Raw genomic sequence first — 55,981 nt, 5'->3', positions numbered from 1 at the left:
AAGGCGCTATCACATCCCAGGTCAAGGGCGAACCCGCGATCACCTACAAGGCTGGCGAGTTCTGGTACGAAGCCGCCGGTTCCGAGCACCTGGTGTCGAAGAACGCCAGCGCCACCCAACCGGCCAAGCTGCTGGTGTTCATGGTGATGGGCGAGGATGAAGCGGTGTTGATTCCGCTCAAGAACTGACCTTCTTTAGTGGGCTCACAGCAGCAGATTTGTGGGAGCGGGCTTGCTCGCGAAAGCGGACGGTCAGTCAAAAACGATGCTGAACCTAATGACGCCTTCGCGAGCAAGCTCGCTCCCACAGGAGGTGAGCTGCGCGCTTTAGCTGCGGCGGGCATTGACCGCAGGTACCCACTCCCGCCAAGGCTGGGCCCTTTCCAGTTGGGCGGCCAGGGCGAGCAAGGTGCTTTCCTCGCCGAACCGGCCAGCGAAATGCGCCCCCACCGGCAGGCCGTTGGCGCTCCAGGCCAGCGGTACGGACATCGCCGGTTGCCCGCTGGCATTGAACAGCGCGGTGAATGGCGAATAACTGTGGACGCGCTCGATGAGCTGTTCGAGGCTCATGCAAACGTCGTGCACCTCCAACTCACCAATTAGCACTGGCTCCCGAGTCAGGACCGGGCTGAGGATTACATCGTAGTCCTGCATGAACATCGCGAACCGGCGACCCAAGGCATGGATCCATTCCACGGCGCCGGCATACTGCGCGCCACTGACGTTGCCCTTGTCCCGCAGGATGATCCGGGTGCGCACTTCCAGTTCCTCCGCCTGCACCGCAGCCCCACGCATCTGGCCCAGCACATCGACGTAATGCCGCGTGCTGGCGCCAATGATGGTGAAGACCTGGTCGAGAAATTCCGGCAACGCCACCGGCAGGTTCACCGGCTCGACGCGGTGCCCCAGGCTTTCACACAAGCGGGCGGCCTCGCCCACTGCCTGCAAGCTTGGCGCCGACGTGGCCCAGGGGCTGACGTGCTCGACCAGGGCGATGCGCAGCGGCTTAGGATCACGCTGCACGGCCGTCACATACGCCAGCGCCTGGACCGGCGCGGCATAGGGCGCGCCCAAGTCGATCCCGGCGGTAGCGTCCAGCAGCGCGGCGCTGTCGCGCACCGACAGGGTGATGGCGTGGGGCGTGCCCATACCGGCCCAACCCTCGCCAATCATCGGGCCCGACGGCAGCAGTCCACGGCTGGGCTTGAACCCGAACACGCCACAACACGACGCTGGCACCCGCAACGAACCGCCGCCATCGTTGCCATGGGCGAACGGCACCACCCTGGCCGCCACCAGCGCGGCCGCGCCACCGCTGGAACCGCCGGCGCTGCGCTCGGTATTCCACGGGTTGCGCGTAGCGCCAAAACGCACGGACTCGGTGGAATAGGAGGTGCCGAACTCCGGCGACGTGCTGGTGCCCATCACCTGACAGCCGGCCCGCCTCAACCGCGTGACCAATTCCGATTCAAAATCCGCGCGACAGTCCCCCAGCGAACGGGAACCATTGGTCATCGCCGCGCCCTGGACCGGCGAAAACAGATCCTTGATCAACGTTGGCACGCCAGCGAACAACCCTTGCCCGGCCTCAGGCGAACGCGCCGCCTCCCGTGCCGAATCGTACAGCCGCTCCGCCACTGCATTGAGTTGTGGTTCGACCCGTTCCAGGCGTTCGATGGCGGTCTCCAGCAGTTCGCCAGGCTGGACCTCACCGCGCCTGACCCACTCGGCCAGCCCGGTCGCATCTTCTATGTCCATCAATGAGTGAATGTCTTGCAGGCTCATGTTTCAGTTTCCTTGCTTCAGGACGATTGACGAGATTGGGCGATGCGCGCCTGGCCATTACCCCGTGCGCGCAAGCCGACAGCCACCCACAGCAGTGCAGCGGCAAGGCCGGCGAAGGCCAGCCATTGGATCGATTGACGCAAATCACCGGCATAGGCACCGACGAACGCCACCACCAACGGACTGATGAACTGGCCGATATAGAGGAACGAGGTGAACCCACCCAGGCCACGCCCACGGGTGCGGGCGGTCAGGGCATTCATGACGGGCGCCATCACGTTGGGCACCAGCAGCCCGGCTCCCAAGCCTTGGATGAACACCGCCAGCAGCACGGCGTTGTAGCTTTGCGCTCGCACCAACAGGCAGAGACCGAGCCCCATCAGTGCCAACAACAGCGCATTGCAACCGGCGATCCCGAAGCGCCGACGCAACAACGGCCAGCTCAAGGAACCGCCGAGGGTTGCCAGCAGGCTCAAGCCCGCCGACAGTCCGATCATTGTGCTGGACGTCACGCCCAGGCCGACCAGCAGCGTCGGCGCCTGGATCGGCATCACAAACGTCAGGACCATGCCCCACACGATCATCAGGTAGCCCACCAGCAATTGCCGAACCGCGACCTTGGTCGGCGCTGAATCGTCAGCCTGCGGCTCAGTGACCTGCCGCCTCGTCACGGGCGGTTCCCAGAGAATTTTCAGCATGGCGGGCACCAACAGCAACGGCAGCAGATACAGGAGAAACGGCGAGCGCCAGGAGTGTTCCCCCAGTGCCCCGCCGACGACAAAAAACAGCGCCCCGACCAGACCGATCGTCACCACCTGCCGGTTGACGTAGCGCAAGCGTTCCTCGCCGTGCCAATAGTCGGCAATCAACGTGGCGCAACAGGTCATCACCGCCGCCTCGGCACAGCCAAACAGCAACCGCGCGATGACAATGCCGTGCAGGTTGTCGAGCAGCGCGGGCAACGCGCCGAGCAGGGCGTAGAGCAACGTGGCGATCACCAGCAGCGCCTTGCGCCCGATCCGGTCGGCCAACCAGCCGGCAAGCGGCGCGCAAAGGGCAATCGCCAACGCCGGCCCGGTGATCGCCAACGGCACCAGCAGATCGGCGCGAGGCTCAAGGGGTCCGAACTCGGCGCCCAAGCGGGGAAGAATGGGCGTGACCATCACCGAACCCATGATCGTCAGGCTGCTGCCCAGCATCAGCACCCACCCTTCACGCCGGCCAACCGCCTGGCGCGGCGCAGCCGTTGAAACGGAACTTGATTGCTTCATGGCGAGCCCCTTAGAAACTGTGGGAAATGCGCAACGCGGTGGTGTAGCCTTCGGCGCGGTTTCGCGCATCGAACTCCTTGTACACATGCAGCCAGACCGGTGGCATGCCCGGCTTGAAATAGCCCACCGCAGGACCTGCCGCCATCACCCGTGCGCGATTGCCCGCTTCCAGGCCCGGGGCATCGTCGTCGGTGAACTGGCGGTAGTAGTAGCCGCCCACACCCAGCGTCCAGGGGCCGACATGCTGGCCCACGGCAAATTCGTGGCGGTACTCGACGCCGTTCTTGTAGTCGGTCGCGTGGTTGCGCGTGTTGACGTCGACCTCGAAGCTGGAAGACACCTCGAACCCCGTGTCAGAGAGATAGGTCGCGTTGAGAATCGGTGAAAACGTCCAATGATTGAGACCCGGCGAGATCAGCCGATCCTCGTCGTAATCACCGGTCGGCGCCTGGATCTGCAACTGGGCGTTGACGAACAGGTTCGGCGACAGCGTCCATTGCAGGATCATCGGCAATACTTGAATGTCCGCCAGGCGAAACGGATCGGCCTCCAGGTCCAGCGGACCGCCCGGGGTCTGCACCCGCATCGACGCGTCGATCTTGAAGAACGGCACCACCGCGCCATAGCCGTACTTGGCGCCAAGCACGGTGTAATCGGTCATGTGCAGGTAGGCGGCGGCGATGGACAGCACATCGAGGGAGAGGTTGTTGTCCTGCGCGCGGCCGTGGCGATCCTTTTGCACGTTGGCTGAATAGAACGCCGTGCGCAGCCCGACTGTCCCGAAGGGTGTGGCGGGCGGCATCATGCCGGCGCCGAAATCGTAGACCCCGATCGCGGTGGTCGGCGCGCCGTTTTCGGTGCCGTTGGCCACGGCGCTGGCGCCGATCAGTCCCAAGGCGAACCACGCAAGGCGCTGCTGATTGTTGTTTTTTTTCTGATTCATCGAATGCCCCATCCCATCTGTGTGGTGTTGGGGTCATCCTAGGGAGCGGGTGCGCCAGCCGTTATCCGTTTTCAGCACAGATGCGTGCGACGCAGGGTTTGCGAAGGGGTTTCGCCAAACAGGGTGCGATAGTCACTGGCGAATCGGCTCAGGTGCCAGAAGCCCCAGCGCGCCGCCACTTCTTGCACGCCTTGGGTGCCGAGGCGCAGTTCGCGGCGCACGGCATTGAGGCGCAGGGCACGCAAATAGGCCACTGGGTTGATGCCGAGGGTTTCCTGGAAGCAATACTGCAATTTGCGGCGGCTGGCACCGATGTGGTTGCACAGGTCCAGGATCGACAGCGGCTCGTCGACATGGGCCAGGGCATATTCCCGAGCCCGGTCGACCATGCGCTTGCGGGCCGTCGGGGGCAGCGGCGGTGCCTCGTCCGGCGCCACCAGTTCGAGGAAATGCAGCATCACCGTGTCGCGCAGGCCACGACGGATCGACTCGTGGCCCAACAATGACGCGCGTCCCTGCCCGCCCCCTTCCAGCTCATCGAACAAGGCGGCCAGTTCAGCCGGCAAGGTTGAATCGCCGAGACGGTAACACTTGGGAAGATCGGTAATTCGAAAGGCGCTGCCCTGGCGTTCCAGCAGGTGCTCCAACGCCTGCTCTTCGACCGCGACACCGAGCAGGTCCAGATGCTGCGGCGTACGCAGGTCCGGCAGGTTCCGGCCGCACGCGACCATCAGGCTGGGCTCGACAATCGGGTGTCCGGAACAGAACACCGGGCCGTCGGCGCTCAGCGGCACGCTGAAAGTGATCGCACCCTCCCACGCCATGCCACGCTTGGTCATGGCCTGGTTAGAGCGGTCGCGCACCAACTGCATCCACTCCGAGCGAAACTCGATCAGTTCGCCCTCGAAGTGTCCCGGCGTCAACTGGTCGTAGCTGACTTGCCATCCGCCCATGTTCCGCGCGTGTTCGTCGATGTCACCGGTGCGAAACCGATTGATCGGCTGCGTCGGCAGTGCATCCGCCATATCGTCGTTCATTAACCCGACCTTCGAGATTTCCAGGGTTCATGATCGAAGATCAGGCAAGTTCCATTCCGCCCGGCAGGCCGCTTGCTCGATTGTGCCGAAAACGGCTAATCAACTGCCGGCACCGCCGTGGGCCTCTTCGAAGAAATAGTCCTTCCAACTGCCGGCCTTGTTTTTCAGCACACCCAATTCCTGCAGCTTCTCGGCATAGATGTAGGTGCGTTGCGGCACGACGGTAAAGTCGATTTCCGGGTCGTTGACGATGCTCTCCACCAGGGGCAGCGGCAACTTGGATTGCTCGACCCGGATGTAGGTCTGGGCGGCAGCGGCCTTGTCAGCCTTGATGAGGGCTTGTGCTTCGACAAGCGCGTCATAGAACGCCTTGTAGGTCTTCGGATTTTCGTCGTGGAATTTTTCCGTGGTGTAGAGCACGTTGAACGTCGCCGGTCCGCCGAGCACGTCATAGGAACTGAGGACTTTGTGCACGTTGGGGCTCTGCAGCGCCTGGTACTGGAACGGCGGGCTGGAAAAGTGCGAATTGATTTCCGACTGGCCCGCGATCAGCGCGGCCGTGGCGTCCGGGTGCGGGAGGCTGACCGAGATGTCGTCGAATTTCTTGTAGTGGTCGTTGCCGAATGCCTTGGCCGTCTCGATCTGCAACGTGCGCGACTGGAACCCGACCCCGGCTGCCGGCACCGCGATCCGGTCCTTGTCGGTGAAGTCCTTGAGCGTCTTGATCGCCGGGTTGTTGGTCAGCAGGTAGTTGGGCATCGAGCCCAGCGAGGCGATGGCCTTGACGTTCTGCTTGCCCCGGGTCCGATCCCAGATCGTCAGCATCGGCGGCACCCCCGCCGACACCACGTCGAGGGCGCCGGTGAGCAGGGCCTCGTTCATGGCGGTCGCACCGGAAATGCTGTTCCAGTCCACCTTGATCTCTATGCCCTGGGCCTTGCCGTGTTTCTCGATGAGCTGCTGGTCGCGCACGACGTCGAGGATCAAATAACCGATGCCGAATTGCTGGGCGATGCTGATCTTGCCTTCCGCGTGGGCCAAGGGCCCCGTCAGCAAGCTTGCCGCCAAGGAAACAAGTAATACGGGACGCTTGAACACCATGACCGGGGCCTCTTGAGAATGAAGTCAGGCGCCGACTGTAAGGCTATAAAAAACAAAATTTAAATACCTATATAGCATATGCATATCACCCGCAGATGCACTGCGACCAACTTGACAATAGGCAGGCAGAGGATTAATCAGCCAGAGGCACCCGGCGCTGCGATGCGCACCGCCTCCCTTCTATTGCGCCAGAACCGAGCCGACGCGACCATGAACGAAATGACCCATGACATTCGCATCGCCGCCGAGCCGATGTCCCAACCTCGCGCGCTGGTCTTCCTCGCTTATCCGCAGATGGGACTGCTCGACCTGACTGGCGCCCAGACGGTTTTCTGGGCGGCCACCAAAGCCATGGCTGAACGCGGCCTGCCTGGTTATCGAATGCACACCGCGAGCCTGGACGGCGGGCTGATGCCCACCGCCGAAGGCCTGGTCGTTGCCACCTCTTCCCTGCGCGAGTTCGACGACGTCAGCGTCGACACGCTGATCGTGCCGGGCGCCCCGGACATCCGTCAGGCAATGATTGATTGTGTCGAGCTGGTGGACTGGCTGCGCGCCGCCTCGACCAAGGCCCGGCGCACGGCGTCGGTGTGCAGCGGGACTTTCCTCATGGCCCAGGCCGGTTTGCTGGATGGTCGCCGCGCCGCCACGCACTGGGCGATGTGCGAGATGCTCAAGAGCGGCTTCCCGTTGATCGAAGTCGATCTCGACGCCATTTTCATCCAGCAGGACAAAGTCTGGACCTCGGCGGGCGTCAGCGCTGGCATCGACATGGCCCTGGCGTTGGTCGAAGCCGACTGCGGCCGCGACGTTGCGCTGCAAGTGGCGCGGGAACTGGTGGTGTTTCTCAAGCGACCTGGTGGGCAAGCGCAGTTCAGCCAGTTGTTGTTGGCGCAGACCCAGGACAGCGCCGGGTTCGATGAATTGCACGGGTGGCTCGCCGATCACCTGGACGAGGCCGACCTGACCATCGAGCGACTGGCTCGCCAGGCGCGCATGAGTCCGCGCAACTTTGCCCGGGTCTACAAGCGCCAGACCGGAAGAACCCCAGCCAAGGCCGTCGAGATGTTCCGCCTGGAAGCCGCGCGAAGAATGCTGGAGGACTCCGAGCGCAACATCGACCAGATCGCCCGTACCTGCGGCTTTGGTGATGAAGAACGGATGCGCCATACGTTCCAGCGCCACCTGTCGATTTCACCCCGCGAGTACCGCAACCGTTTTTCCCGTTGAGGCGGATGGCGCCATCCCTTCACGCCACGCGTCGTGCTTGAAGGCGTGAGTCGGACACCTCGGCAAGAAACGCGCAGCACCGGGAGCGCAACCAACGCTCCCCCGGATCATTATGGGAAGCGCCGCGCCAGACCATCGTCAGTTCACGTTCTGGCAGCTGAAATGGCGCCGCCTCCGCCCGCAAGCCCGTCGCCATCGCCATGGCCCGGGCGACATAGTCCGGCACGATGGCGATCATGTCGCTGCCGGCCAGCAACCTCGGCAATGCGCTGAACTGTGGCACCGTCAGTACCACCCGCCGATGCCGACCCGCCAGGCTCAACGCCCGGTCCGAATCATCGATCACGTGCCCCATGGACGAAACCACCGCGTGGGGCCGGCGGCAGAACTCATCCAAGGACAATTCGCCGGGAAGCGAATCGGCCCGCAACAGCATGGGCCGGATCGGTCGCAAAGCCTTGCGCCGGGCGTTGGCCGGCAATTCCAGGGTGTGACTGATCCCGACGGTGATCTCGCCGCACGCCAGCAACTGGCACATCTGCCATTGATCGGCGCGGCGCACCACCAGCGTCGTGCCGGGCGCTTCGACACGCAGGCGGTGCAACAGGTCTGGGAGCAAGGCGTATTCGACGTCATCGGAAAGGCCGATGTGGAACGTGGCGTCGCTGGTGGCCGGGTCGAACGCCTGGCAGCGACTCAACGCGGCGGCGATTCCGTCCAGCGCCGGGGACAGGTTGGAAAAGATTTCCTCTGCCCGCGAGGTCGGCTCCATGACCCGGCCCGCGCGGATGAACAGGGGGTCATCGAACATCAGGCGCAAACGCGCCAGGGCGGCACTGATGGTCGGTTGACCGAGGAACAGTTTCTCGCTGACTCGGGTGACGTTTCGCTCGTGCATCATGGTTTCGAAGACAACCAGCAGATTGATGTCAGCACGACGCAGGTCATTTCTGTTCATCATGGTAGCCATTCCAGGCACAAGGCCAATGATTCAAGGAAAGTCGCACCCGGAACGTCTTGCAGGGCCGACGGCGGCAGAGTGCTTGAAGGTTACGCCAGGGCCCAGCGCGCGTCTGTTGTACCGGAGGACGCCCCACCCACGCTTTGGGTCGAGTCATCGATACCTGGGTATGTGGGGATGACTGCCAGGGTTGGCAGGATTTCAGGGTTTTATGTCCTACCCCAGGCCGAGGGCAACTTTTAAGATCAGGACCGATGCCCTGTTTCCTCCGTCGCCGGGGGTTGGATCAGCCAAAAAAAGGCCTGCAGCGTGCCCACACCCGCCATGATGTTCAAGAACGTCTACCAAAGCCTGCGGCACAACCCTTGTCCGAAGGCGTCGACGCCCTCGAGGGGCATCAGCACCCACCCGCTGGTCAATGCCCTGGGCTGGGCAGTCGGCTTGGTGGTGGCCTGTGGGATTGTCATCATCAACTCCGAAACCCATTCCGACCTGGCGCCGACGCTGCTCTACATCACCTTGCTGCTGATGGCGGCGAATCTTTTTTCCATCAACCTGGTGATCACTGTAGCCCTGATGTGCATGTTCCTGCTGACGGCGATGTTCCTGTACAACGGCGGCTATCACCGCTGGGACTCAACCACGGGTTTCTTTCGCTGCCTGACGGCCCTGTCGGCCATCGCGTTCCTGGCACTGCGCAGCAAGCAGGCCTCGGACAGCCTGCGGCATCACCAGGCGTACCTGATCGAGGCCCAGGCCCAACTGGCCCACGCCACCCGATTGACCTCCTTGGGCGAAATGGCCGCCTCCATCGCCCATGAAGTGAACCAGCCGCTGACGGCCATCACCAGCAGCGGCGAGGCCTGTCGCCGCTGGCTGGAACGCCCGGTTCCCGACCTCAAGGAAGCCCTCGACTCGCTGGACCGGATCGTCGCCAACGCCCGCCGTGCCAGCGAGGTCATCAATCGTACCCGGGCGATGGCCCGCAAATGCGACCCTCTGCGCCGGCCCGAGTGCCTGGAGCCGATCGTCAGGGAATCGCTGGACCTGGTGCGCCACCAGCTGGCCCAGCACAAAGTCAGCGTGAAGCTGGAACTCGCGACGACGCCCAGCCAGGTCAGCGTCGACCGGGTGCAGTTGCAGCAGGTGATCATCAACCTGATCAGCAATGCGTGCCACGCCATGGAGACGGTCCAGGTGCGGGAGCGGATCCTTTTTGTGCGCACCTGGACCCAGGGCCAAGAGGTGCTGCTGGAGGTGGCGGACCAAGGCATCGGCATTCCCGCCGAGGCGCTGCCGTCATTGTTCAATCCCTTTTTCACCACCAAGGCAAACGGCTTGGGCATCGGCCTGTCCATCTGCCGCTCCATCATCGACTTCCATGACGGCAGGATCTGGGCCACCAGCGAGGCAGGCCGAGGCACTTCCTTCAGGTTTTCGCTGCCATTGATTTCCAACGCCTGACTTGTCACGGAAGCCGCCCATGAACCCAAGCCACGCCACTCACCCTGCCCCCGCGCAGGACCCCATCGTCTACGTGGTCGATGACGATGCCTCGCTGCGCGACGCCCTTCGCAGCCTGCTGCGTTCCATTGGCCTGCGTGTCGAGCTGTTCGACTCGGTGGCGGAGTTCATGGGCCATCCGCGTCTCGACACGCCCAGTTGCCTGTTGCTCGACGTGCGCCTGCGCGGCACCAGCGGGCTGGATTTCCAGCAACAGTTGGCGAGCGCCGACATTCATTTGCCGATCGTATTCATGACCGGCTATGGCGACATCGCCATGACGGTACGGGCGATGAAGGCCGGCGCGGTGGATTTCCTGACCAAGCCGTTTCGCGAACAGGACCTGATCGATGCGGTGTCCCTCGCCCACCAGCGTGACCGGCTGCGCCGGGAAACCGAGCGCAACCAGCAAGCGCTCCATGAACGCCACGCCACCCTCACCGTCCGGGAACGCCAGGTGATGCAACTGGCCGCGTCGGGGCTGATGAACAAGCAGATCGCCGGGCAGATCGGCTTGAGCGAGATCACCGTCAAGATCCACCGTGGCCAGGCCATGCGCAAAATGGGCGCGCGTTCATTTGCCGACCTGGTGCGCATGGCCCAGGCCCTGGAACCTGTCGGCGACCGTTGAACGTTCATACCCACGTATACTAGCCGCGGCTTTTGGACAGCGTATCGTGCAGTGACTAGGTCGCCTTCATGGCCACCTGACATTACTGCCAGGTTTCGAAATGTCCGACACCGCAATTGTTTCAGTTATCGATGACGATGAATCGGTTCGAGTTGCATTGGATGGTTTGCTGCGCTCCCACGGTTATCACGTCAAGACTTACCCCAGCGCCGTGGATTTCTTGTCTTCGGCTGGATTTGAAAATACGGCGTGCTTGCTGTCGGACATTCAAATGCCGGGGATGACCGGAATCCAACTGTGCGATGAACTCTGTGCCCGCGGCATCGAGATTCCGCTTATCTTCATCACGGGCTTGCCCGCTGTGCCGCCGCTGGCCAGGCCGGGTTCCTGCGGTCCGGTGGCGGTGTTTCCGAAGCCGTTCGATTGTGGGGAGTTGATGGCTTGTATTGAATCGGTGATGCAAGGGTTGGCGTGAGGACCTGCCTTTGTGGGAGCGAGCTTGCTCGCGAAGAGGCCGGCACATCCAACATCTCTATCGGCTGTAAAACCGCCATCGCGAGCAAGCTCGCTCCCACATTTGGATTTTTTGTAGCCAAAGCAGAGATGTACACAACAGCCCTTTGTGGGAGCGGGCTTGCTCGCGAAGAGACCAGTGCGTGCAACTAAAAATCCACGGTAGCCGAAACCAGATAAGTCCGAGGCGTCGCCAAGGTCAGCCCCGGTTCACTGTCATCCGAAGCCCCCGCCGAACTCCAATATCGCTTGTCCGCAACGTTCTCGATATTCGCCCGCAAGGTGATCTTCTTCTCATCCACCTTGAAGGCATACCGCGCCCCAACGTCGAAACGCTCCCAGGAATCGATCTCCTTGGTATTGGATGGGTCCAGGTACTGCGAACTGGAATAGATCCCTCGGCTGGTCAGGGTCAACCCCTGCACCGTCGGCACATCCCACTCCGCGCCGAGGTTGACGTTGTACTCCGGCGTCGCCGGCGCCCGGTTGCCGTCGAAGGCGGGGTTGGTGGTGTCGGTCAGTTCGCTGTCGATATACATCACGCCGCCAAGCAGGCGCACGCCTTTGAGCGGTTCGCCGAACACGCTCAGTTCCACGCCGGTGTTCTCACGCTTGCCGTTCGGGCCGAAGTCATTGGTCGTGGCGTCCGTGGCATAGGCCGGCTGTTTGATGCGAAACACCGCGGCGGTGACGGCGAGCGCGCCGGCATCGTACTTGGCGCCGAGTTCGACCTGGCGGCTGATGAACGGCGGGAAGATCTCGTCACGGTTATCGGCTGACGTCGGCGCGATCTTGCCCTGGCTCAGGCCTTCCATGTAATTGGCATAAAGGGACAATCTGTCGGTCGCCTTGAACAGGATCCCACCCGATGGCGAGATTTTTTCTTCGTCGTAGGCCGTGCGGCCTTTGATGCCATCGGACCAGTCGTCCACCTCCACGCGCTGCCAGCGGGCGCCGAGGGTCAGCAGCAGGCGGTCATCGAAGAAACCCAGAGTGTCGGACAGCGCGACGCCGCTGAAGTGGTTCTCGGTATAGACCTTCGGATCGGGACGTGTGGGGACGTTTGGCGTCGGTGTCTGCACCGGGTTGTACAGGTTGCTTCGGCCATTGGCGTAACGGGCGCCGCCGTTTTCGAAATCCATGTAGAAATAGCTGGCGGCCAGGTTGAGCTCATGGCTCACCGGCCCGGTGTGGAACCAGTTGCGCACGCCAGCGTTGGCGGTGCGGACATTCTCATCGCGGGTAAAGTCGCGAGGCGACACGGTGAAGTCGCCAGCGGCGTTGCTGACCAACACGTTGTGCCGCAGGAAATCATGATTGCTTTTTCGGGCTCCCGCGCCGCCGTAGAGCATGACGGAATCGTTGACGTCGAACTCGGCATTCACCGCGCCGAAGGTGTCTTCGGTACGCGCCTTGGTCCAGTGCTGGGCGTAGTTGCGACGCACGTCGCTGGCGTGAGGAATCGGCGCCGCGGCCGCCACTTGGACGCGCTCCTGGGGCGCATCGGTATCACGTTCGGTGTGGCCGATGTCGGTCGAAAGGCGCAAGCGCTCACCACGGAAATCCAGGCCCAGCACCGCCATCTCGCGATCGACGCTTTGATGATCCCAGTCGGTATCGCCGGACTGTTTCACCCCGTTGAAACGGACACCGAACTGGTTGTCCTCGCCGAAACGACGACCAACGTCCACGGCAGCGCCGGGTTGGCTGTCGGAGGCGTAGCTGCCCGTGATAGAGGTGATCGGCTGGTCGGTGGCGCGCTTGGGCACCACGTTGATCCCACCGCCGACGCTGCCACGCGGCGAGATTCCGTTGATGAGCTGGGTCGGCCCCTTGAGGATGTCGACGCGATCGGCCATTTCCATGTCGATCGTGTAGGTCGGCAAGATGCCGTAGAGGCCGTTGTAGGCGACGTCGCTGTTGAACAGGCTCAACCCACGGATGGTGAATTGTTCATAGCGGCCACCCGCCGGGTTGGTGGCGCGCACCGAAGGGTCGCTGGCGACCAAGTCGCCCAAGGTCCGGGCCTGCAAGTTCTTCACCGTCTCGCCGGTGTAGGTGGTCATGCTGAACGGCGTTTCCATGAAGTCCCGCGAACCGAGCAACCCCTGTGAACCACGACGGGCGACCTGACCGCCGGCGTAGGGTTCGTCGCTCGCCGAACCGCTGGTGCCGAGAATCGAGGTAGGAGCCAGTTGCAGGCTGCTGCCTTCGGGCGCCGGGACCAGGATGTAGGCCTGCTCCCCGACGGCCTGCAATTGCAGGCCAGAACCTTGCAGCAACCGCGCAAAGCCCTCCTGCACGGCAAAATCGCCAGCAAGCCCGGCGCTGTCGCGACCGCTGACCAGGGCTGGATCCACCGACAGGTTGACCCCCGCCAACCCGGCGAAACGAGTCAAAGCAGCACCGAGGCTGCCGGCCGGCACCTGATAGCTGCGCCGGGCGCTTTCTTCTGCCTGGCTGGGCGAGATGAATAACGGACTGGTACTCAGGCTCAGCAGCAAGCCCAGCTTCAACAAGGGATGGCCCAACAGCGGACGCCAGCCAGCAACGGCCGGGCGCAAGTGCAAAGGTGTGACTGCGGACATGGGAGAACGCTCTCGTTTTCTGTTCAGTTGCCAGGAATGACAAGCGAGACAAAAAAAGGGGACAGGCTTCAGGCGATGTTTTTTCGCCGCATCAAGGTGACCCAGTAGCGGGTGCGCATCTGCACCTCCAGGGGCAGGCTGGCCGAAAGCAACGCGAGAATGCGATCGGTGTTGTCCAGGCGGAAGCTGCCGGTGACACGAAGCGATTCCAGGGTTTCGTCCCAGCGCAACACGCCCGGACGATAACGGTCCAGTTCACGGAGGAAATCCCCAAGGGGCTGGTCTTGCGCCACGAGCAAACCCTCACGCCAACCCAACTGTGCGACGTCGAACCTGTCGACTGGCCCCGCGCCAGAGGCTTGCAGGTCGATTTGCTGCCCCGCTTCCAGCGTCACCGCTGGGCCGCGTAACGGTTGTAGCAATACCGAGCCGCTGAGCACCGAGGCATGACAGCTGCGCTCATCCAGGCGGATACACGCTTCGCTTCGATCGATCGTGATGACGCCGTACGGCCCTTGCACCGCCAAAGGCGTGGTTCCGCTGACCCTGAGGGAAATCTCTCCGCGCACCAGCACCAGGCGACGGGCCTTGAGGTCCAGGTCCACGGCGCTGTCGGTGTTCAACTGCAAGCTGCTGCCATCGGCCAAGGTCCAACGGCGTTGCTCACCGGTGGCGGTGTGCAGGTCGGCGCGCCAGACGTCCAGTGGCAATTCGCGGCCCAACAGCCAGGCCGTTGGCACCAGGGCGGCGACGCCCAGTGCGCGCTTGAGCACGGCGCGGCGGGCCAGCGCCGGACGATCAAGGGTGGCCATGCCCAACGAAGGCGGCACCCCGGCGAATCGCTGGCGCAGTTGCTGGGCTTTCTGCCACGCGGCCTCGTGCTCCGCGTTGCTGTCGCGCCAGCGTTGCAGCGCGACGTGGTCGACGCCCTCCTCGCCGGATTCGATCATCGCCAGCCACCGGGCTGCCGCACGGGCCACTTCGCGGGCCTCGGGCGTCGGCGCCTGGCGAGTCAAAGGTCCACCAGCAGGCAATGCTCATAAGCCTGGGCCATGTAGCGCTTGACGGTGCGCTCGGACACCTGCAGGCGCTCGGCGATGTCCCGGTAGCCCAGCCCTTCGAGCTGGCTCCACAGGAATGCCCTGCGCACCAGCGGCGGCAGGCCGTCGAGCAGTTCATCCAGGGCGTGCAGGGTTTCGAGCAGCAGCCAACGTTGTTCCGGCGACGGTGCACAGGCTTCAGGCAGGTTCGCCAACGCGTCGAGATAGGCTTGTTCCAGGTTGCGGCGGGTATAGAAGTTGCTCAACAGCCGCTTCCCCACCGTCAGCAGGTACGCGCGCGGCTCTTGCAGGTCGGCCAATGGCTGGGCACTGGACAACACACGCAGGAACGTATCCTGGCGCAGGTCGGCGGCATCCCAGGCGTTTCCCATGCGACGCCGCAGCCAACCTTCGAGCCATCCGCCGTGATCGCGGTATAACGCATGCAGGGCGTGCTCCGCCGGCTTTGCTGCATCAAGCATGTGAGGAAGCCCTGGACTAGAATGTCGTGAATGAGACTGATTCTAATTAATATCCGCGGGCTATTCCAAGGCTTTAATACGGGAATGTATGAAACCGGCGCCCTGGATCACCAGGGCGCCGCCGATCTCAATGGCTGGCGTGGAGTGTCTTCGGCACTTCAGGCATGGCCGACGAGTGATGGTTGATGATCTTCCATTGCCCGTCGAGTCGCTCGTAGAGGAAGGTGTAGCGCGCCTGGACTTCGCGCTTGGTACCGTCCGCCTGGGTCAGGGTGAAGGTATAGACTCCGCTGTCCATCGCAGCGTCCGGCCCAAGGTGACGGATTTCCCGGTAATTGATCACGCCCACCGGCTTGCCGGTCAGGAAGTGCGCAAAGTAATCCTGGATCTGCTCAGGTGTGCTGCGCACCTTGTTGGACACAGTCGGTTGCAATATCGCGTCCGGCGCGTAGAGCGCTGTCACGGCACTGGCGCTGCCGGTTTGCAGTGCCGCGTTCCAACGGTCGAACAACCCGGCAATCTCCCGGTCGGTTTGCTTCTGCGGTTGCTCGGCGACGGTGCGGTATACGAACGGCACTGTTTCCACGGCCTGGACAAATGGCGCGGCCAGCAGGAAAAAAGCGGCGATGGCACAGGTTTTCATTTTCATCGTTGTGGTCCTTTGGGTTTCAATGGCCCCACTTTGCCGATTCACCCGGCGCTCGCCATCGGCCAACCGGTGCTGATCGCCTATGCCATTCGGCAGATAGGCTGAGTGCCGATCGCAAGGTCTAATGACGCCATCCGAACCAGGCCACTTCCCGTCCATGCTGGAGTTTCTCATGCAAAGCCCACCCCACGACCCCGGCAGTGCCCTGGCGATCCGTAGCCAATACCGCCAGTCGCAAAGCCGCGCGGCACGCCTGGGCCTGTTGTTGGGCACCGGCCATGAGTTGACCCGCCTGCCATTGGTGCAGATGCGCCAGCGGGCGGTGCAGCGAGCGTGCGCATTCGTCGCCATGGACCATGGCCTGTTGCTGGAGTGGACGCCGGAATCCACGCTGCAAACCGTTGCCAGCCACGGTAGTGCCGAGGGGCTCGGCCTGCTCGCGAACCTGGCGCAGCCCTCGGCGCCCGAACCGCAATGGTTGGACTGCCCCGGCAAAGCCCTGGCGCAGGTCTTGCGCGTGCCGTTGCGAGGGGCCGACGGCATCGTGTTTGGTGCCCTGCTGCTGGGCAACAGCGTGCCCTTGGGCGCCCCCGACAACGAAGACATCGAATCCCTGCAATTGCTCGCGACGCTGCTGGCGGCACACCTGGAGAACAGCCGCCTGCTCCAGGCGCTGCAAGCCCGGGAGCGGACGATGTCCGAGCTGGTCCATCGACTGTTCAGCGCCCAGGAAGACGAACGCAAGCGCGTGGCGTATGACCTTCATGACGGCCTGGCGCAGAACCTCGCCGGGCTGCACCAGCGTCTGCAAGGCTTCGCCGGGCGCTGCCCGCCAATGCCGTCGGCGCTGGACAACGAACTCCAGGCCATCCTCGACCTGGCCCAGCGCTGCGTCGGCGAGAGTCGGCAATTGATTGGCGGCCTTCGCCCCCATGTGCTGGACGATTTCGGCCTGTACAGCGCCATCGACAAGGAAGCCGATCGCCTGCGCGAGGCCGGGCTGATGGTGGACTGGGCCGAGCACAGTGCCGTGCGACTGCCGGCAAACATCGAGATCGCCCTGTTCCGCATCGCCCAGGAAGGCATCAACAACATTCTCAAGCATGCCCGAGCCCGGCAGGTATGCCTGGGCTTGGCGGTGCATGACAGGCGGGCCACGTTGCGGGTCGAGGACGACGGCCGTGGCTTTGCCCTCGAACTGCCCATCGAAAGCCGTGGCTCCAGCCACCTGGGCCTGGCGGCGATGCAGGAACGCGCCAGCCTGCTCGGTGGCCATCTGGACTGTCGCAGCGAACCCGATGGCGGCACTCGTTTGTCGGCCAGCGTGCCGCTGCCCACCCAAGGAGCACATTCATGAACCGTCCCCTGCGCCTGCTATTGGCCGATGATCACGAAGTCACCCGCACCGGTTTCATTTCCATGCTGGCCGGCATCGAGGGGTTCGAAGTGGTCGGCCAGGCCTGCGACGGCCAGGAGGCACTCGACCTGTGCGAGCGGTTGCAACCGGACATCGCCATCCTCGATATCCGCATGCCGGTGCTCAACGGCCTCGGTGCGGCGCGCATCCTCAAGCAACGCCAGCCACAGATCAAAGTGATCGTCTTCACCATGGACGACAGCCCCGACCACCTCGAAGCCGCCATCGCAGCGGGTGCCGTCGGCTATTTGCTCAAGGATGCCAGCCGTGCCGAGATGCTCGATGCGCTGAAACGGGTCGCCCAGGGCGAGGAGGCCCTGAACAGCGCGGTCAGCGCCCGCCTCTTGCGGCGCATGGCCGAGCGTGGCGCCAGCGGTGCGCCACAGGTCCAGGCCCTGACGACACGGGAGCGACAAGTGCTCGGCCTGGTCGCCAGTGGGTTCAGCAACCGTGAGATTGGTGAAAAACTCGGCATCGCCCCCGGCACTGCGAAAGCCCACGTGGAGCGGGTCATCGGCAAGCTTGGCGCCGCCGACCGGACCCAGGCCGCGGTGCGCGGTGTCGCCCTGGGGCTGGTCGCGCAGCCTTCCGGACAATGGCCATGAGGTTTCTCGCCGCCCGCCGTTGGGCCAACCTGCCCTTGCGCGGCAAGGCCTTGGTGGTGATCTCCCTGCCGCTGGTGGTCTTGCTGCTGTCCCTGGTGCTGATCTACATCACCGAGCGCCAGACCGCCCGCGCCGAAGAAGATGTACGACGGGTGCTGCTGGTACAGGGCGACATCCAGGCAGTGCACACCTTGCTGGCCGAAGCGGCCGCCAGCGTGCGTGGCTATCTGCTGACCCGCCGCGAAGATTTCCTGCCCGGCTATGAACAGGCCACGCCCAAGATCCAGGCCGCGCTGCAACGCCTGGATCACAATATCCGCGACGCCAGGATGCGCGAGCACCTCAAGACCATCACGCCGCTGATCGCCGAGAAACTCAAGGGGCTGGTTGCCCTGCGCACGGGCAAGGGTGATGACACCGCAACCATCACCGCGATCCTGATCGAAAACAAACAGGTCCTCGACGTGTTGCGCGAACAGATCAGCGCCATGCGCATACGCGAAGACGCCCTGCTCGCCGAACGCAGCGCCGCCGCCTCGGCCACGCGCATGCGCCTGTTGTTCGCCACCCTGCTGGCGGCGGTGTGCGGACTGTTTGGCGCCATCGTCGCGGTGCTGTTCCTGTCCAAGGGCATCGTTGCCCGGGTCCAGAAGGTGCAAGGCAACGCCCAACGCCTGGCGCTCGGCCAACCACTGTTGCCACAGCCGCCGGAGCGGGATGAAATCGGCCAATTGGGCACCCGCCTGGTGGAGGCCGGGCAGTTGCTCGCCGAGCGCGAGCGCGCCTTGCGCGATAACGAAGAACGCCTGCGGCTGATCATCGACGGTGTGAAGGACTATGGAATTTTCGCCCTGGACGCCCAGGGCCACGTCATCACGTGGAATGTCGGCGCCGAACGGATCAAGGGCTATACCGAGCAGGAAGTGCTCGGCCGGCATTTCTCGCTGTTCTACCTGGCCGAAGAATGCCCGGCGCACCCGGACATGGCGTTACTCGAGGCCACCCGCGACGGCCATTACATGGAAGAAGGCTGGCGATGCCGCAAGGACGGCAGTCGCTTCTGGGCCAGCGTGGTGATCACCGCGCAATACGACAGCACCGGCGCCCTGCGCGGCTTCTCGAAAATCACCCGCGACATTACCGACCGGCGTGCCGCCGAGATCGCCCTGCGCACGGCCCGTGAAGAAGCCGAGAGCGCCAGTCGCGCCAAGAGTGAATTCCTGTCGCGCATGAGCCATGAACTGCGCACGCCGTTGAATTCCATCCTGGGTTTCGCGCAACTGCTGGACATGGATTCCGTTGCCGGCCAGCGTCCCCACGTCAGTCATATCCTGCGGGCCGGCCAGCATTTGCTGGCGTTGATCAACGAAGTGCTCGACATCGCCCGGATCGAAGCGGGTCGCTTGCCGCTGAACATCGAGCCGATCGGATTGCCGGCGGTGCTGCACGAGGCGTTGACCCTGGTGTCGCCAATGGCCGCCGACGCCGGCATCCACCTGGCCGAGCTCCCCTTGCTGCCCGACGGCAGCGGCGTGCTTGCCGACCGCCAGCGCCTGGTCCAAGTGCTGCTGAACTTATTGTCCAACGCCATCAAGTACAACCAACCGGGCGGCGAGGTGCGCATCGAGGTCCTCATCGAAGCCCCCCAGGTCAGCATCGCCATCAGCGACACCGGGCAAGGCATCGCCCCCGAGCTGTTGGACCAGCTGTTCAAGCCATTCGAACGCCTCGGCGCCGATCCCCAGGTCGAAGGCACCGGCCTCGGCCTTTCCCTGAGCAAGAGCCTGCTGGAGATGATGCAAGGCAGCCTGCAAGTGCGCAGCGATCCGGGACAAGGCTGCTGCTTCACCTTGCAACTGCCCTGCGCCCATGTGTCCGGCTCTCAACTGCCACCCATGGTTGCGCTGGAAGTGGCGCGACCGTGCACCGAATTCGATGGCAAGGTGTTGTGCATCGAAGACAACCTGTCGAGCCTGGCCCTGATCGAAACCTTGATGCAGCGCCGTCCGGGGATCCAGTTGTTGTCGAGCATGCAAGGCCAGATGGGCCTCGACCTGGCTCGCCAGCACACGCCGCAGTTGATCTTGCTGGACGTGACATTGCCTGACCTGGATGGCCTGGAAGTCCTGCGCCGCCTGCGCCAATCCTCGACCACCGCGTCGACGCCGGTGCTGATGATCACCGCCGACGCCAGCGACCTGACCCACCGCGCCTTGCACGATGCGGGGGCGACGGCGATCCTGACCAAACCCATTCATATCCAGGCCTTCCTCGGCCATCTCGAACGCTATCTACCGGAGTCCGCATGAATCGCGATTTGCGCATCCTGATCATTGACGATCAGCGCCCCAACCTGGACCTGATGGAGCAGTTGCTGGCCCGTGAGGGGCTGCACAATGTGCTGAGCAGCACCGAGCCGTTGCGCACCCTCGACCTGTTCAACAGTTTCGAGCCGGACCTGGTTATCCTCGACTTGCATATGCCCGCATTCGACGGCTTCGCCGTGCTGGAGCAACTCAACCGGCGGATCCCGGCCAATGACTACTTGCCGATCCTGGTACTGACCGCCGACGCCACCCGCGACACTCGCTTGCGCGCGTTGGCGCTGGGCGCGCGGGACTTCATCAGCAAACCCCTCGATGCGCTGGAAACCATGCTGCGCGTGTGGAACCTGCTGGAAACCCGGGCGCTTTATAAATCGTTGCGCACCTTGGTCCCCGCCCAACAAATCGAATTGCTGCGTCAGCACCGGCCCACCACCGAGGCCCACCAGACTATTTGATTCGGTAGTGAAACGTATTCCTGACCGCCGGCACCGGGACCGCCCTGCCATCAACGATCCGCGGCTGGTAGCGGAATGTCTGGGCGGCCGCCAGGGACGGTCGGATGAACAATGGGTGACAGCCATCGAGCACCCTCGGGTTTTCGATCTTCCCTTCCGGCGTCACGCTGTATTCCACGGTGCAATCACCTTCCAACCCTTTGTCCAGTGCCCGTTGCGGATAGTCCGGGGCCTCTTTGCTCAGGGGCAGATAGCTGCGGCTGTCGGCGGCCAGGCGCGCCTGTTCGGCACGACGTTGCTGGGCGAGCGCTTCGGCCTGTTGGGCCTGGCGTTGTTGCTCGACAGCCTGTTGCCGGGCAGTCTGCTGCTCGGCTTCGTGCCGACGACGTTCGCTTTCCTGGCGCTGCCGTTGCTCATCGGCCTGTTGCTCGCGCTTGCGTTCCTCGACCCGCTTGCGAGCTACAGCTGCCTGCTCCAGCTTCTTTGCCTGGAGCTGCGGATCAGGCGTTGTCTCGACCGGCTTGGGACGTGGCGCTTCGACCGGTGGCGCAGGCGCTTCGATTGATGGCGGCGCGGCAACTGCCACGGGCGCGGGCGCCTCGGGAATCGGCGCCGGTGGCAGGATAACCAGTTGCGTACGCAACACCCGAGGCGCCTCCACTAGCGGTTTCTCCACTGTCCAACCCGCCGCCAGCATGACGACAACGGCGGCGTGCAACGCCACGGCACCGCCTGCCGCCAAGCCGTTTCTCCAAAAACCGTCACGCTCCAGCGCGGGCCAACCCGTGGACGAACCGTGCATGATCATCGCCGTCATCGTTCAGCCTCGGTCACCAGTCCCAGGTTGCTTACCCCGCCTTGCTGCAGGGCTGCCATGGCGGCGACGACCCGGGCATAATCGGCGTGGCCATCGGCCCGGATATAGACCTGGGTATCGCTGTGCTCGGCGACGACCTGCGCCACCTTCATGCGCAGTTGCTCCAGGTCCACCGCGCTGTCGGTCTGCTGGTGGGTGTCCAGCTCACCGCCGAGGTTCCAGTAGTAACCGCCCTCGGCTTTCACCGACAACGTCAGGATCCGCTGGCGGCTGTCGTTGGCCAAGGCTTCGCTGGCAACCTTGGGCAGCTCGATCTTCACACCTTGGGTCAGCATCGGCGCGGTGACCATGAAGATCACCAGCAACACCAGCATGACATCGATGTAAGGCACCACATTCATTTCGGCCTTGGGCCCGTGCTTGCGTTGCGGCTTGACTAACATCTGCCCTCTCCCTTCACGCGGCCGTCGCCAGGTTTACCGAGGCGCCGTGCAACTTATGGTGCAAGCGCGCCTGCAATTCGTTGCCGAAGGCGTAATAACGGGTCAGCAGCGTCTGCCCGCGCGCAGCCAGTCGGTTATACGCAACCACCGCCGGAATCGCGGCAAACAGGCCGATGGCCGTGGCGATCAAGGCTTCGGCGATGCCCGGCGCCACGGTGGAAAGGCTGGCCTGTTGCACCTGGGACAATCCCAGGAAGGCATTCATGATTCCCCAGACGGTACCGAACAGGCCGATGTAAGGGCTGACCGAGCCGACGGTGGCGAGAAACTGCAGGCCCTTTTCCAGCTGGATCTCCTGTTCGCTGATCGCCACGTGCAGCGAGCGTTCGACGCCTTCGAGCACCACGGCAGGGCTGCCCGAAGGCAGGCTCAACTGGGTGAACGCTTGGTAACCAGCGTGGAAAACCGGCAACACGCCGCCGTCCTCCGCTCGGGCCTGGGCCGTTTCGCGGTACAGCGGCAGCAGATCGGCACTGCTGCGAAAGCGCTGGAGGAAACCGTTGAATTGGCGCTCGCTGCGCTGCAGCACGCTGCTGCGCTGGATGATCAGGTACCAGCTCAGCAACGAAGCCAATAACAGTGTGAGCATGACCGCCTTGACCAGCAGGCTCGCGTCGCTGATCAAGCCCCAGATCGTCATGTGTTCCAGTGTGGCTTGCATGGGTTGAACTCCTATCGGGCTGCTATTGCATGAAATGTTCGTGACCGGTTGATGACGGCGCCGCTCAAGGCAGGCCTAGCGCTTTCGCCACGTCGGCCCAAGGCACGAACTTGAAGTTCTGGGCTTGCTCAGGCATGCGCTTGCGCCCGTCCTGGACCACCAGCAGGCCTCGGCTCCAAGCCCCCCCGAGGTTGGCCGAAACCACCTCCAGGCCGTCGGTTTCCGAAGCACCGTCGATTCGCGCCGCGGCGTTCAACCCGACCCTGAAGGTTCCACGCACGGCATAGGGCGGCTGGGCATCGAGCACCACGTAGCTGTCGTTGCCCTGGCTGGAGATCACCAGGTAGTCGTGGCCGGCGCTTTGGTACAAGGCGATGCCTTCGACGTCAGCGTGCAGTTGCGCGCCGACCTTGATCACGCTGCCCAGGGTTGCCGGTTGGTCGGCACGGGCATCCATTGTCCAGACGCCGACGTCTTCCTCGCCGAGAAACAACCGTTGGCGCAGGTCGTCGGCCACGCAGCCTTCGGGTTGGCTGTCGACGCTGAACTGGCGCACCAACTCGCCCTTGATCGAGCCATCCGCAGCGTGCAAGCGGTATTGCAGGTATTGCCCATCCTTGCCATTGGCGAAGGCATACAGCTCGCCGCTTTCGGGCTGGAACAGGCAGATCCCGTAGATTTCCTTGAGCGGCGTCGGGACTTCGCCAGCTTCACGCAACTCACCGCTGGCGCGATCGATGCTGAACAGGCTCAGGCTGTTGCGGTCACGGTTGCTGGCGACGGCCAGGTCGACAGTCTGCGAGCCCAACTTGAAGCCGCTGCGCACATCGACATTGTTGAGGCGACCCACCGGCAGCTCTTGCAACAACTTGCCTTGCAGGTCGTAAGCCAGCAGACCTTGCTTCTTGTTGGTGCCCAGCACTCGACTCAGGGCGGGTGTGGTCGGGTGGACCCAGATCGCCGGGTCATCCGCCGCATCACCTTGGCGGGCGACCGGCTCGCTCTGGGCGATGGCGGCCACGTTGGGCAATTTCGGCGTCGACGGCACCGGTGCGGGCAGCCAATTGATCTCACCTTGGTAGAGACGACCGTTGTCATCGTCACGCAGCAACAGTTGGGCGCCGGTTTTCGTCAGGCGCACGGCGAGGCTTTCCGGCTCCTTCAGGCCCGTTAGCGGCACCCTGGCCTGGGCGACCCACGCTTGGTCCTGCTGTTGATACAGGTGCAGTTGCGCCGCTTGCGGGTCCAACCCGAGCATGCCCCCGGGCAGCGCGGCCATGGCACCGGCCACTTGGCGGATATCACCGAACGGTGCCCGCATCGCCACGGGCGCCCGCACGGACTCGGCCTCGGAGGACGCCGGATAAGCCCACCATCCCACCCGCTCTTCATTGACGAACAATTGGTTGGCGTCGTCCTGTACCTGGCACGTCGTGGCATCCGGCGGCAACGGCAGGCCACGCACCCGTTGCGCGGGCTCGCTGAGCTGCTCGCCATGGCCCACCAGCCACTGCTCGCCCCGGCCTTCTTCACCCACCAGGAACACGAACAGATTGCTCGCCTCGTCGCGGTACAGGCACAGGCCGTTCACCGGAAAATCCCGCGCTGGCAGATAAAGCGGTGTGCCCCACTGGCGCTTCTGCGGATCAAGGCTGACCAGCAGCGCTTGCTGGCGGTCGCTGTCGAGGCTGGTCACCAGCACGTTTGCGCCAAGGGCGCGGGTATCCAGGCTATCGAACGCGCCGTTGAAGCGGCTCAGTTCACGCCCTTGGTCATCGAGCAGCAACAACCCATCGCGTCCGGCCAACAACCGCCCGGTGGCGGCCTCGCCAGGCAGGAACGCCACCGCGTTCGCCGACAGGTCCTGGGCCCAGGGTTGCAGCTTCAGGCTCGGAGCGGCCTGTGCGTGGCTGGTCATCAGGCAGGCGATCAACGCCAGCAGGTAATGCTTGGGTAAAGACAGCTTTGTATTCAACGGAAAAATCCTTGTCATGGAGCCAAACTTGAACGGCTCCCTCGCCACAGCGGATGGGGGTCTATTCAAAAATGGGTAAACGTCAGCCCCAGCTTGTAGGTCGGTCCGTATTCCTCGTACTGGCCGTTGTAGGAACGGTGGCCGGTGTAGACGAAATACGGCTCGTCAGTGAGGTTCTGGGCTTCCAGGCTGACTTGAAGATTCTTGGTCAGCGAATAGCGGGCACTGAAATCGACGAAGGTCTGGGCATCGACATACAGGTCATGGTCGCGGTCGCTGATGGAGGCCAGCTCATACAGGTAGGCCGATTTGTAGTTGGCAGAGAGGCGCAGGCTGAGTTTGTCGTTTTCCCAACCCAGCATCAGGTTGCCGACCGTGTCCGACTGGTTTGGCAGGTCGATGCTGCGCTTGCGCTGGGTGCCGCTGGCCTGGTCGAACCCTTCGATTTGCGCATCGGATCGACTGAACGTCGCGTTGCCGCCCAGCAGCAGGCCGTTCCATGGCGCTGGCAGCCAATCGAATTTTTGCGAGTAAGCCAGTTCCAGGCCATAGAGCTTGGCGCTGTCGCCGTTGGCGAAACTGTGGGCTTCGGCGAAATCGGTCCAGGCGCCAGTGCCGGCCAGGTCGGTGTTGTAGACGAAGTTCTGGATGTCCTTGTAGAACACGAACGCCGAGACGGTGCCGGCGCGGCCCATGAAGTGTTCGATGCCCAGGTCCAGGTTGCTCGATTCCAGCGGCTTGAGGTCCGGGTTGCCGAAGGTGGCCTCGTCATCGTCGATGACAAAGCCCGGCGCCAATTGGCCGAAGGTTGGCCGTACCACGGACTTGGTCCAGGCAGCGCGCACCTGGGTGTTCTTGTCCAGCTGATAACGGGCGTGCAGACCCGGCAGCCAATGGTGATATCGGCGGCGGGTATCGGTGTCGGTGAAGACCCCGTCGGTGACGCCTGTGCCCTTGGCCTCGAACTCGGTGCCCTCGTAGCGCATGCCGGCGATGAAGCGCCAATCGTCGACATCGACGGTGTTCATCAGGTAGGCGGCGTTGATGTCTTCGCTCATCTTGAAGTCGTTGACCCGCGACTCCTGCTCATCGAAGAAAGCATCGCGGTCGAGGCCTCCCAGCAGTTGCTTGATCGCGTCGGCGCTGATACCCGGACCGAACCGGCCGAGGCGGTAGTCCACGGTGCCCTTTTGGAACTGGCCAAGATTGAGTTGCTCGTCGGTGAAGCCCAGGTTGTCGAAATCCTCGTAGACCCAGGCGTCGAGATCGTTGTCCTTGTCGCGCCGGCTGACCTTGCCGCCGAACTTCACCTGGGAGGCGTAGCCTTTCAAGTCGTAATCGCGGGCCAGATCCAGGCGCAGGTTCTTCTCGGTGTCGGTGGTTTTCTGTTGCTCCCACTCCACCTTGTCGAGGCTGAAGTTGTTGGGATCGTAGAAGCCTGGGCCAACGATCGGCCGCGGCTTGTCGCTGTCGTAGAAACCGCCGTCAAAGCCATCGATGCCCTTGAACGTTGCGCCGGCAATATGGCCGGGGCTGTCCTCGCTGGACTCGCTGTAGCCGGCCTGGCCACTCAAGGTCCAGAGACCGAACAGGCGCTCGCCGCCGAGGACATAGGATTGGATTTCCTGGGTCTCTTCACGCTGCTTGAGCTTGCGTTCGCCCTCGGCAGGCCCGATTTCGCCTGGTGCCTGCGGGTTGTCGAAGGCAATGCTGGCGGCGTTGCGGGTTTCGGTGTCCTTGTAGCGGCTGTACAGCGTGCGCAGGTAATAGCTGCTGAAATCGTCAGGCTTGTAGTCGAAATTCAGCCCGCCGCCGGCGCGCTCGCGGCGGATGTCGTAGTCGCGCTGCTCGAATTCTTCGAGCCGTGAGCCTTGCTCGAAATCCCAGGCACCGCCGGTTTCGACGTTGTCCGAACCGAAGTCACGCTTCTGCCAGCTCAGCGCGGCAGCGACGCCGAAGTTGTCGATGCCGTCGCCCAGGCTGAAACGATCGCTGATGGCGCCGGAGAATTTCGGGCTGGTCTGGGCGGTGTTCTTGTCATAACTGGCTTCGCTGCTGCCGGTGTAGAACAGGCCTTCATGATCGAAAGCCGAGAGGCTCTTGACGTCCACCGTACCGCCCAGTGAGTTGGCGTCCATGTCCGGCGTCAGGGTCTTGATCACCGACAGCGACTGCACCAGCTCCGAGGGCAGCACGTCGAGGGCGACCGCGCGACGCTCGCTCTCCGGGGCCGGCACCAGCGTGCCATTGATGGTCACGCTGTTGAGGTCCGGCCCCAGCCCCCGCACGCTGACGAAGCGACCTTCGCCCTGGTCGCGCTCGACGCTGATGCCCGGCAGGCGCTGCACCGCTTCGGCGACGTTCTCATCCGGCAACTGCGCCACGCCGTCGGCGTGCACCACGCTCTTGATGCTGTCGGCGCTGCGTTGCTCCTTGAGGGCCTGGTCGATACTGGCGGCCTGGCCGACCACCTCGACGTGCTCGGTGGCCGATGGCTCGGCAGCGCTCAATCGCTCGCTGGCCACGGCCATGGCCAAGGCGGTAAACGTAAAACCGACGAGCCCGGCGGTGCTGGTGCGGTGCTGCATGGTGGTCCTCCCCCAGGAATCCGAATATCCGCCAGGCAACGGCCCGGCAACTGGGAGGGCACGCTAGGGGTGGGGAATGACGGTTCTGTGACAGGGCTTGGCTGGAGGGGCTGCAATCAGCTTATTTAGGGGGGCTGGCGAGCCTGAATGAGCTGAAATGACCTACTGGAACCGCGCTCGGAAACTCCGTGGCGAGGGAGCTTGCTCCCGCTGGGGTGCGCAGCGCCCCCAAAACCAAGCACCACGGTCCTGGCAGACCATCTGCGCCTGCTGCGCAGTCGAGCGGGAGCAAGCTCCCTCGCCACGGGGCGGTGTTGCCGCAAAAAATCCGAATAACCGATGAGCTGATTCGACCTCCCCCACCCCATCACCCACCGTCACCGCCCTGTCACATTCATCTGCTGTGCTGGGCCGCATTCCGCTTCTGGCAAAGGATTCCAGCCCATGTTTTCCACGCTACGCCCGCATCGCCTCAAACTCGCCCTGCTACTGCTGGCGGCGAACCTCGGGCTGATCCTGCATCTGGCCAACGGTTCGATCAAACCCGTGGAGCAATGGATCTGGCTGGACATTCTCGGCGAGGGTGGCTCGGCGCTGCTGGCGCTGGTGTGGCTGGGCCTGGTCCTGAAAAGCCGCCCCGCCGGGCGGGTGACCAACTACCTGGTCCTGGGCCTGGGCTGCATTTTCTTTTCCTGGTGGATCGACAGCCTCGACGAGTTCATCCATCTGCCCGACACCATCACCTGGGACCATTGGCTCGAATCAGGACCGATGCCGGTGGGCATGATCCTGCTGACGCTGGGCATTTACCATTGGCACCGCGAGCAACTGGCGATCAACGGGCAGATGGAGAAGCGCGAGCGGCTGTTTCGCGAGCACCGTCTGTTCGACAAACTCACGCCTTTGGGCGGCGCGGACTTTCTCAAGCATGAACTGACCGCCAGCCTGGAGGACAGCCGGCGCCGGCAGCAGCCCCTGTCGCTGTTGGCCCTGGACCTCGACAACTTCTCCGCGATCAACCAGCGTTTCGGTCACAGCGAAGGCGACGCCGTGTTGCAAGCCGTCAGCCAACTGCTGGTGATGAACCTGCGGCGCCAGGACCTGGTATGCCGCCTAGCCGGTGACCGCTTCGTCGTGCTGCTGCCCGACACGGGTGAAAGTCAGGGCCTGCGCCAGGCCAAGGAGCTGGAACAGGCGGTTCGCAGCCTCGCCCACAAGACCCGGCAGCACGGCGAACGCTTGCAACTGGCGGCCAGCACGGCGGTGGTGATGGCGTTCGACGAATCCCCTGAAGCCTTGCTCAAACGCCTGAACCTGACGCTGGCCCAAACCCGGCACACGCTGGCGAAAAGCGCCTGAGGCTGGCTGATGACACTCAAGACCCATTGGTACGAATCCGACAGCCGCTTCATTGCGGGGCACTATCAACCGGCGGCGCTGATCGACCTGGCGCTGTCGCGGGACATCGACAGTCATCGCCTGCTGCGCGGCACCGGCCTGTTCCACGACGATATCCTCGCAGGCCGAAGCCGCATCAGCCCGCAACAGTTTCTCGGCCTGATCGATAACAGCCGACGGCTGCTGGATGCCAACGACAGCAGCTTCCTGTTCGGCCAGCGACTCTTGCCCGGCCACTACGGACCGGCCAGCCATGCCCTGCGTCACGCCCAGAATCTGCATCAGGCGCTGGACACACTGCTCGACTATCAACTGCTGCTCAGCCCGTTGGCCGCACCTCGTTTGTTGCTGGACGAGCAGTACGCTTACATCCACTGGCTGGACAGCTGCGGCGCCGATGAGCAGTGGCGCTTCGTGCTTGAAGCCAGCATGACGTCGATGGTCGCGATGAGTGCCTGGCTCAGCGGTGAACGCCTGCCCTGGCAATGCAATTTTCGCCACGACGAACCGCGTTACGTCGAACAATATTGGGTGCACCTGGGCGAGAACAGCCAGTTCAATCGACCGCTGGATATGATGCGCCTGCCCCGTCATTGCCTGGCCCAACCCTGGCCCAACACCTCGGCGACCGCAGGCCAAGTCGCGCGGATCGAAGCCCGGGAGCAGGTCGACCAATTGGGTTTCGCGTCGAGCTTCCTCGACTGCCTCTACGACTATCTGCATGCCCACGTACAGCAAACGCCAAGCCTGGAACAGACCGCACAGGCCTTCGCCATGAGCCCGGCGACGCTCAAGCGCAAGTTGCACAAGCACCACACCGGGTTCCAGCAACAGGTGGATCGGGTGCACACGCACGTGGCGCTGTACCTGTATCAGGTCAAGGGGTTCAGCAACGAGGAAGTGGCGCAGTACCTGAGCTTCAACGACACGGCGAATTTCCGCCGCTCGTTCAAGCGCTGGACCGGCAGCACGCCGAAGTTGATCCGGCAGTTGCTGGCGCTGGGATAGGAGCAGGCGACCCTCTGGGGGCGATGGGTGTCTGTGGCGAGGAAGCTTGCTCCCGCTGGACCGGTCCGACACCTCGGGTGCAGCAAGCCCGAGATCCTGCGGCCGCTACGCAGCCGAGCGGGAGCAAGCTCCCTCGCCACAAGAGCACTGTTGGAGCCTATGCAGACTCAATGCCCGCGAATGTAATGCTCCAACTGCCGGATCAGGTCCGCTTGCTCGACGAGTGATTCCTTCACCAGATCGCCAATGGACAGCAGTCCGATCAACTCGCCGTTATCCAGCACCGGCAGGTGTCGCAAGTGGCTGTCGGTCATGACTGCCATGCAGCGGTCGATGCTCTGCTGACTGTCGGCGGTGATCACCGGTGTGCTCATGATGGTGCGCACCGTAGTGCCCACGGATGAGCGGCCCTTGAGCACCATCTTGCGCGCGTAATCCCGCTCGCTGAATACCCCCACCACTTGCCCGCCTTCGATGACCGGCAATGCGCCGACGTTTTTCTCGGCCATGATCTGCAACGCTTCGAGCACGGTCCGGTCCGGCGCGATGCTGTGGACCTGCTGGTTCTGCACGCTCTTGAGTCTTACCAGTTGGGCGGCGGTTTTCATTGTTAATCCCCAGGTTGCGAATAAAACAATAATTCAAGCGAAACCATTCCTATGGCGAGGGGATTGATCCCTGCTCGGTTGCGTAGCGACCGTAAGAATTTGGGGCCGCTGCGCAGCCCAGCGGGGATAAATCCCCTCGCCACAAATGGGTAAGCCAATCAGTCTTCGCCAATCTCCACCACATCACCGTTGAGCCGCACCGGCCACACCCGCAGGCGCTGCTCGGGGTATTCCAGGCAATGGCCGTCTTCCAGGCGGAAATGCTGTTTGTACATCGGCGAGGCAATCACCAGTTCGCCCTTGATGTTGCCCAGCAATCCACGACCGATGACGTTGGCGCCGGACTTCGGGTCGCGGTTGTCGACGGCGTACAACGGCTTGTCCGCATGTTCCGGCAGGTACAGCAGCGCCACTTGGTTGCCGTCATGCCAGGCGACCACGCCGGAGTTCGGTACCAGGTCCTCGCGGCTGCACAGGGCGCGCCATTGCTGGGGTTCTTGAGCGATACGAACGACGTTTGACTGGCTCATCAGAGCACCTCCTCGGTGACGGGAATCAGGTGAAGTTCGCCGGCATGCACCGGCCGGCGCTGGCCGCGCTCGCGGACGAAATGAACGTCCGGATCGCCGCGCTTGTCGTTGACGAAGGTCCGGAAGCGCTTGAGTTTTTCCGGGTCCTTCAAGGCGTTGGCCCACTCGCATTCGTAGCGGTCGACCACCAGCTGCATCTGCGCTTCGAGCTCGGCACCCAGGCCCAGGCTGTCGTGGATGATCACGTCCTTGAGGTAGTCCAGGCCACCTTCCAGGCTTTCACGCCAGACCGAGGTGCGTTGCAGCTTGTCGGCGGTGCGGATGTAGAACATCAGGAAGCGGTCGATGTAGCGGATCAGCGTCGCGTCGTCCAGGTCGGTGGCGAACAGCTCGGCGTGGCGCGGACGCATGCCGCCGTTGCCGGCGACGTAGAGGTTCCAACCCTTTTCGGTGGCAATCACGCCGACGTCCTTGCTCTGGGCTTCGGCGCATTCACGGGTGCAACCGGACACGGCGAACTTGAGCTTGTGCGGCGAGCGCAGGCCTTTGTAGCGGTCCTCGATGGTCAGGGCCATTTGCACGCTATCCTGCACGCCGTAGCGGCACCAGGTGCTGCCCACGCAGGACTTCACCGTGCGCGTCGACTTGCCGTAGGCGTGGCCGGTTTCGAAGCCGGCTTCGATCAGTTCGGCCCAGATGTCCGGCAACTGGTGCAACTGCGCGCCGAACAAGTCGATGCGCTGGCCGCCGGTGATCTTGGTGTAGAGGTCGTATTTCTTCGCGACGACGCCGATGGCGATCAGTTTGTCAGCGGTGATTTCCCCACCGGCAATGCGTGGTACCACCGAGTAGGTACCGTTCTTCTGCATGTTCGCCATGAAGGTGTCGTTGGTGTCCTGCAATGGCACCAGGTGCGGATCCATGATCGGCTGGTTCCAGCACGACGCCAGGATCGAACCCACCGCCGGCTTGCACAGGTCGCAACCGGTGTGGCCGCGACCGTGTTTGGCCAACAGCTCTTCGAAACTGATGATCCCTTCCACTCGCACCAGCGCATACAGCTCCTGGCGGGTGTAGGCGAAATGTTCACACAGGCTCTTATCGACGCTGACGCCACGGGCGATCAGTTCGTGCTCAAAGACTTGCTTGACGAGGGCCGCACAACCGCCGCAGCCGGTGCCGGCCTTGGTGTCGCACTTGAGCTGGCCGAGATCGGTGCAGCCGCCGTCGATGGCCGAGCAGATCGAGCCCTTGGTGACGTTGTGGCACGAGCAGATGGTCGCGGCTTCAGGCAACGCCGCCGGGCCGAGTGTCGGGGCGCCTTCGGAGGACGGCAGGATCAGGCTGGCGGCATCCTTGGGCAAGGCGATGCCGTTCTGCATGTACTGCAAGAGCGTGTCGTAGTAGCTGTTGTCGCCGACCAGTACGGCGCCAATCACGCGCTTGCCGTCAGCATCGACCACCAGGCGCCGGTAGCTGGCGCTGGTTCCGTCGATGAACTGGAAGCTGCGCGAACCCGGCGTATGGCCGTGCGCGTCGCCGATGGAGCCGACATCGACGCCCAGCAGCTTGAGCTTGGTGGACATGTCCGCGCCGGTGAAGGCCTCGCCGGCTTCGCCACAAAGGCGCGCGGCGACGTTGCGGGCCATCTGGTAGCCCGGCGCGACCAGCCCGAAGATGCTGCCATTCCACGCCGCGCATTCACCGATGGCGTAGATGTCCGGGTCGCTGCTCTGGCAATGATCGTCGATCACCACGCCACCGCGCGGGCCGATTTGCAGCTCGCATTGGCGGGCCAGGGCGTCCTGGGCGCGGATACCGGCGGAAAACACGATCAGGTCGGTTTCGAGGAAATCGTCGCTGCCGAAGTTCATCCGATAGCGGTATTGCTCACCCGTGCTGATGGATTGGGTGCCCTTGGACAAATGCACGCCGACGCCGAGTTTCTCGATGCGCGCCTTGAGGGCCAGCCCGCCCTGCTCGTCCAGTTGCACCGGCATCAGCCGTGGGGCGAATTCGACGACGTGGGCTTCCAGGCCAAGGGTTTTCAAGGCGTTGGCCGCCTCCAGGCCCAGCAGGCCGCCACCGACCACCACGCCACGACGGGCATTGCTCGCGGCGGCACGAATGGCATCGAGGTCTTCGAGGGTGCGGTAGACCAGGCACGAATCACCTTCAGCGCCTTGGATCGGCGGCACGAACGGATAAGAACCGGTGGCGAGCACCAGCTTGTCGTAGCGGATGCGTTCCCCGGCGGTGACCACTTCGTGCGCCTGACGGTCGATTTCCAGTACCGGCACGCCCAGGTGCAGCGTGACGCCGGGGGTCTGGTACAACGAGGCTTCGCCCAAGGCCAGCGATTCGGCGTCCCGGCCGGAAAAATACTCGGACAGGTGCACGCGGTCGTAGGCACGCATCGGCTCTTCGCTGAAGACATGCACGCGGTAATGGTTGAGGGCACCGCGCTCGATCAGTTGCTCGACGCAGTGGTGGCCGACCATGCCATTGCCGATCACGATCAGCGTTTGCAGCTTGTTCAGGGAAGCAACGTTGGAATTCATAAAAGCACCCGACAAAAGCCCATCACGGTTTTTTGAAAGCAAAAAAAAGACGCCTGAAACCTTGCGGTTCCAGGCGTCTTTGCCTGTTCTGTGCGGTATCGATCCGGCGACTGCGCCCTGATCTACCGTTATCCCCCGGCCTGCTGGCACTCGATCTTCGTTGACCGACGGGGCTGCCCACTCGATTGTGTTCACGGTGGGCCTGGACAACGTCTTGCAGCGAGCGTGCCAAACCTTGCTTGACCTGCCGCGACAACCTCATGGGCATCCCACAATCCCCTGTGGGAGCGGGCTTGCCCGCGAAGAGGCCCGCCCTGTCACCTCAAGCTGACCGGCGCCAGCTACCGTTTCACTAGCACCACCCTCTGCCTTGCGATGGTGCGGCAACCCACCTGCGGCTTCATAAAAGTGCACCCCTTCAAACCCGCCGGCAAAAATCCTGAACCATCGCCAACCCCGATTTTCACAATAAGTGAGGAGCCCGTCCGGTCGCCGCACAAGCAACTCGCGACGCCTGGCAGTGGCTTGTTGTCCACCCCGAAACGAAGGAGATTCAACGATGAAAATCAATGAAATCATGAGTCGGGAAGTCCGCACGATCTCGCCTGATACCCCACTGCGCGAAGTCGCGCAGATCATGCGCCAGGCCGATATCGGCGCGCTGGTAATCAACCAGGACGACCGCATGGCCGGGATGGTGACCGACCGCGACCTGGTGGTTCGAGCCATGGCCGAAGGCATGAACATGGACACCCCGGTCAGCCGGATCATGAGCGATGAGGTGCGCTATTGCTTCGATGACGAAGAGATCGATCACGTCGCCAAGAACATGGCCCAGATCGAAAAACGCCGCCTGCCGGTGGTGAACCGTGACAAGCGCCTGGTGGGCATGGTCTCGCTGGCCAACGTCGCCAGTTGCAACGCCGATAAAGTCAGCGCCAACCTGCTGCGCGGCGTCGCGCAACCCCACTAACCCTTCGAAGGAGCTGCGGAGCAAGCACAATGGATGAGCGAAACCCACCTGTCGTGGTGATCTGTGGTTCCACCGCCGGCGTCGGGCGTGCCACCGCACACCGATTCGCTGTCGCGGGCTACCGGGTCGGCTTGTTGGCCCGGGGCGAACAAGCATTGGCGGCCACGGCGGAAGAACTGGATCAATTGGGTGCGACGTGCCTGGGGATCAGCGTCGATGTCGCTGACGCCGAAGCGCTATTCGATGCGGCTCAACGAATGGAGCGGGAACTGGGACCGGTCGGTGTGTGGGTCAACTGCGCGATGGTCACGGTGTTTTCGCCCATCCGCCAGTTGAATGCCGAGGAAATCCGCAGGGTGACCGAGGTGACTTACTTGGGTACCGTCCACGGCACCCTCGCGGCGCTGGACCTGATGGGACCGCGCAATCGTGGGGTGATTATCCAGGTCGGTTCGGCGCTGGCCTATCGCGCCATTCCGTTGCAGGCGGCCTATTGCGGGGCCAAGTTCGCGGTGCGAGGCTTCACTGATTCCTTGCGCTGCGAACTGCTTCACGAGCACAGCGATATCAAGGTCTGCATGGTGCAACTGCCTGCGATCAACACACCGCAGTTCGATTGGGCGCGCAACAAGTTGGGCAAGCGTGTGCAACCGGTGCCGCCGATTCATGACCCGGACGTGGCCGCCCGGGCAATATTCAGCGTGGTCAAGCGTACGCCCAGGGAATTGTGGCTGGGTGCGGCCTCGCTCAAGGCCATCATCGGCACTTGCCTGATGCCGGGACTGCTTGATCGCTTGCTGGCCCGTAACGCCTATTCAGGACAGATGACCAACGAGGATGACGACCCTCAGCGCCCGGATAACCTGTTCGAACCGCAGGAGCCTTTGCATCGTACCCGTGGGCGGTTCAGCGGCCGCTCACGGGATTCCGCGTTGGCCCTGAGTTCGACCCAGGTATCGGCGCTGCTGCTCGCCACCGGCGGTTTGCTGTCAGTCGTGCTGCTATTGTTTTGAGCCGACGCGGCGGAACCACCGATAACCGTATCCGTGCAAGGTCAGGCCCGATTGCTTCGTGGCCGGATACGGACTGTCGGACAACACTTCCTCGAAACCCTCCAGGTCCATTTCCCGCAACCGTACCGTGACCGCGTCCTTGCCGAGGTTCGCCAGCATGATCGAGGTGGCCTCGCAGGCATGGGCGATGGCGAATACCGCCGGATGGTCGACCGTCAGCAGTTGCGCCTTGCCGTCGCCAACTTCCTTCAGGTCCGCGCGGGCCCGCAACAATTGACGTGCCCGGCTCAACAACGATTCGGGGTCTTTCAGTTGGCCTGCAACGTTCAAATGCGTGTAGGCAAACCGCCCTTCATCGATCACCGGGACGATCGGCCGTCGGGCCGAGGAAAATCCGCCGTTGGCCTGGTCATTCCATTGCATGGGCGTGCGCACCGACAGACGCTCCGGGCGGGACAGGTCGTCGCCCATGCCAATTTCTTCGCCGTAGCGCACGATCGGCGTGCCGGGCAGCGACAGCAACAACGCCTGGGCCAATGCCTGGCGACGCACGTCACCGTCGAGCATTGGCGCCAGGCGTCGGCGAATACCTCGGCCATACAAGCGCATGTCCGGCTCCGGAGCGAAGGCCTGCATCACCTCTTCGCGCTCCTGCTCGCTCAGGCGCTCCAGGTCGAGCTCGTCATGGTTGCGCAGCCACACCGCGTAATTCGCGCCGTCCGGTGGTGCGGGCCGCCGGGTGATCGCCCGTTGCAGGGGTTCGGCTTCGCCGCGGGCCAGGGCCAGGAACAGGTGATTGTTGACCCAGAAATCCAGCACCAGGCCCAGGCGCTCCCCGCTGCCGAAATAATGGCTGTAGCGCTCCGGCTCGACGTCCACTTCGCCCATTAGCACCCCTTCGGGATTGATCTCGGTCATGCACTTGAACAACCGATCCAGCACCCAGACACCCTGCTCTTCATCGCCACCTCCGGCCTGTTCCACCAGGTGGGAAGCGGCATCGAGGCGAAAGCCGGCGATACCGAGTTCGAGCCAGTGGACCATGACCCGCTCGACCTCTTCGACGACCCGCGGGTTCGCCAGGTTCAGGTCCGGTTCGTGGCGATAGAACAGATGCCGATAGTACTGCCCTGCCTGCTCGTCCCACTGCCAGATGCTGTCTTCCACCGAGGGAAAGATTGGCTGGTTGCCGTCGTCCACCGGCGTGTCGGACCACAGGTAGTAATCCCGGTAGACGCTGCCCTTGTCCCGTCGTGCCCGGAGGAACCAGGGATGCTGGTCGCTGGTGTGCTGCACGACCAGTTCAAGGATCACGCGGATGCCACGTTCACCGGCCTGCACGATCAACTGGCGCAAATCCTCTTCGCTGCCAAAGCGCGGGTCCAGCGCCATGAAATCGCTGACGTCATAGCCGGCGTCCTTGAACGGTGACCGATACAACGGCATCAGCCAGAGCGCACCGACGCCCAACGCTTGCAGGTAATCGAGTTGCCGGATGATGCCCTTCAAGTCGCCACGGCCGTCGCCGTTGCTGTCGTAGAACAAGGAAGGATCGATTTGATAGATCAAGGTATTGCGGTGCCAGTTGGCTTTCATCGGTCACTCCTTATCGACACAGGACCAATGCCTGCTCGGCGGCCAGTCGACCGCTGAACGGCTGGCCTTCATCCACCCCGTCGCTGGCGACTTCCACGCGCCAGGGGTCGGCCAGGGGAAACGTCTGCTCATGGTCGGCAAAGTTGATGCAGACCAGGCGCTCGTCGCCCTCGCAACGGCGACGATAAGCCAGCACTTGCGGATGCGACGGCAGTTCTTCCCAGCCGCCCAGGCGCAGCGCCAGGCTGTTGCGTCGGCAGGCCAGCAAGCGGCGGTAGAGCGCCAGCACCGAATCGTCGGCACGTTCTTGCGCCTCAACGGACAGTGCGCCTGCATCGGGTGCAAAAGGCAGCCAAGGCGCCTGTCCCGACCAGCCGTGAGGCGCTTGCTGGGTCCAAGGCAGCGGTGCTCGGCTGCCATCGCGTCCACCGGGATCGACGCGGGTCTGGGCGGTCACTTGGGTATCTTCCAATCCCAGTTCTTCGCCCTGATAGATGAATGGCGTGCCGCGCAGCGTCAGCAACATCACCGCCGCCGCCCGGGCCCGGCGCAATGAGCCGCCGTAGCGACTGCGATGACGACTGTTGTCATGATTGGACAGCACCCAGGTGGGCCAGGCCTGCAAGGGGCCGAGGTCGTTTTCCACTTCGCGGATGCACATGCGAAACACCACCGGATCCCAGGGCGCGTCCAGCGGCGGGAAGTTGAAGGACATGTGCAGCTCGTCACTGGCGCCGTAGTAGGCCGCCACCTGCGCCGTGGAGCGGATGTTCACTTCGCCGATCAGCACCCGCTCGCCGGGGTAGCTGTCCACCAGGCGCCGCAGCCCGCGCAGCACTTCATGGCTGTAGGGCTGGTCATTGATCTTGACCATGGTTTCGCCGGCCATGCAGCGCGGGTCGTCGGCGAAGCTCTGGTCCTTGCCGACGCAATGCACCACGTCGACGCGAAACCCATCGACGCCGCGCTCGAGCCAGAAGCGCAACACCTGGTGCATGGCGGCGACGACTTCGGGGTTGTGCCAGTTGAGATCCGGTTGTTGCGGCAGGAAGAAATGCAGGTAGTACTGCTGGCTGATCTCGTCCCAGGTCCAGGCGCTGCCGCCGTCGATCGAGGCCCGCCAATTGTTGGGCTGGTCCCGCCAGATGTACCAGTCGCGCTTGGGGTTGTCGCGGCGGGAACGCGATTCGATGAACCATGGATGTTGGTCGGAGGTGTGGTTGGGCACGAAGTCGAGCAGCACCTTCAAGCCGCGTTCGTGGGCCTGGGCAATCAATGCATCCAGGTCCGCCAGGTTGCCGAACAGCGGGTCGACGTCGATGTAGTCGCAGATATCGTAGCCCGCGTCGCACATCGGCGAGCGGTAGACAGGCGACAACCACAACGCATCGATGCGCAGCCGTTGCAGATGGTCCAGGCGTGCAGTCAATCCGGGGAGATCGCCAATGCCATCGCCGTTGGCATCGGCAAAAGAGCGAGGATAAACCTGGTAGATCACAGCGTTCTTCCACCAGGGCGAATGGAAGGAGTTGGGCATGTCGCCTCCTCTGATCGCAGTGTTTGGTGGGCAAGACCGCGGCCCCGCCTGATGCCCCTGTTATCAGGGGACATCAGTTAAGAACCGGAAAAAGCGCCTGGGGTTCGTTTTTTTTGATGGGGGGTGAGTCAGCGGGAGATTGGTTGGATGTGCCGCCGCCTTCGTCGGATCGCCGCCCGGAGCAAGCTCGCTCCCACAGGTCGTGCAAACGACACGAACCCTTGTGGGAGCGAGCTTGCTCGCGAAGACGGTGGGTCAGCTTGAGGAGGTTCCAGCAGCCCGCTCGACCATCGCAACGATGGTCACGAACAACTCCTGCTTGGCCTCGTCCGCGCTGATGTCCCCATTGGCCGCCGCATCGGACAACGCCTCCGCCGCCCCCAGCATCGCCCGCAGGCTCGCTTGGGAAAGACGCCCGTTCCCGGCGAACGGCTCCAGTACCGACCGGCATTTATCCAGGAAGATCCTTTCGTATTCCCGCTTGATGAGCTCCAGCTCCGGTGAACTGCTCAGGGCTGCGCTGACGCCGGGAATTTCCCTGCCCTGAAGCAGCACGCACTCGACGAAGGCATCGGCAATCACCTGCGAACGACTTTCCAGAATGGGCTCGCTGGCCTCGAGCGCTGCGTCCATCAGCGCCGTCTGGCGCGCATCGAAATCCTGGTACAGCGCAGCTAAAAGCCCTGATCGAGTGACGAAATGATCGTAGACGATCGGCTTGGTCACGCCAGCCTGTTCCGCGAGCCGGGCGAGCGTCAGTGCTTCGCTGCCCTCCTCGCGCACCAGCCGCCAGGCGACATCCAACAATTGCCGTTGGCGATCCGCGCGGGCCAGGCGTCGACGGGGCGCCGGGGAAGACGATGAATTTTCTTCGGTGCTTGACATGCTAACTTTACCAACCGTAACTTACTGTTCGTAACTTAACCAAGCATACTCGCTTGACGTTGTGTGATGCCAGAAGGAGATTCGCTATGCACGCGCTTATCGTTGTTGCCCACCATGACCCCCGCTCCCTGACCCATGCGCTGGCCCAGGCCATCGGCGACGGGATCGTCCAGGCCAACCGCGCCAATACCTTCGAGATTGCCGACCTGGCCGCCGAAGGTTTCGATCCACGCTTTGGCCTCGCCGACCATGCCGTCCACCGCCGCGAGGCCATGCCACCCGCGGATGTGCTGGCTGAACAAGCGAGAATCGACCGGGCCGACGCGCTCGTGCTGGTTTACCCGATCTACTGGTGGTCGATGCCAGCGCTGCTCAAGGGTTGGATTGATCGAGTGTTTTCCAATGGTTGGGCATTTGATTACAAGCTCGCCGAGTCGTTTACCCAGAAGCTCCAGCGATTGCAGGTCCATCTCGTGGCGCTCGGAGGGGCCGATGCCGACAGTTTCCAACGTCATGGCTACGACCAGGCGATGATCACGCAGATCGACCACGGCATCTTCGATTACTGCGGTGCGCGGGTGATGAGTTCCGAACGCTTGCTGGAATCGGAATCCCTCGATCCGAAAGCCCATTTGCAAGCCGCGCTTGCCCTCGGCCAGCGGCTGTTTCCGAGGGTCGAAGAAATCTCGCACGCGCAGGTCGACGCTGAGTGCGCCTGATCAGAGTGCACGCTGGCCAGCCGTGGACAACGCGACATCCCGTTGATAGATATCCGGGATGTACACGGCCTGCCCCTGGCTGTCCGCCTGCACCGTCCAGTAACCCAGCAGGATCGGCAGGGGCTTGGCCAGCCTGAATTCATGAGTCAGCTCGCTGGCCAGCAACGTATCGGTCCGGGTGCGCTCGGCAGGGGTCACCAACAGGTCCCGCAGGTGCATGACTTGTTCGATGCGCACGCAGCCCGAACTGAACGCCCGCGGGCCCTTGCTGAACAGTGCCTGGCTGGGTGTGTCATGCAGGTACACTGAGAACGGATTGGGAAAGCGGACCACCAATTTTCCGAGCGGGTTTTTCGCACCGGCATCCTGGCGCAGCATCAGGTCGCCAGGATGTTCCCAATCGATATTTTCCACCGCCAGCGGCAAGCCATCCCGATCGAGCACCTTGAGGTTATGCCGGGCGAGAAACTCCGGGTCGCGGCGAATCTCGGGCAGTTTGTCTTCACGCATGATCGTCGGCGGGATGGTCCACGTGGGGTTGAGCGTCAGGCGAGTGATGCGCGATTTGATCAAGGGTGTCTGGCGTTCGGCACGCCCCACCTGGGTGCGGGTTTGCCACACGGGCGCGCCGCCCTGGTAGACCGTCAGTTGCGCCGCCGCCACGTTGACCAGCACGCTATCGGGCTCCAGGTCCTGGGCCAGCCAACGCATGCGCTCCAGGTTGATGCGCAACTGCTCGCGGCGCATGGCTGGGCTGATATTCAGTTCGGTGACGGTCCAGGGCCCGACGACCCCATCGGCTTGCAGTGAATGATGAAGCTGGAAGCTTTTCATCGCCTCCACGAGGCTCGCGCTGTAATGCTCATCGGCGTCGAGTGGCGGCACGCTGAGGTAGCCTTCGTTGAACAGGCGCCGGGCCAGGGCCGGTACGCGGGCGTCGCGCTTGTCCGGTTGCAACAAGGGGCCGCTGGGCACCGATTGCCAGTTCGCCAGGGGCTGCTGTCGTTGTCTCGCGTAGAGTTCGCGCAGGTCGCGATAAAGCGCCAGGCTCGGCCGCGCCAACTCGAAAGCCTCTGCCGGGTCTTGCAGGCCCGCCACGGCGAAATGCAACACCATGGCCTGCCGGTCCGGCAACTGGGGATTGGCTTTCCAGATCGGCTCCAGGCGATTCTGTGGCAGATGGCCGAAACGCAATTCATGCAGGGCTTGCAGGTAGCGTTGGCTGATGGCGATGTCGGTACAGGCCGCGTTGGCGTAACGGCCCTCGTCCGGCAGGTCGTAACGGGCCGGATCGAGTCCGTCATCGGCCAGTTGCTGTAGCTGGGTTTGCAACGCCTGCAACCGCCCGTCGTCCGTCCAGATCGCCTGGCCTGCGTTTTGCTGGTAAAGCGCCTGCAGGTTCATCACCGTCGGAAAGTCGACGCCACCGGCCAATTCGGGGCAATTGACCGACAGTTGCGCCAGTGTGGTTTGCGCCTGGGCCGGATCGCCGTCCTCGGCCGTAGCGACCAATGGCGCAACGAGCAATAAAAGGCTCAGGTAACATGCGGACTTTTTGAACAACTGCTTTACTCCAATCCATGGCCGTCTCGTTGACGGTGAATTTTGCGACAGGTACGACCCGCCATCATGCAGACAAACAAAACCGGACGGGATGCCGCAAACGAACGCCACCGCAAGCTGCCTTCACCTGTATCGGCCTTCTTGCGCCGATTCTGCCTGGTCGTGACCGGCCTTGGCATCCTGTGCAGCCCGGTGCTGGCCGAAAAACTCAACGCCCAGCCGCTTTACAACAGCCTCGCCCACGCCGCGCCGGAACTCAATCCCCAAGCGCTGAAAAGTGCCCTGAGTGCGATGCAGTGCGCAGTTGCCAACGGTGCTCGACAGGCTCGCCATCTGGCGGTGATCGACTATTCGCAACCTTCGACGGCCCGGCGCTTGTGGATCTTCGACCTGCGCCAGAAAAAGCTGGTCCTGCGTGATCTCGTGGCCCACGGGCAGAAATCCGGGGAAAACTTCGCCACCCAGTTTTCCAACCGACTGGGCAGCTATCAATCGAGCCTGGGGCTGTTCCGCACCCAGGAAAGCTACCAGGGCACCCACGGCTACTCGCTGCGCATGGATGGCCTGGAACCCGGATTCAATGACCAGGCGCGCGACCGGGCGATCGTCATCCACGCCGCTGACTACGTGAACCCGCTCTGGAGCGTGCGCCAGGGGCGCATCGGCCGCAGCCAGGGCTGTCCCGCCGTGCGTCCGCAAGTGGCGCGGCAAGTGATAGACAAGCTCAAGGGCGGGCAATTCATGTTTTCCTGGTACCCGGACCCGGCGTGGCTCAAGCGCTCGCCCTATCTCAATTGCCAGCCGCAGCAGGTGGCGAGCATCCTCGCGACCAGCGGGGGCTAGCAGCCCTTTGTGGCGAGTGAGCAAGCTCCCTCGCCACAGGGATTGCAGTGCATGGGTTCGTGGTTAAAATGCCGGCCTTTCGAGTCGCTGGCGTTTTTATCTGATGAACCCTCAAGCCCTTCAAACATTGCAGAGCCATTTGCTGACGGCGCTGGAATCGGCGCCCGACGAAACCCGTCGCCTGTTCCATGGCCGAGGACGCTGCTGGCCGGGGCTGGAACAGATCACCGTCGACTGGCTGCAAGGCGTCGTGTTGGTCTCGCTGTTCAAGGAACCCGATCCAGCGCAACTGGAGGACCTGTTCGCCACGCTGCGCGCCCTCGCCGCCTCGCCCGCCTGGCAACACAGTGGTGCCCACACCCTCGCGGTGCAACATCGGTACCTGCCCGACAGCCTGACCCAATGGTTGGTGGGCGAACCGATCGATGAATGGACCCTGGCCGAAGGCGGCCTGCGTTATCGGATCGACCTGGGCAAGAAGCAGAACAACGGCCTCTTTCTCGATATGCGCCATGGCCGCGACTGGGTGCGCGCCCACGCCCAAGGCAAGCGCGTGCTCAACCTGTTCGCCTATACCTGCGGCTTCTCGGTGGCGGCCATCGCCGGCGGTGCCCGCCACGTGGTCAACCTGGACATGTCCCGCGCAGCCCTGAGCCGTGGTCGCGACAATCATCGCCTGAACGGCCATGACCTGGGCCAAGTGAGCTTTCTAGGGCACGATCTGTTCAAATCCTGGGGCAAGGTGATCAACAGTGGGCCCTATGACCTGGTCATCATCGACCCGCCCACGTTCCAGAAAGGCAGCTTCCTGCTGACCAAGGATTATCAGCGGGTGCTGCGCCGCCTGCCGGAGCTGCTGACCGCTGCAGGTACGGTCCTGGCGTGTAGCAATGACCCGGCGACCGGTCCTGACTTCCTCATCGACGGCGTCATGCGTGAAGCGCCCGGCCTGATATTCGAAGAGCGACTGCCAAATCCTCCGGAATTTCCAGATACAGACCCCGCCTGTGGCTTGAAGGCCATGGTGTTCAAGCGTAAGGACCCGGCCATCGTCTGAAAACTGCGTGCCGGGATTACACATTTCCACTATTTGATGGATCTTGCTCGCGACTAGACTGTTTCACGTTGTCTGCAGCGTGAACCGGTCCGGTTGCACCTGCGGCAACCTCGAACCCGGACTGTTCAAGGATTGAAGAACCATGTCGCATTCACATTCCTCTGACCCGCGCCAGCGCTGGCGCGCATTGATCGTCTTGTGCCTGGGCGTGCTGATGATCGTGCTCGACGGTACGGTGGTGAACGTCGCCCTGCCCTCGATCAAGGACAACCTGCAATTCAACGACACCAACCTGGCCTGGGTCGTCAATGCTTACTTACTGACCTTTGGCGGCTTCCTGCTGCTCGGCGGTCGCCTCGGCGACCTCTATGGCCACCGCCGGCTGTTTACCCTGGGATTGGCGGCGTTCACCCTCGCGTCGCTGGCCTGCGGACTGGCGCCATCGCAGTCATGGTTGATCACTGCCCGTGCGGTTCAAGGCCTCGGCGGTGCGGTGGTCACGGCGGTGGCCTTGTCGTTGATCATGGACTTGTTCACCGAGCCCGGTGAACGCGCGCGGGCGATGGGCGTGTACAGTTTCGTCTGTGCTGCGGGCGGCAGTATTGGTGTGCTGTTGGGTGGTTTGCTGACCGATCTGCTGAGTTGGCATTGGATCTTCCTGGTCAACCTGCCTGTCGGCCTGATCGTCCTGGCGCTGTCCCTCAAGTTGTTGCCCGCCGTGCGCGCCGGAGGCAGCGGACAATTGGATGTTGCCGGCGCGGTGACCGCCACCCTGTCGTTGATGATCGCCGTGTACGCCGTGGTCAACGGCAATGAGCGGGGTTGGACCTCCCTCCACACGCTGGGCCTGTTGGCAGCCTCGGCCTTGTTGATGCTGGGCTTCATCCTGCTTGAACGCCGGATTGCGCATCCCTTGATCCCGATGAGCCTGTTTCACCTGCATAACCTGCGCACCGCCAATCTGCTAGCGGTGCTCTGGGCCGCGTCGATGTTCGCCTGGTTTTTCCTGTCGGCGCTCTACATGCAATTGGTGCTGGGCTATACGCCGATGCAAGTGGGATTGGCGTTCCTGCCAGCCAACGTGATCATGGCGATTTTTTCCCTGGGTCTGTCCGCGCGGCTGGTGATGCGCTACGGCACACGAACGCCGTTGGCGGCAGGCCTGCTGCTCGCCGCCATCGGCCTGGCACTGTTTGCACGGGCGCCGCTGGACGGCCAGTTCGTCGGCGATGTCCTGCCGGGCATGTTGCTGCTGGGGTTGGGCGCGGGGATGGCGTTCAATCCGATGTTGCTAGCGGCGATGAGCGACGTGGAACCCAAGGATTCCGGCCTGGCATCAGGCGTCGTCAATACATCGTTCATGATGGGCGGCTCCGTGGGCCTGGCGGTGCTGGCAAGCATTGCCGCGTACCGGACCAAGACGGCCGCGTCCGATCTCGCGCCGCTGGTTGCGCTCAACGACGGGTATCAGATGGCGTTTTTGATCGGCGCAGCGTTCGCGCTGACCGCAGCCGTACTGGCGGGCCTGCTGCTGCGAAGCACCACGACGGGACAGCAGGCGAAGGTCGACTCCGCAGCCCACCCTGCCCCTTGACGGCAGCGGGCGGCAACGGCGGGCATCAAGTGATGCCTGTCGTTGCTGCCGGTCCAGTCGAGTCTCAGGCGGCCATCCGCTCACACGCTTCGGCGCAGGACTGGCAGGCCTTGGCGCAATCCTGACAGTGGCCCGCCTCATGTTTCGCGCATTCTTCACCACAAGCCCGACAGATGCTCGCGCAGACGATACAAAGATCCGTCGCCACCCGACTGTCACGCTGCATCAGCGTTGCGGCGAGGCGGCACAGGTCGGCGCAGTCACGGTCCAGCTCGATGCAACGGGCCATCATCTGAACGTTTTCTTCTTGCAGGCAAGCGCTGGCGCACGCCTCGCAGGTCATGGCGCAGGCGAGGCATTCGTCGATGCAGGCTTGATAACGGCTGTTCATGGCACTCTCCTCTTTTGAAGGTCGATTCAAAAAATGCATACCGCCTGTTCAAGGCAGGTATAAGCGTGCGACTCGGCCCGTGAACCGGGGGTTTCAAAAGAAAAATTACATTTTCGTCAGCTGGACCGGCGCCTGCCGTTCATCCTGCGTCCGGCAATCAGATCACCAGCGTCAACCACGCCGACACCAGCAGCAACACCGCCATGACGCGGTTGAACCGCCCCATCGCCACGGCGGAACGGCAGAACCTCGCGGCGCCGCGCCCCAGGTAGGCCCAGGCCGTCATGCAAGGAATGGATATCGCGAAGAACGCCAGGGACAGCCAGAGCACGCGTACGGTACGGTCCGCCTCGGCGCCGGCGAATACGCTGACCACCGCCAACGCCATCATCCAGGTCTTCGGGTTCACCAGTTGCAACCCGGCGGCACCCGCCAGGCCCAGCCGGGGGCCTTCCACCGGTTTGTCGGGGTCAATGGCCTCGGCGGGCGCGCTGAAAATCTGCCAGGCCATCCAGCTCAGCCAGGCGATGCCGGCCCAGGACAACACTGTCTGGATCGTCGCGTGCCGGGCCAGCACGTCCCCCAAGCCGGTGCCGACCACCAATACCAGCAACGCGGCGGCAGCACAGGCACCGAGGATGATCGGCCAGGTGGTCGTCAGGCCAAAGCGAGAACTGTGGCTCAACACCAGGATATTGGTCGGGCCCGGGGTGATGGAGGCGACAAAGGCAAACAAGGCAAACGGCAGCAACTGGTCCATGGAGCAATTTCTCGGTGGATGATCGTAGGGCTGATCATCCCGATGCCGGCGTGGTCAGTCTGGAACAATTGAGCAGCGCTTGCGGTAGTCCGCCGGGCTCATGCGATAGGCGCGCTGGAACCAGCGGCCCAAGTGACTCTGGTCGGCGAAGCCGAGCATGGCCGCCACCGCCACGGCGCTTTCACCACGGGCCAGCAACCGCCGCGCCCGCGCCAGGCGCAGTTGGATAAGGTAAGCATGGGGCGCCAGGCCGAAAGCGGCCTTGAATGCGCGGCTCAGGCGAAAACGATCGACACCGGTGGCCCGCGCCAGGTCGTCGAGGCCGATGTCTTCGCTCAGGTGGCTATGCAGATAGTCGCGGGCCTGCTGCGCAACCAACGGCAGGCGCGGGTCGGGATTGATCCGTGCGCGCCAGTGCAAGTGTTGGGTAAGGTTCGCCAGCAGCGTGTCGAGGGCGGTCTGGCGGACGATCAGGATGTCTTGCTCGTGCAGGCTCTGGAAGGCCGTGGCGGTGGCGCTCGCCAGACGCGCGTCATCATTCAGGGTGGCGGCAAAGCCCAGCTGGGCATTGTCCGGCGCTTCATCGAACAAGGAGCGCAGCTCGCGCTCGAGCCAGTGGGGTTCGAGGTACAACGTGCGGTAGGTGAAACCGTGTTCGTGGGGTGCGTTTCCGTCATGCAGTTCGCCGGGTTCGAGCAGGAACACTTTGCCCGGTGTGCTGTTGTGTTGCTGCCTTCGGCAATGGAACTGTTGCACGCCCTGCTCCGTCACGCCCACCAGGTAGGCATCGTGCCAATGCGGATCGTAGGCATGCCCCTCGAAATGCGCGCGCACGGTCTCGATGCCGGACGTGGCGTCCTGCTTGAGATCGATCCAGTTGCGCGCGGTCATGGGCTGTCTCGTTTATGTATCGGCTGGCTGAGATTAAACGACTTGGATGGGCTGGTCTGGAAGATTTGTGCAGTTTCACTCCGGCATTGTGTTCGCTCCCACAATGGATTGAGGTGCAGCCCCTCCTAGCCTTCAAGCATCCGGCGTAATTACCGGCAACACGGTCTCCACGGCCAACCGTGCCAGTTCCGCATCCTCTTCGGCCTTCACCCCGGAAACCCCGATGGCACCAATGCACTCGCCATCGTGGCGGATGGTCACGCCACCTTCGAGCATGCCTTGCAAGTGCGGGGCGCTCAGGAAAGCCAGGCGGCCGCCGTTGATCATGTCTTCGAAGGCCTTGCTGTCACGCCGGCCCATGGCGGCGGTGCGGGCTTTTTCGGTGGCGATGTAGGCCGATAAGGGCGAGGCACCGTCCAGGCGCAGCAGCCCCAAGGGATGCCCGCCATCGTCTACCACGCAGACCGATACGGCCCATTGGCGCTGGTGAGCCAGCTCCTTCGCCGCCACCAGCAACTGAGCAACATCCTGCTCGGTGAGTACCGCTTTGGTTTTCATGAATCACTCCGTGCTGTGCGATGAGTCCCGCCGACTAACGCCCGCGGGATCCAGGTCATTGCGATGATTATTCGCCGTAGATATCGAAATCGAAATATTTCTGGCGAATCCGGTCATAGGTGCCATTGGCGCGGATGGTTGCCAGGGCCTGGTTGAAACGGCTCGCCAGCGGATCGTTCTTGCGCACCGCAATGCCAATGCCCGTGCCGAAGTATTGTTCTTCGACGAAATTCGGGCCAACAAATTCAAAATCCTTGCCTTCCGGGCGCTTGAGCAAGCTTTCGTCGATCACCACCGAGCTGGCCATCGTCGCGTCCAGGCGGCCGCCCAGCAGGTCGAGGAAGATTTCGTTCTGCGAACCATAGCGGATTACTTCGGCGCCCGCCGGGGCAAATTTTTCGGTGACGTAACGATCAAAGTTGGTCGCCCGCTGCACGCCGATCCGCTTGCCCTTGAGCTGCGAGGGAATCTCGCTGATGCCGCTGCCCTTGCGAAACACCAGGCGGGCCGGGATGCGGTAGTAACGGTTGGTGAAGTCGACCGATTTCATGCGCTCCGGCGTGATCGACATGGAAGAAATCACCGCGTCGACCTTCTTCACCTTGAGTGCCGGGATCAAGCCGTCGAACTCCTGTTCTATCCAGTCGCAGCGTACCTTCATTTCGGCGCACAGGGCCTGGCCGATGTCGTAGTCAAAACCGACGATGGTGTTGTCCGGGGTTTTCGAGGCGAACGGTGGATAGGCCGCTTCGATGCCGATGCGCAACGAGTTTTCCGCGGCGTTCAGGTTGGCGCCGAACGCCAGCAACGAGACGAGGCCCAGCTTGAGTGCAATGCGTTTGATGTTCATTCATTAGCTCCGGATGCGGTGTTATTGAGTTCGGACGCTCGGCGAAAAGTCGTCCGTTATGGCAGCAGCAACGTGAACAAGCGCGGGCGACGGCTCTGGTGGTCGTCTTGCCCGGTAACGGCATAACAGCGGTCCGGCGTGCTACACCGCTGCGGTGACGATGAGTTCGAGCAGGATCTGCGGGTCATCGAAGGCCACTTGCGCGGTGGCCCGCGCGGGGGTGTTCGCAGCGTCGACCCAGTCGCTCCACAGCGCGTTCATCGCGGCGAAATCGCCGCCCATGTCCTTCATCCAGATCTGCACGCTGAGCAGGCGACGTTTGTCCGTGCCCGACGCGGCGAGCAATTCATCGACCCGTTGCAGCACTTGGCGGGTCTGGCCCTGAATGTCCTGGCTGCAGTCAGCAGCGACGATGCCGCTGAGCCAGGCCACGCCGTTGTGCACGACGCTGCGGCTCAGGCGCGGGTTGCTTTCGATACGTTGGATGGTCATGACAGTTCCTCCAGTGAGTGGCTTTCGCCGGCCAGTTGAGCCAGCGTGATCGGTTTGAGGGGCGGACGAATGCGGTAGTAGCCCACCTCGGCGGGCGGCACGCGACGATGAGCGGCGATGATCTGGGTGACACTCAAGCCGCACTGGCGGCCCTGGCACGGGCCCATGCCGCAACGGCCGAAGGCCTTGGTCTGGTTGGGTCCCAAACAGCCGAGGTCGACATAACGGCGGATATCGCCGGCGCTGACTTCTTCACAGCGACACACCATCACGTCATCGGCCGGCACGCAGCTCCGTGCCGGGGGACGATAAAGTGCGTCGATCAAAGGGCGCGCGGCGCGGGCGCGACCCAAGGCTTTTTGAATCAGGAGCGTTCGGTTGCGCTGCCCGGCAATGGCAGAGGCGACGAGACGCCCTTCGAGCTGCGCAACCTGCGCACCACCGATGGCGCCGCCGTCACCGGCGATATAAATGCCCGCGGCGCTGGTTTCGCCGACGCCATTACGGCGCGGGGCCCAGCACAGCTGCGACTCGCTCCAGTCATGCTCCAGGCGCAGTGACCGGCTGATCTGCGTATGAGGGACCACGCCCTGGTGCAATAAAATCAGTTCGGCGGACACTTGGTGATGCTGCCCGCCACTGACGAAGCTCAAGGCGTTGGCGCGATCATTACCCTCGATGCGCAGGTTACCGGCACCGCGAAAATGGCGGATGCCGGCACGCTTCAGTTCAACCAGCAGCCCCGCGCCCTTGAGCAAGTCGCGCCAACCTCGCATCGCACCTGGAATGGTGCGCCAGGCCTTGAGCAGATCACGTCCCTGGCTGGTATCGACGAGCGCCTCGACAGCAATTCCCGCCCGCAAGTACTGCACCGCCAGCAAATACAACAACGGACCGCAGCCCGCCAGGACCACAGGTCCCGCCGGGACCATGGCCGCGCTCTTGAGCAAAATTTGCCCCGCGCCAGCGGTCATGACGCCGGGCAAGGTCCAGCCGGGGATCGGCATGGGACGTTCGAAGGCGCCCGTGGCGATCAGCAGATGGCGCCCTTGCAGGATTCGCGCACGGCCTTCGACCAAGTAGTGAACCTCACGCTGCGGCGTGACTTGCCAGATCGCCGCGTTGGGCACGTAGCGGGCTCCGCATTGGCTGAACTCGGCCGCCAACTTCGCTCCGGCGCTGTAATCGGCGCCCAGCACCGCACGGCTGCCGGCATCGGCTTGAAGTACCTGGCGATAGATCTGCCCGCCGGGGCTGGCCTGCTCATCCAGCACCGCCACCGACAATCCATGGGCCCGCGCCTCGAGCGCCGCGCTCATGCCGGCCGGTCCGGCACCGATGATGATCAGGTCGATCGCGACATTACTCATCGCTCACCTCCCCAGCCGGCACCAAGGCTGCGGCGCCGCATTGCCGACGCACGCGCATGCCCGCACGCACGGGCACCAGGCAGGATTGGACGTTGGCCTGGCCGTCCACCTGCACCAGGCATTCGAAGCACACGCCCATCATGCAATACGGTGCGGCGGGCCTGCCGCTGATAGCGCTTTCGCGGGTGTGACGGATACCGCTGGCGAGCAAGGCCGCCGCCAGGGACACCTTGTCCGGCACGCTCAACGGCTGGCCTTCGAATTCGATCGATACGTTCTGCTGCGCGACGGCCAAAGACCGGAAAAGGCTGTCAGCCGACATGGTGCATCTCCATGGATGAATTGAAGCGGTGCAGGCCGAACGGCTTCACGGCGGGGTCATCGAATTCACCGGCCATCCAAGGGGCCAGGCGCAGGGCATGAACGGCGGCCAACGTCACGCCGCTGTGGCAACTGACCACCGACAGCCCCGGGCAGCCCTGGGACATTTCGTAGATCGGAAACCCGTCGGCGCTCATCACCCGCAATGCGCCCCAGGCCCGCACCAAATGCACGTCACCCAGCAGCGGAAAACACTGCACGGCGCGCCTGGCGATAGCGGCCATGACCTGGCTACCGGTGCCATCGTCGAAACCGGCCGATTCATGGGAATCGCCTAACTGCACCGTGCCTTCGTCGGTCTGGCGAACATAGGTGGTGGGGTAATGCAGGAAGGGCTTGAGGCGTTCGGTCACCAGGATCTGTCCGCGATTAGGCTGCACAGGCACATCCAATCCAACCTGCTCACCCAACGCGCGATTGCCAAGGCCAGCGGCCAGGACCACCTGGCAGGCCGACCAACGCTGATCGCCTGTCCTTAATTGAAAACCCGTGTCATTCGGTTCGATGGCGTCGACGTGGTAGCCGTTGATCAATCTGACACCACGCGACTTGCACGCCGCGTAGAGCGAACGCAACAGTTTCAGCGGGTTCACATGACCGTCCATGGGCGAGAAGCAACCGCCCACCACATCGGGCCCGATGCCCGGCAGACGGCTGAGCAGTTGCGCCGAGTCCAGCAGCTCGTAGGGGTAGTCACCGTCAAGGGCCTCGCGCAGCCAGCCCAGGCGCGCGGCTTCCTCGGCCATTTCCGCATCGCTCAGGCACAGCTGGAAACCGCCCTGCTGGCGCAGATGGATATCGATCCCGGTATCGGCTTGCAACGCTGCCGCGAAGCGTGGCCACAACGCCACCGATTCGCGGGTCCATTGCGCATAAGGGCTCATGCCGTAGCCCTTGCCCTGAACCCAAAGCAGGCCGAAGTTGCCCCGGGCGGCGCGGATGGCGTCGTCGCCCTCGTCGAGCACGCTTACCTGGCGTCCGAGCAAGGCCAGGCCATAAGCGATGGACATACCCACCAGGCCACCGCCTACGATGATCACATCAGTTTTTTGCATGGCTGCCCTGCGCTGTATTTAGCCGCTGCGTTTCATTAGAAACGCTGATTTTTCGGCCTTGTGAATCGTCGAGGGAAATCCTAGGACGCTGCCAAGCTCATGAAAAATGCTTTATTTTGGATAGCTCATGTCTTTTTGTTATGGATAGGTAAACCTATGAACCTTCGCCAGCTGGAAGCCTTTCGTGCAGTGATCCTGGGGCAGACGGTGACCCGCGCCGCCGAAATGCTGCACATCTCCCAGCCCGCCGCGACCCGGCTGATCGCCAGCTTGGAGGAAGACATCGGTTTCAGCCTGTTCGACCGCATCAAGGGGCGCCTGCAACCCACCGCCGAAGCCATGACGCTGTATCAGGAAGTGCAGCGTTCGCTGCTGGGCGTCGAGCGGATCGCGCGCACCGCCCAGGACATCCGCAATTTGAAGCGTGGTTCGTTGCACATCGCCTGCGCACCGGCCATGGGCTTGTCGTTCCTGCCCCGGGCTATCGCCGCGTTCATGGCCGAGCATGACCAGGTGCAGATCACCCTGATGGTGCAGTCATCGCGAGAAGTGGTGGACCTGGTGGTGGGCCAACGCTGTGACCTGGGCTTGATCGTCCTGCCCAACACCTACCCGAGCCCCCGCGCCGAAAGACTGCTTGCGACGCGGATGCTCTGCGCCCTGCCCGCCGGCCATCGCCTGGCGGAGCGCGCGACGATCGTCCCGGAAGACCTGCAAGGCGAGCCATTCATTTCCTACCCGCAATCCATTGGCTCTCGCCAGCACATCGACGCAATCTTTGCCGCCCATGGCGTGGAACGCGAGCTGCGGCTGGAAACGCAGCTCTCCCAGCCCATGTGCACCTTCGTCGAACAAGGCCTCGGCGTTGCTTTGGTGGACGCGATCAGCGCGGTTGAATACCGGGGCAATGGCATCGTCTTCCGCGCCTTCGAACCGGCGATTGAAATGGACTTCAGCATGCTGTTGCCGATCCAGGGACCGCTGTCGAAATTGCAGGCGAGCTTCTTGGCGCATATGCAGCGATTCATCGATGTGCAGGTGCCGGCGGCCTATCGCTTTTAGGTGGACCAATGGATCCATTGATCGCAGCCAATCATCAGACGATCCGCCAAAACCGTTGACAAGTAAATTAGTTAAGAGAGTTAATGGATCCACAGATAAAAACAAAACCAGCCTGGAGATCCGCTCATGTACCCCAAGAACACCTGGTACGTCGCCTGCATGCCTGATGAAATTGCCGAGAAGCCGCTGGGGCGGCAGATCTGTGGCGAGAAAATGGTTTTCTACCGAGGGTACGAAGGCAAGGTCGCGGCGGTCGAGGACTTCTGCCCGCACCGTGGCGCCCCGCTCTCGCTGGGCTATGTCGAAAACGGCAATTTGGTGTGTGGCTATCATGGCCTGGTGATGGGGGGTGACGGCAGGACTGTCGAGATGCCCGGCCAGCGGGTACGCGGTTTTCCCTGCAACAAGACCTTTGCGGTGCAGGAGCGCCATGGGTTTATCTGGGTCTGGCCGGGTGAGCAGGCACTGGCCGACCCGGCGCTGATCCCGCATCTGGAATGGGCGGAAAGTGACGAATGGGCGTACGGCGGCGGCCTGTTCCACATTCACTGCGACTATCGCCTGATGATCGACAACCTGATGGACCTGACCCACGAAACCTACGTGCACGCGTCAAGCATCGGGCAAAAGGAAATCGATGAGGCGCCGCCAGTGACCACCGTCGAAGGCGACGAAGTGGTCACTGCCCGGCACATGGAAAACATCATGGCCCCGCCGTTCTGGCGCATGGCGTTGCGCGGCAACAACCTCGCCGATGATGTGCCGGTGGACCGCTGGCAGATCTGCCGCTTCACCCCGCCCAGCCACGTGCTGATCGAAGTCGGTGTGGCCCATGCCGGCAAAGGCGGTTATCACGCGGCGCCGCAGTTCAAGGCGTCGAGCATCGTGGTCGACTTCATCACCCCGGAAACCGAGACGTCCATCTGGTACTTCTGGGGCATGGCGCGGCATTTCCAGCCCCAGGACGAAGCGCTGACCGCCAGCATTCGCGAAGGCCAGGGCAAGATTTTCAGCGAAGACCTGGAGATGCTCGAACGCCAGCAGCGCAACCTGCTGGACCATCCGCAACGCAACCTGCTCAAGCTCAACATTGACGCCGGTGGCGTGCAGTCGCGCCGGGTGCTGGAACGCTGGATCGCCCGGGAGCGGGAGCAAGAAGCGGCCCTGATCGCCAGCACGCGCCAGCCGCAACACGCGGAGCAACGGCCATGATCGAAGTCCAAGTTGCGGCGCGGCACGACGAAGCCCTGGACATCTGCAGCTACGAGCTGACACCTGTCGACGGCCAGGCACTCCCGGCCTTTACCGCCGGCGCCCATATCGATGTGCATTTGCCCGATGGGCTGATCCGCCAATATTCGCTGTGTAATCATCCTGAAGAACGGCATCGCTACCTCATCGGCGTGCTCAAGGATCCCGCCTCACGGGGCGGCTCGCGCAGCCTGCATGAGCAGATCCGGCCGGGCATGCGGCTGCTCATCAGCGAACCGCGCAACCTGTTCACCCTCGCCGCCGAGGCGCGGCGCAGCCTGTTGTTCGCCGGCGGGATCGGCATCACGCCGATCCTGTGCATGGCCGAGCACCTGGCCCAGAGCGGTGCCGCGTTCGCCCTGCATTATTGCGCCCGGTCCAGGGATCGCGCCGCTTTCGTCGAACGCTTGCAGCAATCGCCTTATGCCGACCGGGTTTTCCTGCACTTCGATGAAGACCCCGCCACGGCGCTGGATGCCGCTCGGGTCCTGGCGTCGCCCAGTGACGACCTGCACCTCTACGTGTGTGGCCCCGGCGGTTTCATGCAGCACATTCTCGACACCGCCAAGGCCCAAGGCTGGCGGGAACCCAACCTGCACCGGGAATACTTCGCCGCAGCCCCGACCGACACCAGCGCCGATGGCCGATTTTCGGTGAAACTTGCACGCAGCGGCCAGGTTTTCGAGATACCGCCGGACAGGAGCGTGGTCCAGGTGTTGGAAAGTCATGGCGTCGAAATCCCGATCTCGTGCGAGCAAGGCGTCTGCGGCACCTGCCTGACCCGAGTGCTGGAAGGCGTGCCGGAGCATCGGGACATGTTCCTCACTGAAGCCGAGCAAGCTTGCAACGACCAGTTCACGCCGTGTTGTTCAAGGTCCCGGACGCCGTTGTTGGTGTTGGATCTCTGAGTCCGCAGCCCTCTACAAAACCCTGTGGGAGCGAGCTTGCTCGCGATAGCGGTGTGTCAGCAACGTCTTTATTGCTGAACCTCCGGCCATCGCGAGCAAGCTCGCTCCCACAGATATTTGCGCCTCTAGTCAGGCCGCAGGATCACCTTCATCCGCTCATCCGCCAGCGTCGAGCCAAACACCTCGGCATAACGCAGGGTGGCGTTGGCATGCTCGCGCATGATCGCCTCGGCACGGGCGCCCTGGCGATTGACCAGCGCGTCGAACACCGAGTGATGCTGCATGTGGGCGTAGTTGAAACGACGGTACTCGCCGGCCATGTTCTGGCGATCGACCGCCAGGGCGGTGACGGAGGCGAATGGCAGGTGGTCGTTGCGCGCCAGGGCGTCGGCGATGGCCGGGTTGTGGCTGCCTTCGACGATCACTTGGTGAAAGCGCATATTGAGGTCGTGATAGACCTCCAGGTCCTCTTCGGTCACATGGCCTTTGGCGAACAGTTCGTCGCCTTGCACAAGGCACAGTTCGAGCGCGCGCCGAGCCTCGTCGGATAAACCGCGTTCGGCCGTCTGGCGGGCGGCTAACCCTTCAAGCACCCCACGCACCTCCACCGCTCCGGCAATCTCCTCGGCGCTGACAGAGCGCACCTGGAAACCACGCCCGCCAAAACGCACCAGCAGCCCTTCCTGCTCCAAGGTACGAAACGCCATGCGCACCGGCATGCGCGAGACGCCGAACAATTGCGCCGTGGGGATTTCCATCAAGCGCTCGCCCGCCGCCAGTTCGCCTGAAGCGATCATTCGACGCAATGCAACCAGCACCGTTTGGCCGGGCTTACTCATTCAGGTGATATCCAGAGAAGAGAGAGCCGCCATAGTAAAAGGCCTGGAACGGGGTGTCACGGCGCTATATGAATCAGCAGAGGCACCTGTGGGAGCGGGCTTGCTCGCGAAAACGGTGTGTCAGTGAACATGGAAACGACTGAACCACCGCATTCGCGAGCAAGACCGCTCCCACAAAAAGCGCTTTCAGCCGGTGGTGCCGGCGCG

Annotated in this window: 52 protein-coding genes (1 of these 52 cut by a window edge); 20 read left to right on the top strand and 32 right to left on the bottom strand. The window is 63.1% G+C overall.

The window, feature by feature from the left end; translation table 11 throughout:
- A protein-coding gene (locus JMN22_RS21030; protein WP_030140699.1) for a cupin domain-containing protein crosses the window boundary here: on the top strand, window positions 1-188 show its final stretch. 217 nt of this gene lie to the left of the window's left edge; only the last 188 of its 405 coding nucleotides appear in the window; its start codon lies off the left edge, out of view; the stop codon is at window positions 186-188.
- A 138-nt stretch (window positions 189-326) separates the two neighbouring features.
- Here JMN22_RS21030 and JMN22_RS21025 read toward each other — a convergent pair whose 3' ends face one another.
- The 5 genes from JMN22_RS21025 to JMN22_RS21005 form a co-directional block, all read right to left on the bottom strand.
- Window positions 327-1,784 (bottom strand): amidase, encoded by a 1,458-nt coding sequence (locus JMN22_RS21025; RefSeq protein WP_198796424.1) that lies wholly within the window; start codon window positions 1,782-1,784, stop codon window positions 327-329.
- Between the two features lie 17 nt (window positions 1,785-1,801).
- On the bottom strand, window positions 1,802-3,055 hold the full coding sequence (locus JMN22_RS21020; protein ID WP_030140697.1) for an MFS transporter: 1,254 nt from the start codon (window positions 3,053-3,055) through the stop codon (window positions 1,802-1,804).
- A 10-nt stretch (window positions 3,056-3,065) separates the two neighbouring features.
- Window positions 3,066-3,998, bottom strand: coding sequence for a SphA family protein (locus JMN22_RS21015; RefSeq protein ID WP_030140696.1), 933 nt, complete (start codon window positions 3,996-3,998; stop codon window positions 3,066-3,068).
- 71 nt (window positions 3,999-4,069) lie between these two features.
- Window positions 4,070-5,035 carry a helix-turn-helix domain-containing protein gene (locus JMN22_RS21010; RefSeq protein WP_198796423.1) on the bottom strand — a complete coding sequence of 322 codons (966 nt, stop codon included), beginning with the start codon at window positions 5,033-5,035 and terminating at the stop codon, window positions 4,070-4,072.
- A gap of 99 nt (window positions 5,036-5,134) precedes the next feature.
- Window positions 5,135-6,136, bottom strand: a complete 1,002-nt coding sequence (locus JMN22_RS21005; RefSeq protein WP_198796422.1) for an ABC transporter substrate-binding protein — start codon at window positions 6,134-6,136, stop codon at window positions 5,135-5,137.
- A 210-nt stretch (window positions 6,137-6,346) separates the two neighbouring features.
- Here JMN22_RS21005 and JMN22_RS21000 point away from each other — a divergent pair, with 210 nt between their 5' ends.
- Complete coding sequence (locus JMN22_RS21000; RefSeq protein ID WP_033864542.1) at window positions 6,347-7,366, top strand: GlxA family transcriptional regulator; 1,020 nt, start codon at window positions 6,347-6,349, stop codon at window positions 7,364-7,366.
- 19 nt (window positions 7,367-7,385) lie between these two features.
- Here JMN22_RS21000 and JMN22_RS20995 read toward each other — a convergent pair whose 3' ends face one another.
- The gene (locus JMN22_RS20995; protein WP_272929151.1) at window positions 7,386-8,327 is read right to left on the bottom strand and encodes a LysR family transcriptional regulator; all 942 of its coding nucleotides are present in this window, start codon (window positions 8,325-8,327) and stop codon (window positions 7,386-7,388) included.
- A gap of 309 nt (window positions 8,328-8,636) precedes the next feature.
- Here JMN22_RS20995 and JMN22_RS20990 point away from each other — a divergent pair, with 309 nt between their 5' ends.
- The 3 genes from JMN22_RS20990 (at window position 8,637) to JMN22_RS20980 (ending at window position 10,936) form a co-directional block, all read left to right on the top strand.
- Complete coding sequence (locus JMN22_RS20990; protein ID WP_030140691.1) at window positions 8,637-9,791, top strand: sensor histidine kinase; 1,155 nt, start codon at window positions 8,637-8,639, stop codon at window positions 9,789-9,791.
- 19 nt (window positions 9,792-9,810) lie between these two features.
- Complete coding sequence (locus JMN22_RS20985; protein WP_198796421.1) at window positions 9,811-10,461, top strand: response regulator transcription factor; 651 nt, start codon at window positions 9,811-9,813, stop codon at window positions 10,459-10,461.
- Between the two features lie 100 nt (window positions 10,462-10,561).
- Window positions 10,562-10,936 (top strand): response regulator transcription factor, encoded by a 375-nt coding sequence (locus JMN22_RS20980; protein ID WP_198796420.1) that lies wholly within the window; start codon window positions 10,562-10,564, stop codon window positions 10,934-10,936.
- A gap of 187 nt (window positions 10,937-11,123) precedes the next feature.
- Here JMN22_RS20980 and JMN22_RS20975 read toward each other — a convergent pair whose 3' ends face one another.
- From JMN22_RS20975 to JMN22_RS20960, 4 genes are all read right to left on the bottom strand, one after another.
- Complete coding sequence (locus JMN22_RS20975) at window positions 11,124-13,562, bottom strand: TonB-dependent receptor (protein WP_198796419.1); 2,439 nt, start codon at window positions 13,560-13,562, stop codon at window positions 11,124-11,126.
- A 68-nt stretch (window positions 13,563-13,630) separates the two neighbouring features.
- Window positions 13,631-14,578: a FecR domain-containing protein gene (locus JMN22_RS20970; protein ID WP_198796418.1), complete on the bottom strand. Its 948-nt coding sequence runs from the start codon at window positions 14,576-14,578 to the stop codon at window positions 13,631-13,633.
- Entirely contained in the window at window positions 14,575-15,084 is a 510-nt protein-coding gene (locus JMN22_RS20965) for a sigma-70 family RNA polymerase sigma factor (protein WP_030140686.1), read from the bottom strand. The genes JMN22_RS20970 and JMN22_RS20965 overlap by 4 nt, the downstream gene beginning before the upstream one ends.
- Before the next feature lie 127 nt (window positions 15,085-15,211).
- A complete protein-coding gene (locus tag JMN22_RS20960) occupies window positions 15,212-15,733 on the bottom strand; it encodes an SgcJ/EcaC family oxidoreductase (protein WP_030140685.1) in 522 nt (173 codons plus the stop codon).
- 172 nt (window positions 15,734-15,905) lie between these two features.
- Between JMN22_RS20960 and JMN22_RS20955 the strand changes: the two genes are divergently transcribed.
- Genes JMN22_RS20955 through JMN22_RS20940 form a run of 4 tightly spaced genes read left to right on the top strand, consistent with a single transcriptional unit; the run spans window position 15,906 to window position 20,537 of the window.
- Window positions 15,906-17,090: a sensor histidine kinase gene (locus JMN22_RS20955; protein WP_198796417.1), complete on the top strand. Its 1,185-nt coding sequence runs from the start codon at window positions 15,906-15,908 to the stop codon at window positions 17,088-17,090.
- Window positions 17,087-17,755 carry a response regulator gene (locus JMN22_RS20950; protein ID WP_198796416.1) on the top strand — a complete coding sequence of 223 codons (669 nt, stop codon included), beginning with the start codon at window positions 17,087-17,089 and terminating at the stop codon, window positions 17,753-17,755. Before JMN22_RS20955 ends, JMN22_RS20950 begins: the two co-directional genes overlap by 4 nt.
- Window positions 17,752-20,064, top strand: coding sequence for an ATP-binding protein (locus JMN22_RS20945; protein WP_030140682.1), 2,313 nt, complete (start codon window positions 17,752-17,754; stop codon window positions 20,062-20,064). Before JMN22_RS20950 ends, JMN22_RS20945 begins: the two co-directional genes overlap by 4 nt.
- Window positions 20,061-20,537, top strand: coding sequence for a response regulator (locus JMN22_RS20940; RefSeq protein WP_030140681.1), 477 nt, complete (start codon window positions 20,061-20,063; stop codon window positions 20,535-20,537). Before JMN22_RS20945 ends, JMN22_RS20940 begins: the two co-directional genes overlap by 4 nt.
- Here the strand turns inward: JMN22_RS20940 and JMN22_RS20935 are convergent.
- The 5 genes from JMN22_RS20935 to JMN22_RS20915 form a co-directional block, all read right to left on the bottom strand.
- Window positions 20,530-21,354, bottom strand: coding sequence for an energy transducer TonB (locus JMN22_RS20935; protein WP_198796415.1), 825 nt, complete (start codon window positions 21,352-21,354; stop codon window positions 20,530-20,532). The genes JMN22_RS20940 and JMN22_RS20935 overlap by 8 nt on opposite strands.
- Complete coding sequence (gene tolR / locus JMN22_RS20930) at window positions 21,351-21,797, bottom strand: protein TolR (RefSeq protein WP_030140679.1); 447 nt, start codon at window positions 21,795-21,797, stop codon at window positions 21,351-21,353. Before tolR ends, JMN22_RS20935 begins: the two co-directional genes overlap by 4 nt.
- A 13-nt stretch (window positions 21,798-21,810) precedes the next feature.
- Complete coding sequence (tolQ, locus tag JMN22_RS20925) at window positions 21,811-22,518, bottom strand: protein TolQ (protein WP_030140678.1); 708 nt, start codon at window positions 22,516-22,518, stop codon at window positions 21,811-21,813.
- Window positions 22,519-22,582: 64 nt separating this feature from the next.
- Window positions 22,583-24,511, bottom strand: coding sequence for a phytase (locus JMN22_RS20920; RefSeq protein ID WP_033864534.1), 1,929 nt, complete (start codon window positions 24,509-24,511; stop codon window positions 22,583-22,585).
- A 47-nt stretch (window positions 24,512-24,558) separates the two neighbouring features.
- On the bottom strand, window positions 24,559-27,081 hold the full coding sequence (locus JMN22_RS20915) for a TonB-dependent receptor (RefSeq protein ID WP_198796414.1): 2,523 nt from the start codon (window positions 27,079-27,081) through the stop codon (window positions 24,559-24,561).
- A gap of 444 nt (window positions 27,082-27,525) precedes the next feature.
- On the opposite strand from JMN22_RS20915, the gene JMN22_RS20910 reads away from it, so the two are divergent.
- Both JMN22_RS20910 and JMN22_RS20905 read left to right on the top strand, forming a co-directional pair.
- On the top strand, window positions 27,526-28,440 hold the full coding sequence (locus JMN22_RS20910; protein ID WP_030140675.1) for a GGDEF domain-containing protein: 915 nt from the start codon (window positions 27,526-27,528) through the stop codon (window positions 28,438-28,440).
- Window positions 28,441-28,449: 9 nt separating this feature from the next.
- On the top strand, window positions 28,450-29,487 hold the full coding sequence (locus JMN22_RS20905; RefSeq protein ID WP_198796413.1) for an AraC family transcriptional regulator: 1,038 nt from the start codon (window positions 28,450-28,452) through the stop codon (window positions 29,485-29,487).
- A gap of 167 nt (window positions 29,488-29,654) precedes the next feature.
- Here the strand turns inward: JMN22_RS20905 and JMN22_RS20900 are convergent, their stop codons facing one another.
- From JMN22_RS20900 to nirB, 3 genes are all read right to left on the bottom strand, one after another.
- Entirely contained in the window at window positions 29,655-30,095 is a 441-nt protein-coding gene (locus tag JMN22_RS20900; protein ID WP_198796412.1) for a CBS domain-containing protein, read from the bottom strand.
- 158 nt (window positions 30,096-30,253) lie between these two features.
- Window positions 30,254-30,625, bottom strand: a complete 372-nt coding sequence (gene nirD / locus JMN22_RS20895; protein WP_030140672.1) for a nitrite reductase small subunit NirD — start codon at window positions 30,623-30,625, stop codon at window positions 30,254-30,256.
- Window positions 30,625-33,186 (bottom strand): nitrite reductase large subunit NirB, encoded by a 2,562-nt coding sequence (nirB, locus tag JMN22_RS20890; protein WP_198796411.1) that lies wholly within the window; start codon window positions 33,184-33,186, stop codon window positions 30,625-30,627. The genes nirD and nirB overlap by 1 nt, the downstream gene beginning before the upstream one ends.
- A 559-nt stretch (window positions 33,187-33,745) precedes the next feature.
- Between nirB and JMN22_RS20885 the strand changes: the two genes are divergently transcribed.
- Both JMN22_RS20885 and JMN22_RS20880 read left to right on the top strand, forming a co-directional pair.
- On the top strand, window positions 33,746-34,159 hold the full coding sequence (locus JMN22_RS20885) for a CBS domain-containing protein (protein WP_198796410.1): 414 nt from the start codon (window positions 33,746-33,748) through the stop codon (window positions 34,157-34,159).
- Between the two features lie 29 nt (window positions 34,160-34,188).
- Window positions 34,189-35,172: an SDR family oxidoreductase gene (locus JMN22_RS20880; RefSeq protein ID WP_198796409.1), complete on the top strand. Its 984-nt coding sequence runs from the start codon at window positions 34,189-34,191 to the stop codon at window positions 35,170-35,172.
- Here the strand turns inward: JMN22_RS20880 and JMN22_RS20875 are convergent.
- The 3 genes from JMN22_RS20875 to JMN22_RS20865 all read right to left on the bottom strand — a co-directional run bounded on the left by JMN22_RS20875 (window position 35,161) and on the right by JMN22_RS20865 (window position 39,190).
- A complete protein-coding gene (locus JMN22_RS20875; protein WP_198796408.1) occupies window positions 35,161-36,768 on the bottom strand; it encodes an alpha-amylase family protein in 1,608 nt (535 codons plus the stop codon). The two genes, JMN22_RS20880 and JMN22_RS20875, sit on opposite strands and share 12 nt — an antisense overlap.
- A 10-nt stretch (window positions 36,769-36,778) precedes the next feature.
- Window positions 36,779-38,305, bottom strand: a complete 1,527-nt coding sequence (locus tag JMN22_RS20870; protein ID WP_198796407.1) for an alpha-amylase family glycosyl hydrolase — start codon at window positions 38,303-38,305, stop codon at window positions 36,779-36,781.
- A gap of 255 nt (window positions 38,306-38,560) precedes the next feature.
- Entirely contained in the window at window positions 38,561-39,190 is a 630-nt protein-coding gene (locus JMN22_RS20865; RefSeq protein WP_030140667.1) for a TetR/AcrR family transcriptional regulator, read from the bottom strand.
- Window positions 39,191-39,276: 86 nt separating this feature from the next.
- On the opposite strand from JMN22_RS20865, the gene JMN22_RS20860 reads away from it, so the two are divergent.
- Window positions 39,277-39,909, top strand: coding sequence for an NAD(P)H-dependent oxidoreductase (locus JMN22_RS20860; protein WP_198796406.1), 633 nt, complete (start codon window positions 39,277-39,279; stop codon window positions 39,907-39,909).
- Here the strand turns inward: JMN22_RS20860 and JMN22_RS20855 are convergent, their stop codons facing one another.
- Entirely contained in the window at window positions 39,910-41,472 is a 1,563-nt protein-coding gene (locus JMN22_RS20855) for a L,D-transpeptidase family protein (protein WP_198796405.1), read from the bottom strand.
- A gap of 162 nt (window positions 41,473-41,634) precedes the next feature.
- Here JMN22_RS20855 and JMN22_RS20850 point away from each other — a divergent pair, with 162 nt between their 5' ends.
- The 3 genes from JMN22_RS20850 to JMN22_RS20840 all read left to right on the top strand — a co-directional run bounded on the left by JMN22_RS20850 (window position 41,635) and on the right by JMN22_RS20840 (window position 44,966).
- Window positions 41,635-42,315, top strand: coding sequence for a murein L,D-transpeptidase catalytic domain family protein (locus JMN22_RS20850; RefSeq protein WP_198796539.1), 681 nt, complete (start codon window positions 41,635-41,637; stop codon window positions 42,313-42,315).
- 103 nt (window positions 42,316-42,418) lie between these two features.
- Window positions 42,419-43,372 (top strand): class I SAM-dependent methyltransferase, encoded by a 954-nt coding sequence (locus JMN22_RS20845; RefSeq protein WP_198796404.1) that lies wholly within the window; start codon window positions 42,419-42,421, stop codon window positions 43,370-43,372.
- Window positions 43,373-43,514: 142 nt separating this feature from the next.
- On the top strand, window positions 43,515-44,966 hold the full coding sequence (locus tag JMN22_RS20840; RefSeq protein ID WP_198796403.1) for a DHA2 family efflux MFS transporter permease subunit: 1,452 nt from the start codon (window positions 43,515-43,517) through the stop codon (window positions 44,964-44,966).
- A gap of 64 nt (window positions 44,967-45,030) precedes the next feature.
- Here the strand turns inward: JMN22_RS20840 and JMN22_RS20835 are convergent, their stop codons facing one another.
- From JMN22_RS20835 to JMN22_RS20795, 9 genes are all read right to left on the bottom strand, one after another.
- The gene (locus JMN22_RS20835; RefSeq protein WP_198796402.1) at window positions 45,031-45,357 is read right to left on the bottom strand and encodes a four-helix bundle copper-binding protein; all 327 of its coding nucleotides are present in this window, start codon (window positions 45,355-45,357) and stop codon (window positions 45,031-45,033) included.
- A 157-nt stretch (window positions 45,358-45,514) separates the two neighbouring features.
- Window positions 45,515-46,117, bottom strand: coding sequence for a LysE family translocator (locus tag JMN22_RS20830; protein WP_198796401.1), 603 nt, complete (start codon window positions 46,115-46,117; stop codon window positions 45,515-45,517).
- A 54-nt stretch (window positions 46,118-46,171) separates the two neighbouring features.
- The gene (locus JMN22_RS20825; protein WP_030140659.1) at window positions 46,172-47,008 is read right to left on the bottom strand and encodes an AraC family transcriptional regulator; all 837 of its coding nucleotides are present in this window, start codon (window positions 47,006-47,008) and stop codon (window positions 46,172-46,174) included.
- Between the two features lie 132 nt (window positions 47,009-47,140).
- Window positions 47,141-47,566 carry a GlcG/HbpS family heme-binding protein gene (locus JMN22_RS20820; RefSeq protein ID WP_198796400.1) on the bottom strand — a complete coding sequence of 142 codons (426 nt, stop codon included), beginning with the start codon at window positions 47,564-47,566 and terminating at the stop codon, window positions 47,141-47,143.
- Window positions 47,567-47,633: 67 nt separating this feature from the next.
- Window positions 47,634-48,410: an ABC transporter substrate-binding protein gene (locus JMN22_RS20815; RefSeq protein WP_437127683.1), complete on the bottom strand. Its 777-nt coding sequence runs from the start codon at window positions 48,408-48,410 to the stop codon at window positions 47,634-47,636.
- A 147-nt stretch (window positions 48,411-48,557) separates the two neighbouring features.
- Window positions 48,558-48,908 (bottom strand): RidA family protein, encoded by a 351-nt coding sequence (locus JMN22_RS20810; protein ID WP_198796398.1) that lies wholly within the window; start codon window positions 48,906-48,908, stop codon window positions 48,558-48,560.
- Window positions 48,905-50,278: an FAD/NAD(P)-dependent oxidoreductase gene (locus JMN22_RS20805; RefSeq protein ID WP_198796397.1), complete on the bottom strand. Its 1,374-nt coding sequence runs from the start codon at window positions 50,276-50,278 to the stop codon at window positions 48,905-48,907. The genes JMN22_RS20810 and JMN22_RS20805 overlap by 4 nt, the downstream gene beginning before the upstream one ends.
- On the bottom strand, window positions 50,271-50,600 hold the full coding sequence (locus tag JMN22_RS20800; protein WP_198796396.1) for a (2Fe-2S)-binding protein: 330 nt from the start codon (window positions 50,598-50,600) through the stop codon (window positions 50,271-50,273). Before JMN22_RS20800 ends, JMN22_RS20805 begins: the two co-directional genes overlap by 8 nt.
- Window positions 50,590-51,714, bottom strand: coding sequence for an NAD(P)/FAD-dependent oxidoreductase (locus JMN22_RS20795; protein WP_198796395.1), 1,125 nt, complete (start codon window positions 51,712-51,714; stop codon window positions 50,590-50,592). The genes JMN22_RS20800 and JMN22_RS20795 overlap by 11 nt, the downstream gene beginning before the upstream one ends.
- Window positions 51,715-51,870: 156 nt before the next feature.
- Here JMN22_RS20795 and JMN22_RS20790 point away from each other — a divergent pair, with 156 nt between their 5' ends.
- From JMN22_RS20790 to JMN22_RS20780, 3 genes are all read left to right on the top strand, one after another.
- Window positions 51,871-52,776: a LysR substrate-binding domain-containing protein gene (locus JMN22_RS20790; protein ID WP_198796394.1), complete on the top strand. Its 906-nt coding sequence runs from the start codon at window positions 51,871-51,873 to the stop codon at window positions 52,774-52,776.
- Between the two features lie 126 nt (window positions 52,777-52,902).
- Window positions 52,903-53,988, top strand: a complete 1,086-nt coding sequence (locus JMN22_RS20785) for an aromatic ring-hydroxylating oxygenase subunit alpha (RefSeq protein ID WP_198796393.1) — start codon at window positions 52,903-52,905, stop codon at window positions 53,986-53,988.
- A complete protein-coding gene (locus tag JMN22_RS20780) occupies window positions 53,985-54,935 on the top strand; it encodes a PDR/VanB family oxidoreductase (protein ID WP_198796392.1) in 951 nt (316 codons plus the stop codon). The genes JMN22_RS20785 and JMN22_RS20780 overlap by 4 nt, the downstream gene beginning before the upstream one ends.
- 125 nt (window positions 54,936-55,060) lie before the next feature.
- Here JMN22_RS20780 and JMN22_RS20775 read toward each other — a convergent pair whose 3' ends face one another.
- Window positions 55,061-55,774 (bottom strand): GntR family transcriptional regulator, encoded by a 714-nt coding sequence (locus JMN22_RS20775; protein ID WP_030140649.1) that lies wholly within the window; start codon window positions 55,772-55,774, stop codon window positions 55,061-55,063.
- Window positions 55,775-55,981 lie beyond the last annotated feature (207 nt).

Origin of the sequence: Pseudomonas sp. HB05 (genome assembly GCF_016756915.1) — a bacterium.
GTDB classification, from domain to species: domain Bacteria; phylum Pseudomonadota; class Gammaproteobacteria; order Pseudomonadales; family Pseudomonadaceae; genus Aquipseudomonas; species Aquipseudomonas alvandae.
This window is presented reverse-complemented; position numbering and strand designations above follow the sequence as displayed.

What these genes read in the sequence shown, in the direction of transcription:
- JMN22_RS21025 (WP_198796424.1), bottom strand. Translation starts at nt 1,784, where the DNA reads ATGAGCCTGCAAGACATTCACTCATTGATGGACATAGAAGATGCGACC.
- JMN22_RS21020 (WP_030140697.1), bottom strand. Translation starts at nt 3,055, where the DNA reads ATGAAGCAATCAAGTTCCGTTTCAACGGCTGCGCCGCGCCAGGCGGTT.
- JMN22_RS21015 (WP_030140696.1), bottom strand. Translation starts at nt 3,998, where the DNA reads ATGAATCAGAAAAAAAACAACAATCAGCAGCGCCTTGCGTGGTTCGCC.
- JMN22_RS21010 (WP_198796423.1), bottom strand. Translation starts at nt 5,035, where the DNA reads ATGAACGACGATATGGCGGATGCACTGCCGACGCAGCCGATCAATCGG.
- JMN22_RS21005 (WP_198796422.1), bottom strand. Translation starts at nt 6,136, where the DNA reads ATGGTGTTCAAGCGTCCCGTATTACTTGTTTCCTTGGCGGCAAGCTTG.
- JMN22_RS21000 (WP_033864542.1), top strand. Translation starts at nt 6,347, where the DNA reads ATGAACGAAATGACCCATGACATTCGCATCGCCGCCGAGCCGATGTCC.
- JMN22_RS20995 (WP_272929151.1), bottom strand. Translation starts at nt 8,327, where the DNA reads ATGATGAACAGAAATGACCTGCGTCGTGCTGACATCAATCTGCTGGTT.
- JMN22_RS20985 (WP_198796421.1), top strand. Translation starts at nt 9,811, where the DNA reads ATGAACCCAAGCCACGCCACTCACCCTGCCCCCGCGCAGGACCCCATC.
- JMN22_RS20980 (WP_198796420.1), top strand. Translation starts at nt 10,562, where the DNA reads ATGTCCGACACCGCAATTGTTTCAGTTATCGATGACGATGAATCGGTT.
- JMN22_RS20975 (WP_198796419.1), bottom strand. Translation starts at nt 13,562, where the DNA reads ATGTCCGCAGTCACACCTTTGCACTTGCGCCCGGCCGTTGCTGGCTGG.
- JMN22_RS20965 (WP_030140686.1), bottom strand. Translation starts at nt 15,084, where the DNA reads ATGCTTGATGCAGCAAAGCCGGCGGAGCACGCCCTGCATGCGTTATAC.
- JMN22_RS20960 (WP_030140685.1), bottom strand. Translation starts at nt 15,733, where the DNA reads ATGAAAATGAAAACCTGTGCCATCGCCGCTTTTTTCCTGCTGGCCGCG.
- JMN22_RS20955 (WP_198796417.1), top strand. Translation starts at nt 15,906, where the DNA reads ATGCAAAGCCCACCCCACGACCCCGGCAGTGCCCTGGCGATCCGTAGC.
- JMN22_RS20950 (WP_198796416.1), top strand. Translation starts at nt 17,087, where the DNA reads ATGAACCGTCCCCTGCGCCTGCTATTGGCCGATGATCACGAAGTCACC.
- JMN22_RS20945 (WP_030140682.1), top strand. Translation starts at nt 17,752, where the DNA reads ATGAGGTTTCTCGCCGCCCGCCGTTGGGCCAACCTGCCCTTGCGCGGC.
- JMN22_RS20940 (WP_030140681.1), top strand. Translation starts at nt 20,061, where the DNA reads ATGAATCGCGATTTGCGCATCCTGATCATTGACGATCAGCGCCCCAAC.
- JMN22_RS20935 (WP_198796415.1), bottom strand. Translation starts at nt 21,354, where the DNA reads ATGACGGCGATGATCATGCACGGTTCGTCCACGGGTTGGCCCGCGCTG.
- tolR (WP_030140679.1), bottom strand. Translation starts at nt 21,797, where the DNA reads ATGTTAGTCAAGCCGCAACGCAAGCACGGGCCCAAGGCCGAAATGAAT.
- tolQ (WP_030140678.1), bottom strand. Translation starts at nt 22,518, where the DNA reads ATGCAAGCCACACTGGAACACATGACGATCTGGGGCTTGATCAGCGAC.
- JMN22_RS20920 (WP_033864534.1), bottom strand. Translation starts at nt 24,511, where the DNA reads ATGACAAGGATTTTTCCGTTGAATACAAAGCTGTCTTTACCCAAGCAT.
- JMN22_RS20915 (WP_198796414.1), bottom strand. Translation starts at nt 27,081, where the DNA reads ATGCAGCACCGCACCAGCACCGCCGGGCTCGTCGGTTTTACGTTTACC.
- JMN22_RS20910 (WP_030140675.1), top strand. Translation starts at nt 27,526, where the DNA reads ATGTTTTCCACGCTACGCCCGCATCGCCTCAAACTCGCCCTGCTACTG.
- JMN22_RS20905 (WP_198796413.1), top strand. Translation starts at nt 28,450, where the DNA reads ATGACACTCAAGACCCATTGGTACGAATCCGACAGCCGCTTCATTGCG.
- JMN22_RS20900 (WP_198796412.1), bottom strand. Translation starts at nt 30,095, where the DNA reads ATGAAAACCGCCGCCCAACTGGTAAGACTCAAGAGCGTGCAGAACCAG.
- nirD (WP_030140672.1), bottom strand. Translation starts at nt 30,625, where the DNA reads ATGAGCCAGTCAAACGTCGTTCGTATCGCTCAAGAACCCCAGCAATGG.
- nirB (WP_198796411.1), bottom strand. Translation starts at nt 33,186, where the DNA reads ATGAATTCCAACGTTGCTTCCCTGAACAAGCTGCAAACGCTGATCGTG.
- JMN22_RS20885 (WP_198796410.1), top strand. Translation starts at nt 33,746, where the DNA reads ATGAAAATCAATGAAATCATGAGTCGGGAAGTCCGCACGATCTCGCCT.
- JMN22_RS20880 (WP_198796409.1), top strand. Translation starts at nt 34,189, where the DNA reads ATGGATGAGCGAAACCCACCTGTCGTGGTGATCTGTGGTTCCACCGCC.
- JMN22_RS20875 (WP_198796408.1), bottom strand. Translation starts at nt 36,768, where the DNA reads ATGAAAGCCAACTGGCACCGCAATACCTTGATCTATCAAATCGATCCT.
- JMN22_RS20870 (WP_198796407.1), bottom strand. Translation starts at nt 38,305, where the DNA reads ATGCCCAACTCCTTCCATTCGCCCTGGTGGAAGAACGCTGTGATCTAC.
- JMN22_RS20865 (WP_030140667.1), bottom strand. Translation starts at nt 39,190, where the DNA reads ATGTCAAGCACCGAAGAAAATTCATCGTCTTCCCCGGCGCCCCGTCGA.
- JMN22_RS20860 (WP_198796406.1), top strand. Translation starts at nt 39,277, where the DNA reads ATGCACGCGCTTATCGTTGTTGCCCACCATGACCCCCGCTCCCTGACC.
- JMN22_RS20845 (WP_198796404.1), top strand. Translation starts at nt 42,419, where the DNA reads ATGAACCCTCAAGCCCTTCAAACATTGCAGAGCCATTTGCTGACGGCG.
- JMN22_RS20840 (WP_198796403.1), top strand. Translation starts at nt 43,515, where the DNA reads ATGTCGCATTCACATTCCTCTGACCCGCGCCAGCGCTGGCGCGCATTG.
- JMN22_RS20835 (WP_198796402.1), bottom strand. Translation starts at nt 45,357, where the DNA reads ATGAACAGCCGTTATCAAGCCTGCATCGACGAATGCCTCGCCTGCGCC.
- JMN22_RS20830 (WP_198796401.1), bottom strand. Translation starts at nt 46,117, where the DNA reads ATGGACCAGTTGCTGCCGTTTGCCTTGTTTGCCTTTGTCGCCTCCATC.
- JMN22_RS20825 (WP_030140659.1), bottom strand. Translation starts at nt 47,008, where the DNA reads ATGACCGCGCGCAACTGGATCGATCTCAAGCAGGACGCCACGTCCGGC.
- JMN22_RS20820 (WP_198796400.1), bottom strand. Translation starts at nt 47,566, where the DNA reads ATGAAAACCAAAGCGGTACTCACCGAGCAGGATGTTGCTCAGTTGCTG.
- JMN22_RS20810 (WP_198796398.1), bottom strand. Translation starts at nt 48,908, where the DNA reads ATGACCATCCAACGTATCGAAAGCAACCCGCGCCTGAGCCGCAGCGTC.
- JMN22_RS20805 (WP_198796397.1), bottom strand. Translation starts at nt 50,278, where the DNA reads ATGAGTAATGTCGCGATCGACCTGATCATCATCGGTGCCGGACCGGCC.
- JMN22_RS20800 (WP_198796396.1), bottom strand. Translation starts at nt 50,600, where the DNA reads ATGTCGGCTGACAGCCTTTTCCGGTCTTTGGCCGTCGCGCAGCAGAAC.
- JMN22_RS20795 (WP_198796395.1), bottom strand. Translation starts at nt 51,714, where the DNA reads ATGCAAAAAACTGATGTGATCATCGTAGGCGGTGGCCTGGTGGGTATG.
- JMN22_RS20790 (WP_198796394.1), top strand. Translation starts at nt 51,871, where the DNA reads ATGAACCTTCGCCAGCTGGAAGCCTTTCGTGCAGTGATCCTGGGGCAG.
- JMN22_RS20785 (WP_198796393.1), top strand. Translation starts at nt 52,903, where the DNA reads ATGTACCCCAAGAACACCTGGTACGTCGCCTGCATGCCTGATGAAATT.
- JMN22_RS20780 (WP_198796392.1), top strand. Translation starts at nt 53,985, where the DNA reads ATGATCGAAGTCCAAGTTGCGGCGCGGCACGACGAAGCCCTGGACATC.
- JMN22_RS20775 (WP_030140649.1), bottom strand. Translation starts at nt 55,774, where the DNA reads ATGAGTAAGCCCGGCCAAACGGTGCTGGTTGCATTGCGTCGAATGATC.